Source organism: Duganella violaceipulchra (genome assembly GCF_019166075.1).
Lineage (GTDB): Bacteria > Pseudomonadota > Gammaproteobacteria > Burkholderiales > Burkholderiaceae_D > Rugamonas > Rugamonas violaceipulchra.
On sequence record NZ_JAHTGR010000015.1, the window covers coordinates 1 to 54965 of the forward strand.

The following is a 54965-nucleotide window of genomic DNA, read 5'->3' on the forward strand; positions in this document are numbered from 1 at the left end:
ATCATCCGCACCACTTCCAGCTTCAGGCTGGGCTCGAATGTCTTACGTTTTCTTGTTGTCATGCTTTAACTCCTCAGATGGTGGATTTTCCACCTATTGAGGTGTCCGGGCAAATTAGACCACAGCATCGAGGTGCCCTACAGTCCGCCGAGTTTTTCGCCAACTGCTGCTTACGTTCCGCCAAGTCCTATACAGCACCGGGGGGGCAATGGGTGCCGATTGGACCCTGTTGGCGCAGGTAGCCGCTAGGCACGTGTCCCTCCGGCACGATCCCGATCAGGTACTTCTACATCGCTGACTGGCGCTACCGGCAGCGCCAGTCGGCCGGCGATCGCACGGACGGTCTGTTGCGCGCGGCCCGGCATTCTGACCCCAATTTTATGCGGATGGTGCGGGGACGGCTTTGCCGGCCTTGATGGCGTCCTTGATCAGCTCTTTCATGGCGCGCCCGGCTTCGCGGCTGGCCTTGGCTTGCTCGCGGCCCAGCTCGCCCATGGCCTGGCCCAGTTCAGCCATCGGCTTGCCGGCTTCCGACATCTGCTTGCTCAGCGCTTGCAGCGGCTCTCGCATGGACTGGATCTTCGCCAGCTTCGGCGACAATTCACGCTGGTATTGCGCGATCTGGCTCTGCAATGGCGCCATTTCCGCTTGCAAGGCGGCTTGACGCTCGCGGAAGCGGCGTAGCTTTTCCGGCGTCGGATCGTCGCCCAGTTCGCGCGCGGCCCGCTCGATGCGGCGACCGATCGCTTCCTGTTGGCGGGACACCCGTTCAGCCAGACGCTGCTGGCCGTCCATGGCCAACAAGGCTTTGCTGTTGGCATCCTGGCCCAGCTTGTCCATCTCCCGGCCCAGCGCATCCATGACTTTGCCTTGCGCATCCATTTTCTTGCCTTGCTCATCCATCTTCGCACCGATGCGGTTGACGGCGGCCCACGCTTCATCGGCCTTGGCGATGGCCGCCGGGTCCTGGATCAGGTAGACCTTGTCGCCGTCGCGGAACCAGATGAAGTCGCCCTTGACGGCCCGGCGTGCCTGCTCGATCTTGGACAGGTCCTGTCGCGTGGCCGAGACCGTCATGCCTTCCTTGTTGGCGTGTACCAGCGCATAGCCGGACCGCTGGCCGTCGCGGCTGGAGAAGCTGGCGCGCTCAAAGCGCTCGTTTTGCACCCAAGCTGGCGGCGCAGGGGGAGCGGGCGCTGCCGCAGGTGCCGCAGGTGCCGCAAGGGCAGCTGGTGCCGCCGGAGCGGCTGGTGCTGCCGGCGGGGCCGGCATCGCGGGGGCAGCCGCCAACAGGCGCGGAGGCTTGGGTGGCTTGGATGACTTGGCCGGAGCCGCAGGAGCTGGCAGCTCGGCGATGGCTGCCGGCTCCGCGGGCGCAGCCGGGGAGGCAGGCGCAGGCGCTGCGGGCGGCTGTGCTGGATCGGCCTGCGCGGCGTCGGCCACCTGGCTGACCTGCTCCATCCGCGCGGCGGCGGCGGCCGGCGGCTGCGGCGCGGCGTGGGCGTAGAACACCGCGCCGGCGGCGAACAAACCGATCAGGGGCAAGGCCATTTTCCAGCTGACCGGTTCAACATCGGGACGCAGCAGGCGTTTGATACGAGACATGAGATTTCCTCCGTGAGCCGCGTGGGCTAGTTGTGTGGTGTCGAACTGAAACCGATCCAGTTCCGACAGGGCCTGCGCCAGCCTCCGGGGCTGGCCTAGCATGTCCACCGCGAGGTCGTCGGCGATTTGTTCCCGCTCGATCCGTATCCTGCGTGACAGTGCCCAAACACTAGGGTGATAGAACAGCACGATTTCGATCGCGCTTTGAATCAGGTTGACCAGGTAGTCGTGCCGCTTGATGTGCGCCAGCTCGTGCGCCAGCAGGGCTTCCAGCAGATCGGGCGACATGCCGCTGACCAGCGCCGTCGGCACCAGCACGATGGGACGCCAGCAGCCGGCCGTGATCGGGCTGTCCAGCAGATCGGCCACGCCCAGCCGCACATGGCGTTCGATGTCGAAGCGGCGCGCCAGTTCGGACAGGCGCCGCTGCCAGTAATGATTGACCGTGTATTCGCCGGCGCGGGTGCGCTCGGCCACCCACTTCAGGCCCAGCGCCAGGCGCAGCGACATCAGCGCCGCACCGGCCAGCCACAGGCCGACCACCCACGGCAACTGGCGCCGCAGCACCGCTTCAAACGAGGAGAAAGTGCCGTCGCCCAGCAGGCCGGGCGCGGCGGCTGCGGCGGCCTGGCCGGCGGCGTCCGCCGTGCCGGCGCCCTGCCCGGCCAGCACGCTCAACAGAGTGAAGGAACCGGCGCCGTGGTCGGCGTCGGCCAGCTGGGCCAGGATGCCGGCCAGCGGCAGCGCCGCGCACAACAACATGCCGGCGCAGGCCACGGCATAGCGGGTCTGCGGGCGAGCGCCGCGCAGCGCATGCATCGCCAGCGCCACGGCCCAGCCGATCAACAGGCCTTGCCAGATGAAGTGCAGCAGCGCCCAGCCGACGGCGGGCACCAGGGCGGCCAGGACGCCGTTCATGAGCGTCCCGCCTGCCGTGAAATCTTATGATCGCGTATCGCTTCCATTGCGCACTCCCCAGTTGATGGATGTAGAATAAATTATCTAGATGACGATGTCTAGAACTTTTTTTCTACATTCATCCAGCCGGGTTTTAGTGGGCGCGTTTGGCGCTGATGGTGACGACTGGCATCTTGACGCCGTCCACCACCACCATCTTGACCGAGCCGGCGTCGATCGCCGGGGTGGCGCGCACCTGGGCGCTGGCGTAGCCGGTGGCGCACAGGATGACGGCGCTGGCGACGAAGATGATTTCCATGTTTTTCAGTACGTTCATGATGTTTCTCCTTCAGTGGTGGGCCTTGCTTCCATGACTCCACTGTAGACAAACACGCCGCCGAACGCGCGCGGATTGCGACGGAATGCAGCTAACCCGGAGCCAGCTGCATTCCGCCGCGACAGGCGTCAGTAAATCACCACCGAGCGGATCGATTCGCCGCTTTTCATCAGATCGAAGCCTTCGTTGATGCGTTCCAGCGGCAGGCGATGGGTGATCAGGTCGTCGATATTGAGCTTGCCTTCCATGTACCAGTCGACGATCTTCGGCACGTCGGTGCGGCCGCGCGCGCCGCCGAAAGCGGAACCCTTCCACACCCGGCCGGTGACCAGCTGGAACGGACGGGTCGATATCTCCTGCCCCGCCGCCGCCACGCCGATGATGATCGACTGGCCCCAGCCCTTGTGGCAGCACTCGAGCGCCTGGCGCATGGTGGTGGTGTTGCCGATGCACTCGAAGCTGTAGTCGGCGCCGCCGTCGGTCAGCCCGACGATGGTGTCGACCACGTTCTCCACTTCCTTCGGATTGACGAAGTGGGTCATGCCGAACTTGCGCGCCATCTCCTGGCGGGCCGGATTGATGTCGACCCCGATGATCTTGTCGGCGCCCACCATCCTGGCGGCCTGGATCACGTTCAGGCCGATGCCGCCCAGGCCGAACACCACCACGTTCGCGCCCGCCTCGACCTTGGCCGTGAACAGCACCGCGCCGACGCCGGTGGTGACGCCGCAACCGATGTAGCACACCTTGTCGAACGGCGCGTCCTCGCGGATCTTGGCCAGCGCGATCTCCGGCACCACGATGTAGTTGGAGAAGGTCGACGTGCCCATGTAGTGGTAGATCGGCTTGCCGTCGATCGAGAAGCGGCTGGTGGCGTCCGGCATCAGGCCGCGGCCCTGGGTCGAGCGGATCGACTGGCACAGGTTGGTCTTCTGCGACAGGCAGAATTTGCACTGGCGGCATTCCGGCGTGTACAGCGGGATGACGTGGTCGTCCTTCCTGAGCGACTTGACGCCGGGGCCGACGTCGACCACCACGCCGGCGCCCTCATGGCCGAGGATGGCCGGGAAGATGCCTTCCGGATCGGCGCCGGACAAGGTGTAGTAATCGGTGTGGCAGATGCCGGTGGCCTTGATCTCGACCAGCACCTCGCCTTCGCGCGGGCCGCCCAGTTCCACTTCCTCGATCGTCAGCGGTTTGCCCGCCTGCCATGCGATAGCTGCTTTGGTTTTCATTGTTCGTCCTGTGGCTGCGTTGTTCGGGGCACCGGAACGGGAGGCCGTTCCGGTGGTCCGCCATGATAGCAAGCCGGGGACGATCTGTGGCGCGTGCGACTACTGGGGTTCGACCGGCATCGCCGAACCGATGCCCAGCAGGTCCGACACCGCGCGCCACAGCTGGCGCGGCGAGGTCCACGGCTTGGGCAGGAAGGCGCTGCCGGCCGTGTGGCGCTCGGGATGGCGCGCCGAATACACCAGCACGCGGGCGTCGCCCTGGTGCTGGTACAGCAGCGGCAGCAGGCTGGCGCCGTCGCCGTCGGGCAGGTCGGGGTCCATCACCACCAGCGCGAACTGCTGGTGTCGCAGCAGGTCGAGCGCATCGGCCAGGGTGGAGGCGTGGGTGACCCGGGTCTCCGGCACCAGCAGCGTGGACAGCACCAGCGCGGCGTCGAAGTCCTTGTCGATATGCAGCACACGGGGCGCTTCCGCGAAAATCGAAAAGCCGATCGCGGCACCGCCGTCCTGCTCGCTGAAAGGCCGATAGCTGTCCTGGGAATATTCGTTCGTCATCAGTGTCTCCGCACACAAAAACAAAGGGATCGCGGCGCCGGCAGCACGGGGCTGGCAGGACAACGCAGGGGTCGGCGGAGTTGGGCCGAAGGGATACGGACGGCCGCAGGGAACAGGCGGCTGGGGAGGCGGCAGGCGCAGGTTGGAGGCCCCGCCGCACTACGAAGCGGACAGGACTGGCCTGCCGCTGATAGACACAGTCTACATGAAGAGTACCGCAAAGCAAGAAAATACCGCAAAAATACCGCCGGCGTTTACTTTTTCAGACGCTGGTTGAAGGCCACGTGCAAACTGTTCAAGGTTTCCTCGGCGGCCAGCAGCTGGTCGGCCACCTCGTTGACCTTGCGGCGGTTGGAGCGGGCGTGGTCGCGCAGCACTTCGAAGGCGGTGTTGCGGTCGGTCTGGAACTTGCACATCAGCAGGCCGACGGCCAGGCTGGTCTCGCGCCCGGCGGCCAGCGCAGCGTTCAGATTGAGCTCGGTGCGGCGCAGCTGGCGGATTTCGTCGGCGCGCGCCAGGCCGGCGGCGAACGCCGGCATCAGGTGTTTTTCGTCGACCGGCTTGACCAGGAAGCCGACCGCGCCATACGAGGCGGCCTGCTTGCCGGCGTCGGCGTCGCCGCGCCCGGACAGGAACATGAAGGGCACCGAGCTGGTGGCGTGCAACTGCTTGGCCAGCTCCAGCCCGTTCATGCCGGGCATATGGATGTCGAGCAGGGCCAGGTCTGGTTCGCGCTGGGCGATCTGCTCCAGCGCCTGTTCGGCCGACGAGGCCTTGAGGATGTCGTAGCCGGCGTGGCCCAGCACCTCGCCCAGGAAATCGAGCAGCAGTGGGTCATCGTCGACGATCAGAATCAGACGCTTCGGGCTGGAAGGGACATTCATGTGGCGGCAACCTTAGGCTTAAGCTAACCCACCAATTATAAGGCGGAAAACCGCCCGTCATGCCAGCCTTTTATCGGCCCGTATGTTTGTCGGCATAAAGCCGCAGGAACGCGGCCACGGCGGCGCCGACATCGTCGGCCTGGTAGACGCTGCTGATGGCCGCCACCATGGAGGCGCCGCGCGCGGCCAGCGGCGCGGCGTTGTCCGGCGTCATGCCGCCGATCACCACGGTCGGCACGCGGACCACCTCGCGCGCCTGGTCGAGGATCTCCATCTTGGTAGTCACTGCATATTTTTTCACGCGCGACGGGTAGAAACCGCCGAACGCCACGTAGCTGGCGCCGGCCGCCTGGGCCGCCAGCGCGCGCGGCAGGTCGCCATAGCAGGAGGCGCCGATGATCTTGTCCGCCCCCAGCCGGGCGCGCACCTGCGCCACGTCGGCATCGGTGCCGCCGAGGTGGACGCCGTCGGCGCCGAGCTGCTCGCACAGCTCGACGTAATCATTGACGATGAAGGGCACGCCGTAGCGCCTGCACAACGCCAGCAAGGCGCCCGCTTGATCCAGCCGCTGTTGCGGGCCGGCTTCCTTGTGGCGGTATTGCAGCATCGCCACGCCCGGCCGCGCGCCGTGGGCGGCGGCCAGCGCCTGTTCGCTCAGCTCCAGCATCCGGCTGGTGTCGTCCCAGTTGGGGGTAACCAAATAAAGTCCTTGCATGGTGTGCTCTCAAATCAAAGGTAGGCGCTGCGGGATGCGCTGTCCGGCGGCCACCGTGTAGGCGCCGCGCAGCGCGCGATAGCAATACTGTTGCGCCAGTTCCAGCGCGCGTTCCATCGACATGCCCAGCGCCAGCTGGCCGGCGATGGCCGACGCCAGCGTGCAGCCGCTGCCGTGGAATTCGCCGGCCAGGCGCGGCCAGCTCCAGTGGCGCGCCTCTTGCGACGGTTCGGTGTCGGACAGGCGTGGCGCCGGCGTTGCGCCGGGGCCGAACCAGCGGTTGACCACTTCTTCGCCATCGCCGTGGCCGCCGGTGATCAGCACGTGGCGGCAGCCGCGCGCGCGCAAGGCCTGCGCCTGCGCGGTCGGCTCGGCGGCGCCGGTCAGCGCCAGCGCTTCCGGGCCGTTGGGGGTGAGCACCGTCACCAGCGGCAGCAGCGGCGCCAGCGCCTGCACCGCGTCGTCGCGCGACAGCAGGTCGCCGTGGCCGCTGGCCAGCACCGGGTCCAGCACCACCGGCAGCTCCGGCTGGCGCGCGCGCAGGCGGCCGATGATCTCGGCGATCGCCAGCGCGTTGGCGGCGCTGCCGGGGATGCCGATCTTCACCGCGCGCACCGTCATCTTGTCGACCAGCGCCTGCGCCTGGCGCAGCACCATGGCGCCGTCGACCGGCTGCACGCCGTAGACGCGGTCGTTGTCCTGCACCGTCAGCGCGGTGGCCACGGTGAGCGCGTGCGCGCCCTGCCCGGCCACCGCCTGCAGGTCGGCGGCGATGCCGGCGCCGCCGGACGGATCGAGTCCGGCGAACACCAGCACGCACGGCCGCGCCACCAGTTGCGCCATCAGCTGCGCCGCCACTTGCGAGGACAGCCGCTCGCTCATGCCAGCCGGCCCGCTATCGGCGACGACGGCGAGGCCGCGAACTTGCGGGCGATGCGGCCCGCCAGGTAAGCCTCGCGGCCGGCCTGCACGGCCAGCTTCATGGCGCGCGCCATGCGCACCGGATCGCGCGCGCCGGCGATGGCGGTGTTCATCAGCACGCCGTCGCAGCCCAGCTCCATGGCGATGGCGGCGTCCGAGGCCGTGCCGACGCCGGCATCGACCAGCACCGGCACCTTGGCCTGGTCGATGATCAGCGACAGGTTCCACGGGTTGAGGATGCCCATGCCCGAGCCGATCAGCGAGGCCAGCGGCATCACCGCCACGCAGCCGATCTGCTCCAGCAGCTTGGCCTGGATCGGATCGTCGCTGCAGTAGACCATGACGTCGAAGCCGTCCCTGACCAGCGCCTCGGCGGCGATCAGGGTTTCCGGCATGTGCGGGAACAGCGTCTTCTCGTCGCCCAGCACTTCCAGCTTGACCAGCTTGTGGCCGTTGAGCAGTTCCCGCGCCATCTGCAGCGTGTAGACCGCGTCCTTGGCGGTGTAGCAGCCGGCCGTGTTGGGCAGGATGGTGTACTGCGACGGCGGCAGCACGTCGAGCAGGCTGGGCGCCTTCGGGTCCTGGCCGATGTTGACGCGGCGGATCGCCACGGTGATGATTTCCGCTTCGGCGGCGTCGGTCGCCTCGCGGGTCTGCGGCAGGTCCTTGTACTTGCCGCTGCCGACCAGCAGCCGCGATTTGTAGCTCTTGCCTGCGATGGTGAGCAAGTCTTGATTGTCCATGATGGTTCCTTATCCTTGGGGGTCAAGTCTGACATTCGGACACGGCCTCTGCCGTAGCGGCGGCTACGGCAGAGGCCGTGTCCGAATGTCAGACTTGACCCCATTAAAATTAGCCGCCGCCGATGGCGCGCACGATGTCGACCTGGTCCTGCGGCTGCAGCTCGCGCTGCGGCCACTGCTGGCGCGGCACCACCGCGCGGTTGACCGCCAGCGCCAGCGCCTGCCCGGTCAGCGACAGCGCATCGATCAACTGAGCTAGCGTCTGCCGCGGCGGCACCTGGTAGGGGGCGCCGTTCAATTCGATGTCGATCATGCCGGCCTCACAGCTTGCGGTACAGCTCGGCGCCGTTCTTGATGAACTCCACCGCCTTGACCTGCATGCCCTGCTGCAGCGCCGCGCCGTCGGACACGCCGTTGGCCTTGGCGTACTCGCGCACCTCCTGGGTGATCTTCATCGAGCAGAAATGCGGGCCGCACATCGAGCAGAAGTGCGCCACCTTGGCCGAATCCTTGGGCAGGGTCTCGTCGTGGAATTCGCGCGCCTTGTCCGGATCGAGGCCGATGTTGAACTGGTCGTCCCAGCGGAACTCGAAGCGCGCCTTCGACAGCGCGTTGTCGCGGATCTGCGCGCCCGGATGCCCCTTGGCCAGGTCGGCGGCATGCGCGGCGATCTTGTAGGTGATGATGCCGTCCTTGACGTCGTTCTTGTCGGGCAGGCCCAGGTGCTCCTTGGGCGTGACGTAGCACAGCATGGCGGTGCCGTACCAGCCGATCTGCGCGGCGCCGATGCCGGAGGTGATGTGGTCGTAGCCGGGCGCGATGTCGGTGGTCAACGGGCCCAAGGTGTAGAACGGCGCTTCGTGGCACTGTTCCAGCTGCAGGTCCATATTCTCCTTGATCAGCTGCATCGGCACGTGGCCGGGGCCTTCGATCATCACCTGCACGTCGTGCTTCCAGGCGATCTGGGTCAGCTCGCCCAGCGTCTTCAGTTCGCCCAGCTGGGCTTCGTCGTTGGCGTCGTAGATCGAGCCGGGACGCAAGCCGTCGCCCAGCGAGAACGAGACGTCGTAGGCCTTCATGATGGCGCAGATCTCTTCGAAGTGCGTGTACAGGAACGATTCCTGGTGGTGCGCCAGGCACCACTTGGCCATGATCGAGCCGCCGCGCGAGACGATGCCGGTCAGGCGCTTGGCCGTCATCGGCACGTAGCGCAGCAGCACGCCGGCGTGGATGGTGAAGTAGTCGACGCCCTGCTCGGCCTGCTCGATCAGGGTGTCGCGGAAGATCTCCCAGGTCAGGTCCTCGGCCTTGCCGTTGACCTTTTCCAGCGCCTGGTAGATCGGCACGGTGCCGATCGGGACCGGGCTGTTGCGGATGATCCATTCACGGGTTTCGTGGATGTGCTTGCCGGTCGACAGGTCCATGACGTTGTCGCCGCCCCAGCGGATGGCCCAGGTCATCTTCTCGACTTCCTCGCCGATCGACGAGGTGACGGCGGAGTTGCCGATGTTGGCGTTGATCTTGACCAGGAAATTGCGGCCGATGATCATCGGTTCGATTTCCGGGTGGTTGATGTTGGCCGGGATGATGGCGCGGCCGCGGGCGATTTCCTCGCGCACGAATTCGGGCGTGATGGTGGCCGGGATGCTGGCGCCGAACGACTGGCCCGGATGCTGGCGGCCCATCAGGTCGGCCAGGCGCTGGCCCATCGGGCCGGAGTTCTTCAGGTCTTCCATGTACTCCTGGCGGCGCAGGTTTTCGCGGATGGCGACGAATTCCATCTCGGGCGTGACGATGCCCTGGCGCGCATAGTGCATCTGCGTGACGTTTTTTCCGGCCTGCGCGCGGCGCGGCTTGCGGTGCAGGTTGAAGCGCAGCTCGGCCAGCGCCGGGTCCGCCAGGCGGGCCTGGCCGTATTCGGAGGTGGGGCCGTCCAGTTCCTCGGTGTCGTTGCGCTCCAATATCCACGGCAGGCGCGGCGTCGCGGCCAGGCCGGAGCGGATGTCGATCACCGCGTCCGGGTCGGTGTACGGGCCGGAGGTGTCGTAGACGTAGATGGCCGGATTGGCCTCGAAGCCAAAGGACGCCGGCGTGTCGGACTGGGTGATCTGGCGCATCGGCACGCGGATGTCGGGACGGCTGCCTTCGACGTAGACTTTGCGGGAATTCGGCAAGGGCTTGATGGCTGCCTCGTCCACCGTGGCGGTGGCGGAGAGGAATTTGGCGTTGGCGTTCATGTGGCTCCTTCGTTAGCTACAGGAGCCAGCAAAGGAGATTGGACGGCGCCGGTCCACTGGGTGTGGCGGCATTGTCCTAAGCTTCCCTTCGCTGGCATTATCCAGATCAGGTTCGGAGGGTATTTCTCACCCGCGCATCGCAATGCGCAGGACCCCTAGCGTGTGCCACCTTGCGGCAGCGCTGCGATTATACGCCGCGCCGCGCCGCGCGGACAATGTCCGCGCAAAAAAAACCGCCATACCCGGTATCACGCCACGCGGGCTAGCCGGATGCGGGCGGGGCGCCGCGCGCCAAGCGCGGCACGGCGTAGAGCAACAACGCCAGCGCCGCCAGCGGCATGCCCACTTCCAGCTGATAGCCCGGCAGCAAATGCGCGCGCCACAACAGCCAGGCCAAGGCGGCCGCGCTGCCCAGACACAGCAAGGGCTCGGCCCGCGCCGCGCGGACGCCCGCCGTCGGCGCCACCACCACGGCCAGTTGCAGCACGGCCGGCCAGAAGAACACGAGCAAGCCGGCCAGGCTGTAGGTATCGCCCCAGGAAAACGCCTCGTATGGGCTAAATTCCAGCCGCCCGGGCAGCGTCGGAGGGGCCGGCGATCCGGCGTGCGGCGCAACGGCGGCCGGGGCCGCAGCGGCCGGCGCGGACGCCGCACGCGCCACGCCGGGCGGCTTGCCCTGCGTGCTGCAGCTATACAGCGGCAGGAAGAAACAAACTGCCAGGATCAACGCGGCCAGGCGTTTCAAGCCCGCCAGCGAACGGGGCGCGACGACGAAGTTCATGCTATTCCCCTCGCGCTCAGTCGGACGATTTGACGCCGGAAACGCAACAATCGTTATTGCTCGCTGGTGGCACCGTGCGTTTCAACCAGCAGCGCGAGACCCGTCCCTGCACGCCCGGCCTGACCCAGCTGAAACTGCGGCACTGGGCATCCTGTTCGCAGCGCGCGGCGCAGCTGCCGGCGTCACCGCCGCCGGGCTCGCTCCAGGCATCGTTGTAGTCGCCGCCGTAACGGTTAATCCCGGACTGCAAGTTCTGGATCGAGCCGCCACCACCACCGCCCGGCCCCCCATCCGTACCCGCGCCCCCGCCATGACAGCGCCCCAGCTTGACCACCTTGTCCGGCATATCGTCAAAGAAGGGGCTGAACAGACGCTGAAACTGGTCGGCGTCGTGATGATTGGCGGCGACGCGCACCCGCACGTACTCGGGCTGACGATCATAGCGGGCCGGAACGGGCGAGATCACGTACTGGATATTGCAGGGGTCACCCCACGGCAAGTTGGGATTCATGCGGTTGGCCCACACCCCCCACGGCTCGGCGCCTTGGGCGACGCACAGGCAAGGCAGCACCAGCAGCGCGGCCAACATCGATAGCGGCTTTTTCATCACAGTCTCCGGGCATGGTGGATGGATCAGGGATGCAGCAGGTTGACGGTGGTTTCCGTGATGTCGACGCCATGCCGGAAATTGAAATATATGTCCGAGCATTCGCCGGCCAGCGGCCGGCCGTTGCGGTCGCCGCACCAGCGGATTTCCGCCACCCAGTTGGCGCCGAATTTGAGTGCGGCGGTGCGCGGGCCGTTGATCGTGTACAGGGTCTGGCTGGTGGCCCAGTACACCGCGGTCTTGCCGGCCGGGTCGGGGCCGTCGCGGAACGAGATCAAGCCCTGGTACAACGAGACGGGCTCGACCGCTTGAACCATGGGCGCGGCGCTGGCGGCCACGAACAGACACAGGGCAAGTTGCAGTTTCATGCTGGACTCCTTTGGGTGGGTGCTTCGACGGGGATGCCTGCTTAACGCCCACAATTTCTTATCAGTTGACAATAATCAGTGCCATTTAGAAATACTATGGGGAGGCCGGTCAGACGCTTCACCGCACCGGCGCCAGGCCGTCGGCGAAGTCGCCGGCCTCCATGTAGCGAGGTGGAATGACGAACCGACCGTCGCGGTCGAGATAGCCCCACAGCACCCCGCAGCGGGCGGCCGCCAGGCCATCGGCGTAGGGACGCATGGCGTTGACGCGCTGCCCGCCGTCGCAGGTGACGGAGGCGGCGGCGCCGCCGGGGGATATGGCGGACGCGCTGGACGCGGCCGGCGGCGCCAGCGGTCCAGCAGCCGCCGGCGCCGCCACGCGCTGGCCGAGGCGGTCGATCTGCTGCCAGCCGCCGTCGACGCGCACCATCGCCTGCCCCGCAGCAAAGGACATGGCTCGCTCAAAGCGGCGCGGCAGTGTCAGCCGTCCCTGCCGATCGACATAGCCCCAGCGCGCCACCTGCAAGGTGCGCAGCAGGTCCGCCGCCAGCACGGCGCGCGTGCCCTTCCCGCCTTTCGCCGTGGCGCGCAGCGTCCGCTCGAAGCGGTCATGGTCCATCCAGTCGAGCGCATCGGTCAACGGCAGCGTGGCGAGCTTGATGTCGGTGGCGCCGCGCCGGCGGCCCGGTTGCCGCCACGCGGCCAGCAAGGCCTCGTAATGCGCTTCGAACTCGCCGTGCGGCGCCGCCGGCACCTCCGGCGGCGCCTGCCGCCACTCTGGCAGACAGGCGCCGCACCAGCCCTGGATCAAGCGCATCAACGCCAGGCCGGCAGCGCGCTGGTCCAACGCCGCCAGCCGGCCGCCGTCCGTCACCTGCCACGGCAGCATGAAGGCGCAGCGACTGTCCGAGCGCAGCCTCAGCGGCGGCTGGTCGGCGATCCAGATGCGCAACTCGACCGCCAGATACAGCGGGGTCTGCGCGGCGCCGGCCGGATCGGCATCGCAGCGCCGAACGCCGAACGCCGGCTGCGCGCCGCCGACCAGCCCGGCCAGCACGGCGCCTGGCTCGGACGGCAACACGAAGGCGCCGGCCGCGCGCCGCAGAAAATAGACTTGCTCGGTTTCCGCGGCACCGGCGCTGTCCTGCCGCGTCACGGTCAATTGCAGCGCTTCGATCGCTTCGGGCCGCACCGAAAAATCCGGTTGTGCGCCGGCCGCCGCGCACCAGCACTGCGCGCTCAACAAGACGGACAAGAAGAGACGCACGGCGCGCGACCGACGGCGTACAGGCCGGCACTAGCGCGACGGCGCGGTCTGGTAAATGGTCGCGGCCCAGGGGCCGGCCGGCTTGCCGGCGCAGGCGTAAGTGCCCTCGGCGCTGCCGACGCGGATGGTGCCGATATAGGTGCAGCCGCCGGCGGCGGAACCGCCGGCGCGGGTGATCTGGACCTGGTTGCCGACGATGGAAATAATGATGCTCGGTTCCTGCAACTGCTGGCCGTTGGGATTGCGGAAAGTGCCGCTGAAATTGGGTCCGGATTGCTGCACCCAGTCCCAGGTCCAGCCGCAACACTCGCCACCGTGCCAATGACGTCCGCGCATCGCCTCCACCGCGGCGGGCAAGTTCTCCTGGGCCCGGACCACGCCCGCCATGCTTGCCGCCAGCACTGCCGCCATTACTACGCATACCATAGTCGATCGGGTCATCATCGCCTCCGTGGTGGTATCAAGCGGATAGCCGCGCCGCGCGGCCTGCCTGTTCCCCAGTCTAGTGCCGGCGCCGGCGCGGCGCAACGACGGGCTGCATCGGTGGCGGCGGCCAGCCTGGCGCGCGGCGGAAACCGGCCACGCTGTCGCCCTGGCACAACAGTCGGCGGATAGCCCGTCATCACACGAACTGGTGTGTAACAAATGTAAAAGCCGCGCACTATGTGCGGCATTCAACATAGAAGTTTCCAAATGGAACGCACAATATCCCCACAGCGACACCCACGTCGCCACAACAAGCGCCGCAGGCGCGACTCTCGGGAGATCGACCATGAAACCAGCACACCCATCCCTCTACCTGGCCGCCGCGGCGGCCTTCACCGTGGCCGGCCTGAGCGCCTGTGGCGGCGGTGGCGGCGGCAGCGGCGACAGCACGCCGGTCAGCACCCTGGGCACCTTGTCGGTGTCGATGACGGACGCGCCGTCGTGCGGTTTCGACGCCGTCAACGTCACCGTCAGCAAGGTGCGCGTCAACCAGAGCAGCAGCGCCAGCGACACCGACGCCGGCTGGACCGACATCACGCTGGCCCCGGCCCGCAAGATCAACCTGCTCAACCTGACCAATGGCGCGCTGGAGGCGCTGGGACAGACCTCGCTCAGCGCCGGCCATTACACGCAGCTGCGGCTGGTGCTCGATCCCAACACCGGCAGCGGCCTGGCCAACTCCGTGGTCGTCAGCGGCGGCAGCACCGAAGTCTCGCTGGACACCCCGAGCGCGGTGCAGAGCGGCATCAAGCTGGTGAACGCCTTCGACGTCGCGGCCGGCCAGCGGGTCGACCTGGTGCTGGACTTCGACGCCTGCAAATCCATCGTCACCAAGGGCAACGGCAAGTACGCGCTGAAGCCGGTGGTGAAGGTGATCCCGACCACGCTGAACGGCATCGGCGGCTTTGTCTCGACCGCGCTGCTGGCCAGGCACGTGATGGTGTCGGCGCAGCAGAACGGCGCCATCGTCAGCGCCACCGCGCCCAACGCCAGCACCGGCGAATTCGCGCTGACCCGCCTGCCGCTGGGTAACTACGACGTGGTGGTCACGGCCGACAGCAGCGCCGCCGCCGTGGTCGGCGCGGTGCCGGTCACCAGCACCTCGGCCATGGTCGCCGTCAGCACCGCCGCCGCGCCGATCGCGCTGCCGGCCGGCGTCAGCGGCAGCATCGCCGGCGCCGTCAGCTTGACCCCGGCCAGCAGCACCGCCACCGCCTATGTCGCGGCCAAGCAGAGCTTCGTGGCCGGGCCGACCGTGACCGTCAAGTACCAGGGCGCCGACCTGGCCAGCGGCAGCTACACGCTGGCCGGCCTGCCGGTCGGCGCGCCGCAGTACGCGGTGTACAGCGCCACGCTGCCGCTGCAATTCGCCAACGCCGCCACGGTGCTGCCGGGTGCGGGCAAATACATGGTCGAGGCCAGCGCCGAGGGCTACACCACGGCCAGCCTGCCGCTGGTCGATATCTCGCTGCTCAACCAGAGCAACGTCAACTTCAACCTGAAGCCGTAAGCGCGTCCCGCTGGCTTGCCCCGCTATTTGAAGGGCAAGCCCAGCAGCCTGCCCCACTGGCGGTCGCCCGGATAGCGCGCGCGGTCGTCGACGCCGAGCCGGCGCGGCGCGGCGGCCGGAAGGCGGTAGCTGCCGAACAGCTGGTCCCAGACCGAGACGGTGGCGCCGTAGTTCCCCGCCTCGTCGCGGTCCGCGCTGTGGTGGAAGCGATGCAGCTCGGTGCCGACCAGCAGGCGGTTGAACCATCCGGCCCTGGCATCGACGTTGAAGTGCGACACCAGGCCCTGGAAGCCGCCGAACACCGACGCGGCGAACACGGCCGCCGGCGAGAAGCCGAACAGGATGGCCGGCAGCATCAGCAGCACGCGCACGTAGGCGCTGTTGATCGGATGCCCCACCACGTGCATGAACACATAGACCTCGCCGGGCAGGTGGTGGATGGCGTGGGTCTTCCACAACCAACGTGCCAGCGGGCCGCGTCCCTCGTGGCTGTAGCGGTGCACCCAATACCACAGAAAGTCCGACAGCAGCACCGCGCACACCGCTTCGGCTTGCCAGGGCAGCGTGCTGCGATGCAGCGGCAGCCCGGCGTGACGGCCGGCCAGCCAGGTCACGGCGTAGGTGGTGGCGGCGATGGTCGCGCCGTTGACGACCAGCATGGGCAGGTCGCGCCTGAGAAAGGAGGACCGGGTCATATTCCATTCGCGACGCATCGGCAGCATGCGTTCAAGCGCCACCATGGTGGCGATCATGGCCAGCAGGTAGGCCGGATAAGCCTGGCCGAGCGGGCCGAGCCAGCCGCCGACCGAGGCGTGGATAAAGGCCAGCGTGGCGGCCAGCGCGAGCGGATAGAACAGGTAGCGCGGCCAGCGCGCGGCAACACGGGTATCGGACATGGACTACACTCCTGAAGTGGACAGGTGTCCATGATCGTCCCCGGCCGCCGTTGGCGACAGCGCGAGTGGCGGGGCGATGTCCGTTAGCAGACATCCACCCGATTTATGTCCAGGAACGCCATGACCGACAGCCAACCAGAACCGGACCGCCGCGTCCTCAAGACCAAGGCCGCGCTGCGCGATGCGATGCTGGCCCTGATGGCGCCGCGCGGCTGGGACCAGATGACCATCCAGGAGATTTGCGAGCGCGCGAACGTCGGCCGCTCGACCTTTTACATGCACTACCAGAGCAAGGATGATCTGCTGTCGGAAGGGCTGAACGACCTGCGCGACATGATCGCGGCGCAAACTGCGCCAGCGCAGCTCGCTGGCTGCCACTTCCTGCCCGGCCTGCTGGATCACATGGCGCAACAGCGCGACGTATTCCGCGCCGCCATCGGCCGCCGCGGCGGACACGGGGTCGCGCGCCGCTTCAGGCAGATGGTGTTGCAGCTGGTGGAGATCGAACTGGAGCGGCGGCGGCACCCTGCGGCGGCGCGTCCGTGGGTGGCGCGCTTCGTGGCCGGCGGCATCGTCGAGGCAATGACGTGGTGGGTGGACGCGGCCGAGCCACCGCCGATCGCCACCATGCAGCGCGAGCTCGACGCGCTGGCCCAGGCCGCACTGAGCGGCAAGGACAGCATGACCATAACGGCCGCTGCAGGCACAATCTAAGACTCTCTGCGCGGCAGTATCGCGACAGCAAAGCGTTTTACTTGCGGCAGTTTGTTTTTTTTCGAGGGAATATGAACATGGATATCCTTGACGAATACCCTTATGAGATCCGCCCGCTGACCCAAGACGAGGGAGGTGGATTCCTGATCACCTATACCGATTTCTGGGGATGTTTTTCTGATGGCGAAACCATTGAGGAAGCCATCGTCAATGGCCGCGATGCGCTGATCGCGGTCATTGAAACCTTGCGAGCCGAAAACCTTCCAGTGCCCGTCCCACACAGCCGAAAAGACAGGAAGGCCGGGTAAGGCGCGCCGCGCTAGTCCTTGAACGTCGGCGGCCGCTTGCTCATGCCCGACATCATTGCTTCCTGCAGGTCGGCCGACATCAGCATGGCCGCGTTCCAGGTGGCGTTGTAGTTGAGGCCGTCCGCCACCGAGTGGTCGCGCGCGTAGGTGATCATTTCCTTCACGCCGCGGATCGCCAGCGGCGCCTTGGCCGCGATGTCGGCGGCGATGGCGCGCACGCCGGCGCCCAGCGCCTCCGGCGTGTCGAACACGCGGTTGACCAGGCGGATCTCCTTCGCTTCGGCAGCGTCGACCTTGCGCGCGGTGTAGGCCAGCTCGCGCGCCATGCCATCGCCGACCAGCTTGGGCAGGCGTTGCAAGGTGCCCACGTCGGCGGTCATGCCGATGTCGATTTCCTTGATGGAGAACCAGGCGTCGGCCGAGCAGTAGCGCATGTCGGCGCAGCAGATCAGGTCAATGCCGCCGCCGACGCAGGCGCCGTGCACGGCCGCCAGCACCGGCTTGCGGCAGCGCTCCAGGCTGGTCAGCGTGTCCTGCAGGTCGAGGATCACGCGGCGCAGGTTCTCGCGCGTGCGGCCGTCGCAGTCGTCGCGGATCTGCGGGCCCAGGCCCATCATCATCTGCAGGTCGATGCCGGCGGTGAAGGCCTTGCCCTCGCCTTCGAGCACCGCCACGCGGATCTCGGGCGTGGCGTCGATGTGCTGGAAGACGCTGCGGATGTCGTGCCACATCGCCAGGTTCATGGCGTTCAATTTCTCCGGACGGTTCAGGCGCACGGTGGCGATATGGTCGGCAACGCTGAGGGTCAAGGTTTCAAAGCTGGGCATCGGGGGCTCCTGTTGTGTATTGCTCAAGAATACTCCAGATGGGGCGGCCGCTACAAGCCGGCCGCCCTCGCCCCGCTACTGCGGCGGATAGGTCACGGTCAGCGTGTAGCTGGAGGCCGCGTAGCCGTTCAGCAGCACGTAGGCGTTGCCGTTGGCGGCGTAGGACAGGGTGCAGCTCTCGGTGCTGGTCGGGCCGTCGGACTTGCAGTCGTAGCTGGTGGTGCTGGCGGCGCCGGCCTTGCGCACATACAGGTCGGTGTCGCCGCTGCCGCTGAGTGTGGCCCTGAAGCTGCCGTTGGCCGCCACCGCGTACGGACCGTAGGCGCGGGTCTGGCCGCGGCTCAAGGTGCCGGTGTAGGTCTCGGTGCGGTCGGCCGGCGGCGTCACGCCGGCGCCGTCGCTGCCCAGCTCGACCGCGTAGGCCAGCGCCATGCGCGCGAACTTGAGCGCGTGCTCGGCCTGGCTGCCGGTGTTGGCGTAGGTGTCGTTGGCGGTGTGGATGTAGGGATCGTCCTCGCCCATGGCGGCCTCGAACGGCATCGACGACCAGTAGCCGGCCGAGGTCCACGAGGCGTGGTCGGAACAGGCGTAGCCGCACTGGTCGTAGCCGATCTTCAGGGTCGGCAGGTAGGTCGTGATCAGGTTGCCGACGAAGCTGTTCTGCGCGCTGTCGGTGTAGTCGGTGTACAGGTAGATGTCGTTGACCGAGCCCTTGTAGTTGGTCATGTCGAGCTGCATCACGCCGACCACGTTGACGTTGTTGGCCTTGTGGTTCTGGGCGATGTCCTGCGAGCCGCGCAGGCCCACTTCCTCGGCGGCGTAGCCGATCATCTTGATGGTGCGGCGCGGCTTGTAGCCGCTGGCGATCATCACCCGCAGCACCTCGGTCATGCTGGCGATGCCGGAGGCGTCGTCGTCGGCGCCGGGGGCGCGGGTGGTCTCGCTGGTGCCGGACTGGTTGATCGAATCGAGGTGGCCGCCCAGCACCACCACTTCGTTCGGGTTGTCGCTGCCGGTGATGGTCAGGATCACCGACTTCTGCGGGTAGGCCGAGTGCGTGAACTGGGTCACGGCGATGTCGCTGCGGCCGGCCGCCATCGTGCTCCAGCGCTGCTTGAGCCAGTTCGACGCGTTGACGCCGTTGTTGGTGGTGTAGTAGCGGTTGGCGTAGGACGACATGTCGACGATGGTCTGGCCGATGTTGCTGGCCTGCATCTGCGTCAACATCGGATTGACCACGCTTTGCTGGTCGATCACGTAGGACGGCCGCGCGGCCGCCAGCTGCGCGGTCCGGGCCTGGTCCTTGGCCGGCGAGAGCGCGGCGATGCCGGCCGCCTCGCTGGCGTGGAACATGAAGCCGCCGCAGCGGCGCAGCTTGCGGTGCACGGCGGCCGACAGCGCCAGCATCTGCTGCTCGTCGACTTCGACCAGGTGCAGTTTCTCCTGCCCGGCCGAGGCCGCGAAGCTGGCGCGGCTTTCGCGCGCCTGCACCTGGGGTGCGACTTTCTGCAATTGCGCATAGGCGGCGTCGCCGACGCTGATCCAGATCTTGTCGGACTGGGCCAGCGCGGAAGCCGAGGCGCCGGCGAATAAGCCGGCGATCAGCACAGCAATGATGCGAGTTGTCATTTCCGTCTCCATGTCTAAAAAACATTATTGGGACAGGCAACGGTATGCTCTTCGCGGGGGCGAGTCAAAAAACTTGCGTAATTCGACATCCAGGCGGGAAATGTCCAGAGTTTAACAAGTCAGCAACTAAACCAGCCGCGAATGTGGGCGTGGCTTGCCGCGTCATCTATAATGGTTGTTTCTCCAAATTTAATCAGCCAAATCATGGAATTAGCCAAGTCTTTCGAGCCTGCCGACATTGAACAATTCTGGCGTACCGAGTGGGAACAGCGCGGTTACTACACCGCCACCATCGACGCCGGCAAGCCTTCTTTCAGCACCCAGCTGCCGCCGCCGAACGTGACCGGCACCCTGCACATGGGCCATGCCTTCAACCAGACCATCATGGACGGCCTGACCCGCTACCATCGCATGCTGGGGCATAACACCGCCTGGATACCGGGCACCGACCACGCCGGCATCGCCACCCAGATCGTGGTGGAGCGCCAGCTGGATGCGCAGAAAATCTCGCGCCACGACCTCGGCCGCGAGGCGTTCGTCAAGAAGGTCTGGGAGTGGAAAGAGAAATCCGGCTCCACCATCACCGGCCAGATGCGCCGCCTGGGCACCTCGCCGGACTGGCAGCGCGAATACTTCACGATGGACGAGCCGCGCTCGAAAGTCGTCACCGACGTCTTCGTGCGCCTGCACGAGCAGGGCCTGATCTACCGCGGCAAGCGCCTGGTCAACTGGGACCCGGTGCTGGGCACCGCCGTCTCCGACCTGGAAGTGGTGTCGGAAGAGGAAGACGGTTCGATGTGGTACATCAAGTACCCGCTGGCCGATGGCAGCGGCTCGCTGACCGTCGCCACCACCCGTCCTGAAACCATGCTGGGCGACGTCGCCGTGGCGGTCGACCCGACCGACGAGCGCTACCTGCCGCTGGTCGGCAAGATGCTCAAGCTGCCGCTGTCGGACCGTGAAATCCCGATCATCGCCGACGAATACGTCGACAAGGAATTCGGCACCGGCTGCGTCAAGATCACGCCCGCGCACGACCTGAACGACTACGCCGTCGGCCAGCGCCACAAGCTGCCGCTGCTGACCATCATGACCCTGGAAGCGAAGATCAACGACGAAGCGCCGGTCGCCTACCGCGGCATGGACCGCTTCGTGGCGCGCAAGCAGATCGTCGCCGACCTCGACGCGCAAGGCCTGCTGGAACAGGTCAAGCCGCACAAGCTGATGGTGCCGCGCGGCGACCGCACCGGCGTCATCATCGAGCCTATGCTGACCGACCAGTGGTTCGTCGCCATGAGCAAGCCGGCGCCGGAAGGCACTTTCTTCCCGGGCAAATCGATCGCCGAAACCGCGCTGGACAAGGTCGCCAGCGGCGAGATCAAGTTCGTGCCGGAAAACTGGAGCACCACCTACAACCAGTGGCTCAACAACATCCAGGACTGGTGCATCTCGCGCCAGCTGTGGTGGGGCCATCAGATCCCGGCCTGGTACGACGACGCCGGCAACATCTTTGTCGCCAAGACCGAAGCCGAGGCGATCGCGCAAGCGGCCGCCAAGGGCAGCACCGGCCCGCTGCGCCGCGACAACGACGTGCTCGACACGTGGTTCTCGTCCGCGCTGGTGCCGTTCTCCACGCTGGGCTGGCCGGAAGAAACGCCCGACATCAAGGCCTTCCTGCCGTCGACGGTGCTGGTGACCGGCTTCGACATCATCTTCTTCTGGGTGGCGCGCATGGTCATGATGACCGCGCACTTCACCGGCAAAGTGCCGTTCAAGACGGTGTACGTGCACGGCCTGGTGCGCGACTCGACCGGCCAGAAAATGTCCAAGTCCAAGGGCAACACGCTGGACCCGATCGACCTGATCGACGGCATCGGCATCGACGCGCTGGTGCAGAAACGCACCACCGGCCTGATGAACCCGAAAGACGCCACCAAGATCGAAAAGGCCACCCGCAAGGAGTTCCCGGAGGGGATCGCCGCCTACGGCACCGACGCGGTGCGCTTCACGATGGCGTCCTACGCCTCGCTGGGCCGCAACATCAACTTCGACCTGGGCCGCGCCGAAGGCTATCGCAACTTCTGCAACAAGCTGTGGAACGCCACCCGCTTCGTGCTGATGAACACCGAGGACAAGGATTGCAGCGCCAGCGTGGCCGACCTGTCGAACGCCGACAAGTGGATCATCTCGCTGCTGCAAAAAGCCGAACTGGACGTGGCCAAGGGCTTCGAAGACTACCGCTTCGACAACATCGCCTCGACCATCTACAAGTTCGTCTGGGACGAGTACTGCGACTGGTATCTGGAAGTGGCCAAGGTCCAGGTGCAGAGCGGTACCGAGGGCCAGCAGCGCGCCACCCGCCACACCCTGCTGCGCGTGCTGGAAGTGGTGCTGCGCCTGGCGCATCCGATCATCCCGTTCGTCACCGAAGCGCTGTGGCAGGCTGTCGCGCCGCTGGCCGGCAAGACTGGCGACTCGATCATGATGCAGCCCTACCCGATCGCCAACACCGCCGCCATCGACGAATCGGCCGAGGCCTGGATGCAGCAGCTCAAGGCGCTGACCGACGCCACCCGCAACCTGCGCGGCGAAATGCAGCTGGCGCCGTCGTTGCGCGTGCCGCTGATCGTCGAGCCGACCAATGCGGCCGACAAGGCGGCGATGGCAGTGTTCGCACCGTACATCCAGTCGCTGGGCAAGCTGGCCGAAGTGCAGATCGTCGACGCGCTGCCGGAATCGCCGGCCGCCGTGTCCATCGTCGGCACGACCAAGCTGATGCTGAAGGTGGAGATCGATGTGAAGGCCGAGCGCGAGCGCCTGGCCAAGGAGATCGCCCGCGTTGAAGGCGAGATCAACAAGGCCAACGGCAAGCTGTCGAACGAAAGCTTCGTCGCCCGCGCGCCGGCCGAGGTGGTGGCGCAGGAGAAGGAACGCGTCGCCAACTTCTCCGCCACGCTGGACAAGATGCGCGAGCAGTTCGCCAAGCTGCCGGCCGCCTAGTCAAAAACCAAGGGGGTCAAGTCTGACATTCGGACACGGGCTCTGCCGTAGCGACCGCTACGGCAGAGCCCGTGTCCGAATGTCAGACTTGACCCCCGTTTTTTTTTAGCGGTCGATGCGGGTGGTCATCAGGATCGAGGTGGCGGTGCGTTCCACGCCGTCGAGCGCGCCGATGCGGTCGACCACGCCGTCCAGCTCCTCCACCGAGCCCGCTTCCACGCCGGCGATGAAATCGTATATACCGTTTACAGAATGCAGCGTGCGCACGTGGGCCAGCTTGCGCAAGGCGCTTTCGATGCCTGGCGTCAGCTTGGGCGTGGCGGTGATCATCACCAGCGCCCGCACCAGTCCGGCGCGATAGTCGGCGCTGGTGCGCACCGTGTAGCCGATCACCACGCCGGAGCGCTGCAGGCGGTCAATCCGGCTTTGCACCGTCGTGCGCGACAGGCCGAGCTTGCGCGCCAGCTCGCTGGTGGTGGCGCGCGCGTTCTCCCGCAGCAGCGCCAGCAGTTGCTGATCGATGTCGTCCATGGTTCCTTTTGCCGAGATATTCGTCATTTTGCTCAGTATATTCCCGCAATTCGTCGGCTTGCGCAATGCAATTTGCCGAACCCATCCGCACAATGATGCTACTGAATTCAAGGAGAGTATCGATGCGCGACGTGATCATTATCGGCGGCGGCCACAACGGCCTGGTGTGCGCCCACTATCTGGCCAAGGCAGGATTGAAGGTCACGGTGCTGGAGCAGCGCGGCGTGGTCGGCGGCGCGGCGGTGACCGAGGAATTCCATCCGGGCTTCCGCAATTCCGTGGCCGCGTACACCGTCTCGCTGCTCAACCCCAAGGTGATCCGCGACCTGGAGCTGGTCAGGCACGGGCTGAAGATCGTCGAACGGCCGCTGTCGAACTTCCTGCCATTGGACGACGGCCGTTATCTGAAAGTCGGCCCCGGCAAGACCGCCGAGGAAGTGGCCAAGTTTTCCCAGCGCGACGCGGACCGCCTGCAAGCCTATGGCGAACATCTGGAAGTGGCCGCCGAGCTGCTGCGCGACACCGTGCTGCAAACCCCGCCCAACCTGGTCCAGGGCAACTGGCTCAGCGCCCTGCCCGAGCTGATCAAGGCCGGCGGCCTGGGCAACCGCATGCGCAAGCTGCCGCTGGCCACCCAGCGCGAGCTGCTCGACCTGTTCACCAAATCGGCCGGCGACTATCTGGACGGCTGGTTCGAGAGCGCGCCGATCAAGGCCGCCTTCGGCTTCGACAGCATTGTCGGCAACTACGCCAGCCCGTACACGCCCGGTTCCGCCTATGTGCTGCTGCACCATGTGTTCGGCGAGGTGAACGGCAAGAAAGGCGCTTGGGGCCACGCCATCGGCGGCATGGGCGCCATCACGCAGGCGATGGCCAGCGCGGCCGAGGCGCGCGGGGTCGAGCTCCGCACCGGCTGCGGCGTAAAGGAAGTGTTGCTGGATAAGGGCCGCGCCGTGGGCGTGGTCACCGCGCAGGGCGAGCGGCTCGATGCGCGAGTAGTGGTGTCCAACCTCAATCCGCGCCTGTTGTACACGTCCTTGGTCGATCCGGCCGCCCTGCCCGCCGATTTCCTGCGCCGCATGGAAGGCTGGCGCTGCGGCTCCGGCACCTTCCGCATGAACGTGGCGCTGTCGGAGCTGCCGGACTTCAGCTGCCTGCCCGGCAAGACGATGGCGGAGCATCATGGCAGCGGCATCATCATCGCCCCCAGCCTCGACTACATGGAGCGGGCCTACCACGACGCCCGCGCGCTGGGCTGGGCACGCAAGCCCATCGTCGAAGTGCTGATTCCTTCCACGCTGGACCCGACCCTGGCGCCGCCCGGCCAGCACGTGGCCAGCCTGTTCTGCCAGCACGTGGCGCCACAGTTGCCCGACGGCGCCAGCTGGGATCAGCACCGCGACACCGTCGCCGACTTGATGATAGCCACCGTCAACAAGTACGCGCCCAATTTCAAGCAGTCCGTGCTGGGCCGGCAGATCATGAGTCCACTCGACCTGGAGCGCACCTTTGGCCTGGTCGGCGGCGACATCTTCCACGGCGCGCTGGGACTGGACCAACTGTTCTCGGCGCGGCCGATGCTGGGCCACGCCGACTATCGCGGCCCGATCTCCGGCCTGTACACCTGCGGCGCCGGCACCCACCCCGGCGGCGGCGTGACCGGCGCGCCGGGACACAACGCGGCGCACGAGATCCTGCGCGACTTCAAGCAAAAAAAATATGCGTAGTTAATGCGCCAGCAAGGCGGCGTAACGGTCGATGTCGACGTTGCCGCCGCTGATGATGACGCCGATCCGCTGGCCTTGCAGCTGGTCCTTCATCGCCCGCGCGGCGGCGAAGCCCAGGCAGCCGGTCGGCTCGACCACCATCTTCATGCGCGCCGCGATGAAGCGCATTTCGTGGCGCAGCTGCTCGTCGCTGACGGTCAGGATATCGTCCACGTCGCGCTGGATGATGGGGAAGGTCAGCTTGCCCAGGTGCTGGGTCTGGGCGCCGTCGGCGATGGTCTTCGGCGTTTCGATATGCACGATGCTGCCGCTGCGGAACGATTGCTGGCCGTCGTTGCCCGCTTCCGGCTCCACGCCGTAGATCCTGGTCGACGGCGAGATCGCGCGCGACGCCAGCGCCGAGCCGCTCAGCAGGCCGCCGCCGCCCAGGCAGACGAACAGCGCGTCCAGGTGGCCCACCGTCTCCAGCAATTCCTTGGCCGCCGTGCCCTGCCCGGCGATCACGTCCGGATGGTCGTAGGGCGGGATCAGGGTCAGGCCGTGTTGCCGCGCCAGGTCGCGGCCGATCTGTTCGCGGTCTTCGGTGTAGCGGTCGTAGCTCACCACTTGCGCGCCGTAGCCGCGCGTGGCGGCGACCTTGGAGGCCGGCGCGTCGAGCGGCATGATGATGGTGGCCGGGATGTCCAGCAGTTTGGCCGCCAGCGCGATCGCCTGCGCATGGTTCCCCGACGAGAACGCCACCACGCCGGCGCGGCGCTGCTCGGGCGTGAAGCGCGCCAGGGCGTTGTAGCCGCCGCGGAACTTGAACGCGCCCATGCGCTGCATGTTCTCGCATTTGAAGAACACCTCGGCGCCCAGCTCTTCATTGGCGGTGCGCGAGGTGGCCACCGGCGTGTGGTGGGCGTGGCCGGCGATGCGTTCCGAGGCGGCCAGCACGTCGGCGTAGCTTGGGAGGTTCAGTTCGTTCATGGTTGTCCTTGTCGTTACCAGGGCCAGGCGATATGGGTGCCCGTGCCAGTTGCCAAAGCGCGCCGTTGCAGCATGCGCGCCACCGAAAGATCCTGCAGGGCCAGGCCCGTCATGTCGAAGAGGGTGATGGCGTCCGCCGCGATGCCGTGGCGGGCGGGCACATCGGCCGCCAGCAGCGCGCCCAATTCCTGCACCGGCGTTTGCGGCGCCCATTGCAGCTCGCCGATGCTGAGCGCCTGCGCCAGGTCGTCGACCCAGGTGTGGGCCAGCGCCAGCATGCCTTCCGGCAGTTCGCGCTTGCCGCGCGTGTCGCTGCCGACGCAGTTCAAATGGGTGCCGGCACGCACGGCCTGCGCCGAGAACAGCGCGCCGCGTCCGGTGGTGGCGGTGATGACGATGTCGCTCGCGGCCACCGCCGCGTCGGCGCCGGCGCCGGGCGCGATGTCGCAGCGCTGCGCGAAGCGCGCCTCGAACTGCGGATCGCGGCGGCCGTCGGAGGTCAGGTAGCGCACGCGCCGCAGGCCGGGCAGCACGCGCAGCGCGTAGTCGACATGCGCCGCGCCCTGCACGCCGGTGCCGAACACGCACAGGCGCTCGCTGTCGGGCCGCGCCAGCGCCAGCAAGCCCAGGGCGCCGGCGGCGGCGGTGCGCGCGGTGGTGACGGCGTTGCCGTCGATCAGGCATTGCGGCCGTCCACTGGCCGGGTCGAACAGCATGATGGTGGCCTGGTGGCCGTCGGCGCCGTACTGGCGGTTGCCGGGCCAGAAGCCGGCCGCCTTCATGCCCAGCAGGTCCTGCGTCATCACGCCGCCGGACTTGATGCCGAACACCCCGGCCGGCAGCGCCTCGCGCACCAGCGGGAAGATGCGGCCGTCGCCGCTGGCGTGCAGGCGGAATGATTCGCGCACGGCGGCCAGCACCTCGTCCGGCTGCAGCAGCGCGGCGGCCTGGTCGCGGTCCAGTAGCAACAGCTGGGCGTTATCTGGCATCGTTGTACACCGTGGCGCGCGAGACGTTCAAATAATTGGCGACGATATCCATGGCGCGCCGCACGTCGCCCAGGCCCGATTCCTTCAGTTCGCGCATCAGCGCCTTGCGCTCCTCGGCCTTGAACGCGCGCGGCGTGGTGGCCAGGCGTGCGGCGAACTGGTCGATGCGGGCGCGGATGGCGTCGGCGCCGGCCGGCTCCAGCGTCTCGCGCACGGCGCTATCGTTGTCGACCGCGCTGAACTGCGTCAACAGGGTGTTCAGGCTGCGGAACACCGTCAGGTCGACGTTCATGCACAGCGCGGCGACGTACTGGCCGGTGCTGTCCTTGATGCCGATCGAGGTGCTCTTGGCGCGGCGGCCGTCGGCGAAGGTGTTGGGGTAGTTGGCGATCACCTGGGCGACGTCGGGATCGGCGGCGCGCGCCAGCCCCAGCTCGGTGGCCGGCGCGCCGACGGCGCGGCCGGACAAGTTGTTGTGGATCGCCAGGATGGCATGTTCGGGATCGGTCAGATCGTGCAGCACCACTTCGCAGAACGGCGCCAGGGTCTGGCCCAGGCCGTCGGCGATCTGGCGCATCTGTTCCAGCAGGTTTTGCTGTTCGACTGTCTTTTTCATTTACACATATTATCTTGTTTTAGATTATTTGTGTAAAATCCACCAAAATAGTACGACCGGTCATTTTTTTGCTACACTCTTTGAACAAAAAATCACCTGGAGACTCACATGCGTACTTTGAAATTCCTGGGCCTGGCGGTTGCGGCCTTCCTGTCGATCGCCCCCGCCTTCGCCGACGACGCCTCGCCGATCGGCCTGTGGAAAAATATCGACGACAAGACCGGCAAGCCGAAAGCGCTGATCCGCGTCACCGAGACCAACGGCGTGCTGCAAGGCCAGATCGAGAAACTGTTCCGCGAACCCGGCGAAGACCAGGCCCCCAGCTGCGAAAAGTGCAAGGATGCGCGCAAGGGCAAGCCGGTGATCGGCATGGTCATCATGACCAACCTGAAGAAGGACGGCGACGAATACAACGGCGGCCAGATCCTCGACCCGGACGACGGCGAGACCTACAAGTGCAAGCTGCACCTGACCGATGGCGGCAAGAAGCTGAGCATGCGCGGCTACATCGGCGTGCCGATGCTGGGCCGTTCGCAAGTGTGGGTGCGCCAGGAATAAGCGCCCGCCCTATTCCCGGCGCTGCCCCAGTTAAGCGCCGGCGCCTTGACGGCGACGGGCGAGCAAGCCCAGCAAGCCGAGGCCGGCGAACAGCATCGCATACGTTTCCGGCTCCGGCACCGCCGCTACCGAGATATCCAGGCGGCCGATGGATTGCTGGGTATTGAAGTTCAGCGCGGTCCAGTCGACGTTGGCCGGCACGTAGTGGCCGTCGTCGACAAAGCTCAGGTAGGGATTGCCAGTCGCGACATGCACCACGCCGTGCTCATCGATCCCCTGGTTCGGCCCCTTCTGGCCGCCGCCGATGCCGTAGGCGCCGTTGGCCAGCGAATAGGCAAAGTTGTTCTGCTCGGTGCCGGCGTCATACACATGGCCGGCGCCGCCCAGCGCCAGCGACAGCTGCCCGCCCCCCGCCAGCGACGCCAGGTCGATCGCCTTGGCATTGTCATTGCCGATAAAGAAATCGTTGCTGAGCACGACCATCGCGGCGTAGCTCAGGTAGCGGTTGGCGCCGTTCAGGTCGACGTTGTGCAGCGTGAACGTGCTGCTGGCGCCGGGGAAGCGCGGGCCGTTCGGCAGCGTGGTCTGCAGGCCGCCGGCGGCCTGGCTGGCGAAGTTGGCCGTGAGCACCTTGGCGTTGCCGTCTTCGGCGGCGCGCTCGACCGCCACCGAGGCCGCGCTGCCCACATCGAAACTATCGAAGCTGCCGTTATGCAGCCCCAGCCACAACGGCGCGACGCCGACACCGCCGGCCGGCGCGGTATTGGTGAAGGTGAAGGTGACGTCGGCCGCCTGGGCGGCGCAGGCGGACAGGCTGACGCAGGCGGCCAGCACGGCCTTGGCAAGAGTGTAAGGTTTCATCTGAGGTCTTCCTTGGTGAGGTGAACAGGATGCCGCGCCGATGCGCGGCTCGTGTTGGTCACATGGCATCACCCCCGCCTTACAAACATTTCATTTTTATATTTTTTGTATCCGTTGTAAGGATGTCGCAGCGGCCTCGACTAAGAGCGCTAGCGTACATACCGACTCCGTCGTGCATGAGACCGTGGAACACTTGCCTATCGCACATAGCGAAGGCCGCCAGTTGGCCCACTGTTTCAGCACAAAGGAAACATCATGAAATTCCTGCAACGATCCACCCAGACCCTGATCTGTTCCGTCGGCCTGCTCGCCGCCGCCCTGCTGGCAGGCTGCGGCGGCGGCGACCAGGGGCGCGATCCCATCCTCGGCCTGCCGGCCGCCACGCTGGTGTCGCTGGCGGTGACGCCGCCGGCGCCCAGCATCGCCCTCGGCACGACCCAGCAGTTCAGCGCCAGCGCCACCTATAGCGACGGCTCCACCCAGGCCGTTACCGCCGCCTGGAGCTCCGCCACCCCGGCCGTGGCCAGCATCGCCGCCGCCACCGGCCTGGCCACCAGCGCCGGCGTCGGCAGTTCCATCATCAGCGCCGCCTTCAACGGCAAGACCGCCACCGCCACGCTGACCGTCACCCCGCCCGTGCTGCTGTCGATCGCCGTCGCGCCGCAAGCGCCGACCGTGCGGATCGCCGCCTCGCGCCAGCTGGTCGTGGTCGGCACTTATTCCGACGCCAGCACCCAGGACCTGACCGCCAGCGCGACCTTCGCCTCGGCCACGCCGGCCAGCGCCACCGTCAACGCCCGCGGCCTGGTCACCGGTGTCGCACTGGGCACCTCGGTGGTCACCGCCACCAGCAACGGCATGAGCGCCAGCACCACCGTCACCGTGCCTTCCGCCACGCTCACCAGCATCGCCGTCACCCCGGCCAACCCCACCGTCCTGATCGGCGGCCAGCAGCAATTCGTCGCCACCGCCACCTACTCGGATAACAGCACCGCCCTGGTCACCGGCAGCGCCGCCTGGAGCGCCACCACCCCGGCCATCGGCACCATCACCACGGTCGGCATGGCCACCGGCGTCACCGTCGGCACCACCACCGTCACCGCCACCGTCGGCGCCAAATCGGGCAGCGCCGCGCTGACCGTGACCGCCGGCGTGTTGCCACCGCTGCCACCAGTGGCCCAGCCGGTCCCGCTGGGCAACGCGGCCAGCTTCGCCGTCCTGGCCGGCACCTCGCTGACCAACAACGCCGGCGGCACCACGCTGATCACTGGCGATGTCGGCTCGCCGTCGCAAACCACCGATCCAACCCTGGTGGCCGGCTTCACCAACTACAAATCCGGCGCCATCCTGGCCGGCGCCCTGGCCGACCTGCAAGTGGCCATCAGCAACGCCAACGGCCGCACTTGCGACGTCAGCTTTGCCGGCGACATCGATCTCGGCGGCCAGACCTTCGCCCCGGGCGTCTACTGCTATGCCGGCGCCATCAACATCACCGGCACCGTGACCTTGAGCGGTCCCGGCGTGTACATCTTCCGCACCGCGCTGACCTTGAACTCGACCGCCAATTCGATCGTCGCCCTGAGCAACGGCGCCACTGCGGCCAATGTCAACTGGCTGCCGGTCGGCCCGACCACACTGGGCGCCAACAGCGTCTTCAAGGGCAACATCCTGGGCCAGTCGGCTGCGATCACGGTGGGCGACAACTGGCGCAACTGCCGCTGACCGAGCGGCTGTCGCTGCTGGGCCGGGTCGGCGCCAACTACGCCAAGACCAGCACGCATTTCAGCGGCAACCGCCTGGCGGCCGTCACCGGCCCCGATCAGAGCGAGCACAAGTTCAACCCCAAGGCCGGCGTCGGCCTGGAGTACAAGCTCAACGAAGCCTTGGCGCTGCGCGGCGAGGTGGAGCGCTACCGCGTCAACGACGCGGTCGGCAATCGCGGCAATGTCGACCTGCTGTCGGTCAGCCTGGTCTACAAGCTGGGCCGGCCGGCGCACAGCGCGCCGGTGTATGTGCCGCCGCCGGCGGCCGAACCGGCGCCGCCACCGCCTGCGGTAACGCCGTTGCCGCCGCCGCCGAAAGCGCCGCAGCCGACGTCGGAGAAAGTCTCGTTCGCCGCCGAAGCGCTGTTTGATTTCGACAAGTCGGCCGTCAAGCCGGACGGCAAGGCCGCGCTGGACGACCTGCTGACCAAGCTGCGGGGCATGGACACCGAGGTGATGGTCACCGTCGGCCATACCGACTCGGTCGGCGCCAACGACTACAACCAGAAGCTGTCGCTGCGCCGCGCCGAAGCGGTCAAGGCCTACCTGGTGAGCAAGGGCGTGGACGCGTCGCGCATCTACACCGAGGGCAAGGGCGAGACCCAGCCGCTGGCCGACAACCGCACGGCCGATGGCCGCGCCAAGAACCGCCGCGTGACGGTGGAAGTGGTCGGCACCCGCAGCGTCGCGAAGTAAGCTAGGGCTCGATGCCTTTGCCGGTGGCGGTCCAGTAGAGGCCGCCCATCAGGTGATGCAGGTATTGCGGGTCGCGGTACATCTCGCCGTTGTGGCCCAGCGCCGTGACGAACACGCGGCCTTTTTCAACTCGGTGGTACCACGCCACCGGGTGATCCCTGCCCATTCCTGTGGACACTTGACCCGGCCAGATTTTGGTCGGGTCGTAAGTGCTCTCGTCCACGTTCAGCACCGGCTCGATACGGATGTGGTGCGGATTGCTGGACACATACCATTCATCGCTCCAAAGCCAGCGCTGCGGCAAGCCGTAGGTCGCCGGGAATTTCTTGTCCACCACCTCGACCACGCCGGTCTGCAACATCGGATGGTTGCCTATGGTGCGACCCACCAGCTTCTCGAACCAGGGCCAGGTATTGGCCGGAATGATCAGCGCGCGATGCACCAGCATGGCGTTGCCGCCTGCGCGCATATAGTCCTCGAACTTCCTGCGGCGCGGCTCGCTGAGCTCCTCGCCCGGCGTGTTCAGGAACACCACCGCCGCGTATTGGCCCAGGTCGCCGTCGAAAACTTCCGGCTTGCTGGTGTAAGTCAGTTCGAAAGCATGCAGCCTGGCCAGCTGCTCGAAGCTGTCGCGCGCGATCGGAATGTATTCGTAGTGGTATTTGCCGGGCATGGCCAGCACCAGCACCTTGTACTGGTTGTCGGCATGGACGGCCCCCGCCAGCAGCAGCCAGGCGCACAGCGTCATCAGGATTTTTTTCATGGTGGCCCTCAATAAAAAGATAGCGCTAACATCGCATGCGCCTGCGGCGCTGTAAAGCACTATCCATGCTGCGGGACAGCATGGATAATGGAACGGTCCACATTACGGCAGAGCGCATGAAAATTTTCCTGAACCTGGTCGGCTGCGTGGCGGTCGCGCTGGGCATCCTCGGCATCTTCCTGCCGCTGTTGCCGACCACACCCTTCCTGCTGCTGGCGTCGGCCTGCTTCGCGCGCGGCTCGACCCGCCTGCACCACTGGTTGCTGACCAACCGCGTCTTCGGCAACTACCTGCGCGACTACGAGAACGGCAAGGGCATCCCCTTGCGCGGCAAGATCTGGACGCTGATTTTCATGTGGGCGTCGCTGGCTTACTCGATGTGGCGGATGGACAAGCTCGGCTTGCAGATCATGCTGCTGCTCATCGGCAGTTGCGTGACCATCTACCTGACCCGCTTCGTGCCCACCATGCGCATCCCCAAATAATCACGCGCCGCGCGACTCGCGCTGGATCTTGCTGATATGCCGGTCCAGGCTGTTGGCGAAGTTTTGCCGGTCGCCCTGGTTGAACGCCGCCGGGCCGCCGGTGTCGACGCCGCTGCCGCGCAGCTCGTCCATGAAGGCGCGCATGGTCAGCATCTGCGCGATATTGTCGTTGGTGTAGAACTCGCCGCGTGGGTTGAGCGCGTAGCCGCCCTTCTTCAGCACGTCCGACGCCAGCGGGATGTCGCCGGTAACCACCAGGTCGCCGGGCGCCAGCAGGCGCACGATTTCCTGGTCGGCCACGTCGGCGCCGGACGGCACTTGCACCGAACGGATGTGGCGCGACGGCGGCACCCGCAGCAACTGGTTGGCCACCAGCGTGACCTGCAGCGGCACGCGGTCGGCCACGCGGTAGAGGATGTCCTTGATGACCGCCGGACAGGCGTCGGCGTCGACCCAGATCTGCATCACAGCTCCCACAATTCGCCGTTGGGACTGGTGCGCGGCGGCGTCACGCCGAAGTGCTTGTAGGCGGCCGGCGTGGCGACGCGGCCGCGCGGCGTGCGCTGCAAAAAGCCTTGCTGGATCAGATAGGGCTCCAGCACGTCCTCGATGGTGTCGGCCGCTTCGCCGATGGCCGCCGCCAGGTTGCCGATGCCGACCGGGCCGCCGCCGAACTTGAACAACACCGCTTCGAGCAGCTTGCGGTCCATGACGTCGAAGCCGACCGTGTCGACATCGAGCATGACCAGCGCGGCGTCGGCGGTGACCTTGGTGATGTCGCCGTTGCTCTTGACTTCGGCGTAGTCGCGCACGCGGCGCAGCAGGCGGTTGGCGATACGCGGCGTGCCGCGCGCGCGGCGGGCGATTTCCACCGCGCCGTCGGGGACGATGTTGGCCTTCAACAGCGCGGCGCTGCGGGTGACGATCTTGGTCAGTTCCTCGGTGTTGTAGAACTCCAGCCGGGCGACGATGCCGAAGCGGTCGCGCAGCGGGTTGGTCAGCATGCCGGCGCGGGTGGTGGCGCCGACCAGCGTGAACGGCTGCAGGTCCAGCTTGACGGAGCGCGCGGCCGGGCCCTCGCCGATCATGATGTCGATCTGGTAGTCCTCCAGCGCCGGGTACAGGATCTCCTCGACCACCGGCGACAGGCGGTGGATCTCGTCGATGAACAGCACGTCGTTCGCTTCCAGGTTGGTCAGGATGGCAGCCAGGTCGCCCGGACGCTCCAGCACCGGGCCGGAAGTCTGGCGCAGGTTGACGCCCATCTCGCGCGCGATGATGTTGGCCAGGGTGGTCTTGCCCAGGCCGGGCGGGCCGAACAGCAAGGTATGGTCCAGCGCCTCCTTGCGGTTGCGGGCGGCGGCGATGAAGATCTCCAGCTGGTCGCGGATCTTGGACTGGCCGACGTATTCATCGAGATGCTTGGGGCGCAAAGCGCGCTCGATCGCCTCCTCATTCGGCGACGACGGCGCCGCGTCGATGATGCGTTGTTCGGTGAAGCTGTCGGTCTGGATGCTCATGCAGTTGCTGGTTGCCTATTTAATCAAGTCTTGGGGTTTTGCGTATTCGCTGCATGTAATCGCTCTGCAGTTTTTTGCTCAGTATAAGCTGTTGCAATTCTGGCTCAGTCAGCATGCGATTAGGGACGCCCGCCAACTCTGGCGGCGAATCGATTTTCAATATCAGTGATTCTACCTTGCCTTCATCGATCAACTGCTTCCAGGCTTTCAATGATGCTTTCAGCTGTGCGAGCCCGGCTGAGATATCGGGCCTCTGACGCGGTGAGGCATTCGAATCCGAACCCGAACCGTTGTCGCCACCAGTATTCGATGTGTCCATGTTTGCTCCTCAGCTCAGCCAATTGTTCGCTTGTAAGGGCCAGCTCGGCGGCGTAGTCCCTGCCGGTTAATGCCGTTGCGCCAATTACAAATCCATTCTGCGCAAGAATATGACCTCGAAAATTGGCAAGCGTTCCAACGTGACAGACAAAGCTATCTCCGGCTTTGGCAGCAGAGTAAGCGCGATGCGTCGTGACGAAACTTTCCTGTGCGTGGATGTAAACGCCAGGGAAATGGTTCCAGGGAAAGCGTGTTGCTTGCTCCATGATCGGCGGCTCCGCTTGGCTCGTTGGTCGAGCATAGGCGGGGCCGCCTGCGATTCGATTGAGGCGGATCAGCCTTTGGAGAGCGCTTTCAGCGCCTGCTTGATGCCGTCCGAGACGCCGCTGCCGGCCGGCACGGTCTTCAGTGCCAGCAAGGCTTCCTTGTCGGAATAGCCCAGCGCCAGCAACGCGTTCAGGATATCGGATTGCGAGTCCGGCACCGCGTGCGCGCCGCCGGCGCCGATATCCGCGCCCAGCTTGCCCTTCAGTTCCAGCAGCAGCCGTTCGGCGGTCTTCTTGCCGATGCCCGGCACCTTGACCAGGCGGCCCGACTCCTGCAACGTCACCGCCTGCGCCAGGTCGGCGATCGACATGCCCGACAGGATCGACAGCGCGGTGCGCGCGCCGACGCCGGTGATCTTGATCAGCTGGCGGAACACCGCGCGCTCCTCGGCGTTGCCGAAGCCGAACAGCAGGTGCGCATCCTCGCGGATCGCCTGGTGCGTGAACAGCACCACTTTCTCGCCCACGCCGGGCAGGTTGTAGAAGGTGCTCATCGGCACATCGACTTCGTAGCCGACGCCGCCGCAGTCAACCAGCAGTTGCGGCGGATTTTTTTCAAGCAGAATACCGGAGAGACGACCGATCATCGTGTGATTGCCTTTAAAGAGGAAGGGTTAGCCGACCAGGCGGCCGTTTTTCATGCGCAGGCCGGCCAGCGGACCGCGCGCGGCCGTGGTCGTGCCCTGGCCGGCGCCGGCGATCAGGGTCAGTGTTTCGCGGCTGTGGGCGTGGCAGATGGCGACGCCCAGCGCATCGGCGGCGTCGCTGCCGGGCAGGCCGGGCAGCGACAACAGCCGCGCCACCATGTCCTGCACCTGCGCCTTGACCGCGCGCCCGGTGCCCACCACCGCCTGCTTGACCTGGGTCGGCGAATACTCGGCCACGCTCAGGTCGGCCGACACCAGCGCGCAAATGGCCGCGCCGCGCGCCTGGCCCAGCAGCAGGGTCGATTGAGGATTGACGTTGACGAACACCTGCTCGATGGCGGCGTAGTCGGGTTGGTAGGTGCGGGCCACCTCGGCCACGCCGACCAGGATCACCTTGAGGCGCTCCGGCAGGCTGCCCTCGCCACTCTTGATGGTGCCGGAAGCGATGTAGCGCAGCCTGGCGCCCTGCTTGTGGATGACGCCAAAGCCGGTCGTGCGCAAGCCGGGGTCGATGCCGAGAATAATCATTCCCGGATTGTAACCGGGAACATTGAATGCTGTATATAAAAACAGTGCGGCGGACCCGCAGATCCGCCGCACTGTGCAAACTTGCGGGCCTTCTAATGCTAAATGAGGTTGCTGAAACGTGGTCGCAGCGAGGCGCGGCGCCGAAGACAGTGCGCTAGCACGGCAAGGGCCACACCGCAGGTGTGGCGAAACAACGAAGCTGCGGCCGCGTTTCAGCGACCGATTAGTGGCGGAAGTGGCGGGTGCCGGTGTACAGCATGACCACGCCGCGCTCGTCGGCCGCGTCGATCACTTCCTGGTCGCGCATCGAGCCGCCCGGATGGATCACGCAGGTCGCGCCGGCGTCGACCACCACGTCCAGGCCGTCGCGGAACGGGAAGAAGGCGTCCGACGCCACGACCGAACCGGCCAGCGACAGGCCGGCGTTCTGCGCCTTGATCGAGGCGATGCGGGCCGAGTCGATACGGCTCATCTGGCCGGCGCCCACGCCCAGCGTCATATTGTTACCGCAGAAGACGATGGCGTTGGACTTGACGTACTTGGCCACGCGCCAGGCGAACATCAGGTCTTGCAACTGCTGCGGCGTAGGCTGCAGCTTGCTGACCACTTTCAGGTCGCCGATCAGCACGTTCTTCGAATCGGCCGACTGCACCAGCAAACCGCCGCCGACGCGCTTGAAGTCCATCGCGTTGACGCCGTTACCGAGCGGGATTTCCAGCAGGCGCACGTTCTGCTTGGCCGACAGGATCTGCTTGGCTTCAGCGGTGAAGGTCGGCGCGATCAGCACTTCGACGAACAGCTTGGCCAGCTCGGTCGCGGCTGCGGCGTCCACTTCGACGTTGAAGGCGATGATGCCGCCGAACGCCGAGGTCGGATCGGTCTGCAGCGCGCGCTTGTAGGCGTCGGCCGCGTTGGCGCCCAGCGCCACGCCGCACGGATTGGCGTGCTTGACGATCACGCAGGCGGCGGTCTGGTCGAAGCTGCCCATGCTCTTCACGCATTCCCATGCGGCGTCCGCATCGGCGATGTTATTGAACGACAGTTCCTTGCCCTGCAGCTGGCGGTAGTTGGCCAGCGCGCCTTCGGTCGAGGTGACGTCGCGGTAGAACGCGGCCGACTGGTGCGGGTTTTCGCCGTAGCGCATGTCCTGCACTTTTTCAAACGCCACGTTCAGCGTGTTCGGATAGGTGTTGCGGCTGGCGTGGGCGCGGGTCGCGTCCAGGCTGGTCAGGTAGTTGGCGATGGCGCCGTCGTACTGCGCGGTGTGCGCATAGACCTTGGTGGCCAGCTTGAAACGGGTATCGTAGCTGACGTGGCCAGGAGCGTTGTCGCTGGCCTTCATTTCAGCCAGCACCACGCCGTAGTCAGCAGGATCGCAGATGACCACCACGTCCTTGTGGTTCTTGGCGGAGGAACGCAGCATGGCCGGGCCGCCGATGTCGATGTTCTCGATCGCGTCTTCCAGCGTGCAGGTTTCCTTGGCCACGGTGGCCTGGAACGGGTACAGGTTGACCACTACCATGTCGATGGTCGGAATGTTGTGCTCTGCCAGCTTGGCCATGTGCTCAGGGAAATCGCGGCGGGCCAGGATGCCGCCGTGGACTTTCGGGTGCAGCGTCTTGACGCGGCCATCGAGCATCTCCGGGAAGCCGGTGTAGTCGGCCACTTCGGTCACGGCGACGCCGTTGTCGGCCAGCAGTTTGGCGGTGCCGCCGGTCGACAGGATGTTGACGCCCATGGCGGACAGCGCGCGGGCGAAGTCCAGCACACCGGTTTTGTCGGAGACGGAGATGAGAGCTTGTTTAATCATGGCTTGAGAGGGGCTAGTGGTTGAATATGAGGGGATGACGTATTCGGTATTGCGGGTGCGGCAACGGCGGCCGTCCCCAGCCACTCATGCCGGAAAAACGCGCGCTGTTACAGCAGGCCGTGTTCTTGCAGTTTTTTGCGCAAGGTATTGCGGTTGATGCCCAGCATCTGCGCGGCATGCGACTGGTTGCCGTCGGCGCGCGTCATGACCACTTCCAGGATCGGTTTTTCCACGGTCAGCACGACCATGTCGTAGATATTCGATGCCTGCTGCTCGCCCAGGTCGTTGAAGTAATCTTCAAGGCTCTTCTGGACTACTTCCTGGATACTTTCTTTGCTCATTTTATATCGTTCGCTTTTAATCTGTTGACGCTGGTAAATCGCTGCGGGGCTTTTGGCCCTGGCGCTCACCCTTCTGATCCGACTTTTTTAGGCTCTCTACGCCGTCTTACGCTGCTTCTAATTCTTCAGGGAGGCGGTATTGTAACCGCTCGCCGACACTCCACTGGGATTCGAAAAATTGATCGACGGCAATCAGTTGTTCTTCGGTGGACTCCAGCAGGTTCATTTTCTGCCGGAATTCCTCGCCGCCCTGCAGGTCGCGCACATACCAGCCTATGTGTTTGCGCGCGGTGCGCACGCCCAGATAGTCGCCGTAGAAGGCGTAGTGGGCGCGCAGGTGTTCATCCATCAGGGCGCGCACTTCGTCCACATACGGCGCCGGCAGATGGGTGCCGGTGCGCAGGTAATGGTCGATCTCGCGGAAGATCCACGGGCGGCCCTGGGCGGCGCGGCCGACCATGACGGCGTCGGCGCCGGTGTAGTCGAGCACGAACCTGGCCTGCTCCGGCGTGGTGATGTCGCCGTTGGCCACCACCGGAATGGCGACCGAGCGCTTGACCGCCGCGATGGTGTCGTACTCGGCGTCGCCGGTGTAGCCGTCGGCGCGGGTGCGGCCGTGCAGGGTCAGCATGGCGATGCCCGCGTCCTCGGCGATGCGCGCGATGTTCAGCGCGTTTTTATTGGCGCGGTTCCAGCCGGTGCGGAATTTCAGCGTGACGGGCACGTCGACCGCGCCAACCACGGCGTCGAGGATCTGCTTGACCAGCAGCTCGTCCTGCAACAGGGCCGAACCGCACCAGGCGTTGCAGACTTTCTTGACCGGGCACCCCATGTTGATGTCGATGATCTGGGCGCCGCGCTCGACGTTGAAGCGGGCGCAGTCGGCCAGGTCCTTGGGATCGGCGCCGGCGATCTGCACCGCTTTCGGCTCCATCTCGCCGGTGTGATCGGTACGGCGCGCGCTTTTTTCGGTCGCCCACAAGCGCGGGTTCGAGGCCGCCATTTCGGACACCGCATAGCCTGCTCCGAGCTGTTTGCACAGCTGGCGGAAGGGGCGATCGGTGACGCCGGCCATGGGGGCGACGAAAACGTTGTTGCGCAGTAAATGAGGGCCGATTTGCACTGGCGATACCTGGACGTGAAGAAGGAACCTTCTATTTTAACCGAAGGGCTGCTCAAATTATAAGCACTATTTTTTATGGTTTCGGCAAATGTGCAGCTTTGCCGTTATGAACGAACATTTCCATGCATAAACTATAAGCACGGTCGTCAGATAATGTCGTCCATCGCGGCCAGGCTCAGGTGATCGACTTCGCCCCAGCTGGTGAGCGCCAACTTACCGTCGGCCCAAGTGAAACGGTTGATGCTGGCGTTCTTGACCTGGAAGTCGCGCGGGCTGTCGAGCGACATGCCGACCGCCGCCCGGTAGGCGCACTCGAGCACGCCGCCGTGGGCGACGATGGCGATGGTGCGGCCGGGGTGGCGTTGCCCCCACTCGGCAATGCCGTCGGTCGAGCGCTGGTAGAACTGGCGGAAGCTTTCCGCTTCCCGCTCGCCGGCCGGCATGACGGCGTCGCTATCGCGCGCCTGCCACAGTGCGTACTCGGCCGGGAATTGCCGCTCGATCTCGGCGTACAGCATGCCCTCGAACACGCCGTAGCAGCGCTCGCGCAACTGGTCGTCGGTTTGCACCTCCAGGCCGTCGTACTGCTCGGCCACGGCTTGCGCCGTCTGCATCGCCCGTTGCAGGTCGCTGGAGACCAGCACATCGACCTGCTCGGCGGCCAGTGCCTGCGCCAGCGCGTTGGCCTGGCGGGCGCCCTCGTCGTTCAGCGGGATATCGGTATGGCCTTGCAGGCGGCGCACGGCGTTCCAGGAAGTCTCGCCGTGGCGGATCAGCAAAATAGTGGTGTTCTTCATGCAATCTTTATTCTGGACCGGCGCGCCTGGGCGGCCAGGGCCGGGTTCAGGGTGTACGTGCCGATCAATTGGGCTTCGTCGATGATGTGGCCGTGCAGGGCGTTGAGCAGGTCGGCGCAGCTGAAGCGCCCTTCCAGTTCCAGACGCGGCGTATCGAGCGCATAGAGCCGGAAAATATAGTGGTGCAGGCGCTCATCGTTAAACGGCGGACAGGGGCCATCATACCCGTAATAGTCGCCGGCCATGGCCGGGTCGGCCGAAAACCAGCCGCTGTAGTCGTTGACGCCCTGGCGCAGCGTCAGCCCGTCCAGCACCACGTCCGGGCCGGGCTTGCCGCGCGCGGTCACGCCGCGCGCCAGCGCGCCGTCCGCGATCGCTTGCAGGCCGACCGGGATATCGACCAGGCTCCAGTGGAAGAAGTCGCCGCGCGGCTGGCTTTCCGGCAGCGGGCAGCCGGCGCCGTTGACGTAGCTGGCGCCCTGCGGTGCGTCGCCATCGATGCACAGCAAGGCCAGCGACTCGGTGCCGGCCGGCACGTCGCGCCACGCCAGATGGGGGTTGCGGTTGGCGGACAGGACGACTTGCCCGTCCGCGTCCAGCTTGCCAAAAGCGTATTCGGACGGAATGACGCCGCCATCGCGAAAGCTGTCGCTCGAAAGTTTCATGCTCGTCTCCCAACCGCCTGTTTTATTTTGCGTTTGTTTGCAGCCAGAACGTCACCGGGCCGTCGTTGGTCAGCGTGACCTTCATATCCGCGCCAAACTGGCCGGTTTCCACTACTTTATGCTTTTGGCGGGCTTGTTCAACAAAATAATTGAACAGCCGCAGACCGTCGGCCGGCGCCGCGGCCGGCGTGAACGAGGGCCGCGTGCCGGATTTGGTGTCGGCCGCCAGCGTGAACTGCGGCACCAGCAGCAGGCCGCCCTCGACGTCGGTGACGCTGCGGTTCATCTTGCCGGCGTCGTCGGCGAACACCCGGTAGCCCAGCAATTTGGTCAGCAGCGCGTCGGCTTCCTTCTCCGTATCGCCGCGTTCGGCGCACACCAGCACCATCAGGCCGGCGTCGATGGCGCCGACGGTGGCGCCGTCGACCACCACACCGGCGCTGCTGACGCGTTGCAGCAAGCCTATCATGCCGTCAGCGTGACGCGCGCGAACTTGCGCTTGCCCACTTGCAGCACGAAGGTGCCGGCGTCGATCTTCACGGTCTTGTCGCTGACCACGGCGCCGTCGATGCGCACGCCGCCCTGCTCGATCATGCGGCCAGCCTCGGAAACGGAAGCGCACAGGCCCGTCGATTTCAACAGTTGCTGGATGCCGGCCGGCGCGCCCGGCAACGTGATTTCCGCCACGTCGTCCGGAATCCCGCCTTTGGAGCGGTTGACGAAGTCGTTCAACGCATCTTCCGCCGCCGCCTGCGAGTGGAAGCGGGCGACGATTTCCTGCGCCAGCGCCACTTTGGCGTCGCGCGGGTTGGCGCCGCCGTCGATGGCGGCCTTCAGCGCGGCCACGTCGGCGATCGAGCGGAACGACAGCAGTTCGTAATATTTCCACATCATCAAGTCCGAAATACTCATGATCTTGGCGAACATGGTGTTGCCCGGTTCGGTGATGCCGATGTAATTGTTCTTCGACTTGGACATCTTGTCGACGCCGTCCAGGCCTTCCAGCAGCGGCATGGTCAGAATGCACTGCGGTTCCTGGCCGTAGTCCTTCTGCAGCTCGCGGCCAACCAGCAAGTTAAATTTCTGGTCCGTTCCACCTAGCTCAAGGTCTGCCTTCAAAGCGACCGAATCGTAGCCTTGCATCAAGGGGTAGAGGAACTCGTGGACCGCGATCGGAGTCCCACCCTTGAAGCGCTTGCTGAAATCGTCGCGCTCCATCATGCGGGCCACCGTGTAGTGCGAGGCCAGCTTGATCAGGCCGCGCGCGCCCAGCGGATCGCACCATTCGGAGTTGTAGCGGATTTCGGTCTTGGCCGGGTCCAGCACCAGCGAGGCCTGCTTGAAGTAGGTCATGGCGTTTTGCTCGACCTGCTCGCGCGTCAGCGGCGGACGGGTGGCGTTGCGGCCGGACGGGTCGCCGATCATCGACGTGAAATCGCCGATCAGGAAGATCACCTGATGGCCCAGGTCCTGCAGCTGGCGCATCTTGTTCAACACAACGGTGTGGCCAAGGTGCAGGTCAGGTGCGGTAGGGTCCAGACCGAGCTTGATACGCAGCGGTACGCCGCTTTGTTCGGAGCGCGCCAGCTTTTGGGCGAACTCGCTTTCAATCAGCAGCTCGTCGACACCGCGCTTGGTGATGGCGAGGGCCTCCAGAACGCTGTCGGTCAACGGCAGGACTTTCGATGGGGCCGGCGATGTCGAAGAAGAGGTAGTCATAGTTTTTTTGCGGTATATTTCAGAAAAAGGTAGGCAGCTTCAGGAGTTTGTTATAATCCTCGATCCATCAATCTTGCCGTACGAAAACGAACTTTAATAACACACGAATAAATAAAAGAAAGTTTTAGAAAAGTTCAAGCGGCAAATTTTAACTGATTGCATGAACCAAATACATAAATTCACGAGCTCACGCTTGTTCAGTCTGCTAGGTTCCACGCGCAAGGCGCGCATCATCAGCGCGTCTGCATTGTTTCTCGCAGTGTGTGCTTTTGGCGCCGCCGGCGTAGCTCCGCTCGCCCCCGACGCCTCCGACCTGCCGGTCAAATCGGTACAGGAATCGGTCGCACTGCCGGACCTCAGCTCGCAGATCTCCGCGCTGGAACAGCAATCCTCCAACGAACACTTCGTCCACGAAGAAAAAATCCGCGCCGGCGATACGCTGGCCGCGCTGCTGACCCGTCTGGGCATCGACGATGACGCGGCCGAGAACTTTATCAAAAAAGATAAAGTCGCGAAAGGCGTGATGCAGCTCAAGACCGGCAAGCGCGTACAGGCGCAGACCGACGACGAGGGCAATCTGCAATGGCTGCGCGCCGTGGTGGTCGATGGCAAGGACAATCCGGTCAAGAACATCAAGGTCACCCGTAAGGGCGACGGCTTTGTCGCGGAAGAAGAAGCGGCCAAGCTGGAACGCCGCGTGGAAATGCATGCGCGTACCATCAGCTCGACCTTGTATGCGGCGACCGATTCGAGCGAAGACGGCGCCAAGCTGCCGGACACCATCGTCAAGCAGATCGTCGAGATGTTCTCGACCAGCATCGACTTCCGCGGCGACCTGAAGCGCGGCGACCATTTCAACGTGGTCTACGAAACGTTCTGGCAGGATGGAGAATTTGTGCGAGCGGGCCGTATCCTGGCGGGCGAGTTCACCAACAAGGGCACGACCTTCCAGTCGGTCTGGTTCGAAGATCCACAAAGCAAGCAGGGCGGCGGTTACTACAGCTTCGACGGCAAGTCCCTCAAGAAAGCCTTCCTCAAATCCCCGGTTGAATTCTCCCGTATTTCGTCTGGCTTCGCGATGCGCGTGCATCCGATTTCCGGCCAGTGGAAAGCCCACAAGGGCATCGACTTCCCGGCGCCGACCGGCACCCCGATCCGCGCATCGGGCGATGGCGTGATCGATTTCGCCGGCACCCAGAACGGCTACGGCAATTTCGTCATGATCAAGCACTGGGCCAACTACACCACGGCCTACGCCCACATGAGCCGCTTCGCGCCTGGCCTCAAAAAAGGCAGTAAGGTCAGCCAGGGCGACGTGATCGGCTACGTCGGCACCACCGGCTGGTCGACCGGCGCACACTTGCATTACGAATTCCGCGTCGGCGGCGAAGCCAAGGATCCGGGCACGCTGAACGTGCAAGCCCAGGCGCCGTTGACGGCGGCCGAGATGTCGCGCTTCAAGTCCTACGCTTCCGACATGTCGCACCGCTTCGCGCTGCTGCAGCCGGGCGGCTCCGGCGGCACCCGCGTCGCGGCAAAGTAAGATTTAATTGAGCTTCATCAAGACAGGTCGCGCCAGCGGCCTGTTTTTTTATGATCATGCGCCGGCCAGGCCGCTTCTTCTGTGCGACAGCGCACGCCGACTCAGGCAGAATACGTTTTTCTGCTTCGGGATGCCACCATGTCTCTGTATATCGGTTTGATGTCCGGCACCAGCCTGGACGGCGTGGACGGCGCGCTGGCGCGCTTCACCGGCGACGCCATCGACACGCTGGCGGCCGCCTATGTACCCTTCCCTCCCGCCCTGCGCGCCGACCTGCTGGCCCTGCAGGCCGCCGGCCACAACGAGATCGAGCGCGAGGCGCTGGCCGCCAATCAGCTGGCGCGCTTCTACGCCGAGTGCGTCAAGGCGCTGCTGGACGACGCCTCGCTGCAAGCGCAGGACGTGCGCGCGGTGGCGGTGCACGGGCAGACCGTCCGCCACCGTCCCGAACTGGGCTTTACGCGCCAGACCAATAACCCCGCCCTGCTGGCCGAACTGTGCGGCATCGACGTGATCGCCGACTTCCGCAGCCGCGACATCGCCGCCGGCGGCCAGGGCGCGCCGCTGGTGCCGGCCTTCCACCAGGCGCTGTTCGGCAAGCGCGGGCAGACGCGGGTGGTGGCCAATATCGGCGGCATTTCGAATATCAGCGTGCTGACGGATGGCAAAGTGATCGGCTTCGACACCGGGCCCGGCAATGTGCTGATGGATGCGTGGATAGCCCGCCACCAGGGCAAGGAATTCGACCAGGACGGCGCCTGGGCGGCCAGCGGCAGGGAAATCCCCGGCCTGCTGGCGAACATGCTGGCCGAGCCCTACTTCGCGCTGCCGGCGCCCAAGAGCACCGGCCGCGACCTGTTCCACATCGATTGGCTGGACCGGCATCTGGCGGCGTTCGCCGGCGCCAGGCCGGAAGACGTACAACGCACGCTGACGCGCCTGACGGCCCTGACGCTGGCGCAGGCGGTGCAGGCCCATGGTGCGGGCACGGACGCGGTCTACGTCTGCGGTGGCGGCGCCTACAACGGCGTGCTGATGGATGAACTGGGCGCGGCGCTGGGCCGGCAGGTGACGCTGGAATCGACGCAGGCGCTGGGCGTGGCGCCGAACCGGGTCGAGGCGATGGCCTTCGCCTGGCTGGGCTATCGCTTCACCGAGCGGCTGGCGGGCAACCTGCCGTCGGTGACGGGGGCCAAGGGTGATCGCGTACTGGGCGCGCTTTACCCGCGTTGACCCCGCCAGACCGTATAATATGCCGCATGAGTCTTCAAAATAACAGCACCGACTTGGCCTTCCTGGAACAAAATGCCGCCAGCATCCGGAACGCCAAGCTCCACATCCCCCATCTCGACCAGACCGTCAACCTGCTCAACTATATGCGGATCGCCGACCATGTGGCGACGACCGTGCAGCAGCCGGCCGCCCGCATCATGGATTGGGGCTGCGGCTATGGGCAAATGACCTGGCTGCTGCGCCGCCGCAACTTCGACATGATCTCGTTCGACATCGGCGCCGACGACACGTGCCTGCCCCCTATTCCCTTATGCGACGGGCTCAATGTCATCCGTACGACGCACCCGACGCAGCTGCCGTTTCCTGAGCAGGCATTCGACGCGGTGCTGAGCTGCGGCGTGCTGGAACATATCGACGAATGCAGCGGCGTCGCCGGCAACGAGCTCAAATCGCTGGCGGAAATCGCCCGCGTGCTGCGCCCGGAAGGCAAGCTGCTGATTTACCAATTGCCGCAACGAGCATCGTGGCAGGAGGCGCTGGTGCGCCGCCTTAAACTGGGCTACACGCATCCCAGGCGCTACAGCGCTGCGGAAATCGTCGGGATACTTGAGGGGAAGGGTTTCAGGGTGTCCAGCCTGCGCCGCGCCAACCTGGTGCCAAAAAACCTGACCGGCATGCCGACGGGCTTGCGCCGCATCTACAGCCGCTTCAGCCTCCCGCTGATCGTGCTCGACCGCTATCTGTGCCGCATTCCACTGCTGAACCGCGTGGCGGGCGTGCTGGAGATCGTCGCCGTCAAACGGCCAGACGCAGCATAAACAAAAACGGCGGCACAACCGGAGTTGTCCGCCGTTTATCGCAACCGGCCAAGGCCGGACCTGCGCGGTTATACCGAGAACGAAGAGCCGCAGCCGCAGGTCGAGGTGGCGGTTGGGTTCTTGATGACGAATTGCGCGCCTTCCAGGTCGTCCTTGTAGTCGATTTCCGCGCCGACCAGGTACTGGTAGCTCATCGAATCGATCAACAGCTGGACGCCGTTCTTGACCATGGTGGTGTCGTCTTCGTTGACGATTTCGTCAAACGTGAAGCCGTACTGGAAGCCGGAGCAGCCGCCACCCTGCACGAATACGCGCAGCTTCAGGTCTGGATTGCCCTCTTCCTCGATCAGTTGGGCGACCTTTTCAGCCGCGCTATCGGTGAAGATAATAGGCGACGGGATTACATCTAGCGATTCGGCGACAGCATTCATTTCAGACTCCTACGTGAAAACATTTGATCCATTATAGACCGTTGGCGTAATTCATGCTCCGGATACCGCCAAAAGCGGCCCCACGCCGGAGCTGTCGCGATGGGTCAATGTGCCCAACACCTGCGCGCCGCCGTGCATTTCCAAGACTTTGTAACTAACATCTCCAATGATACGGGCACTCGGCTGGATTTCAAGCAAATCCGCGCTGAAAACGCAACCCTGAACCTCGCCATTGACCACCAGGTGGTCGCAACGTATCTCGCCTTCCACACGCGCATGCTCGGCAATGACGAGATAACTGGGATGTCCTGCCTCCGCGACAATATTGCCGATGACCTCGCCATCAATGCGCATGCCGCCGCGAAACAGCAAATTACCTCGTACCCGGGTGGCGGCGCCGATCAGGCTATCCATATCGATCATGTGCGACTTTCTGCAAGCGGAGTGGACGGGAATTCCTAATCTACTATCCCCGCCCTGTCGCGCTTTGATTTACGGCAGCAGCGCGATCTGGGTCAGGCCGGTGGTTTCCTCCAGGCCGAACATCAGGTTCATGCACTGCACCGCCTGACCGGACGCGCCCTTGACCAGGTTGTCCTGCACCACCAGCACGATCACGGTGTTGCCGTTGTCCGGGCGATGCAGCGCCAGGCGCAGCATGTTGGAGCCACGGGTGGAACGGGTTTCCGGATGCGAGCCAAACGGCATCACGTCGACGAACGGCGAATCTTTGTACTGCGCCTCGAACAGCGCCTGCAGCGCTTCGTTGCTGACGTCCTTGGTCAGGCGGCCGTACAAGGTCGAATGCATGCCGCGTATCATCGGCACCAGGTGCGGCGTGAACACCAGGCCGACCTTGTCGGCGGTGAACTTCTGCAGCTGCGCCGAGGTTTCCGGCGTGTGGCGGTGGCCGGCCACGCCGTAGGCCTTGAAGTTGTCGCTCGATTCAGAGAACAGCGTGCCGATCTCGGCCTTGCGGCCGGCGCCGGACACGCCCGACTTGCAGTCGGCGATCAGCGAGCCGGCATCGATCAGGCCGGCCTTCAGCAGCGGGTAGTAGCCCAGCTGCATGGTGGTCGGGTAGCAGCCCGGATTGGCGACCAGGCGTGCGCCCTTGATGGCGTCGCGGTTCAGTTCGGCCAGGCCGTAGGCCGCTTCCTCCAGCAGCTCCGGGCAGGTGTGGTCGATCTTGTACCATTTTTCAAAGACCGCCTTGTCCTTGATGCGGAAGTCCGCCGCCAGGTCGATCACCTTGACGCCGGCCGCCAGCAGCGCCGGCGCCTGGGCCATGGCCACGCCGTGCGGGGTGGCGAAGAACACCACGTCGCACTTGCTCAGGTCGGCCTTGTCGGGCGACGAGAAGGCGAGGTCCACGCGGCCGCGCAGCGAAGGGAACATATCGGCAACCGGCAAGCCATCTTCCTTGCGCGACGTGATAGCCGTCAGCTGCACATCAGGGTGGACTGCCAACAGTCGCAGCAATTCCACTCCGGTATATCCGGTGCCGCCGACGATGCCAACTTTGATCATGTTCTTTCCTTGAATGAGGTAATGCGTAGAGGGGACTGCCATTTTATCAGGCATATGCGACAGACGTGTTACGCCCGCCAGATAGCAAAAAAGCCGCCCGACACAGGGCCGGCGGCTTTTTTGAGGATACGCCGCAAGCAGCGCACCACAGCGTAAAAATTAACGCTTCGAGAATTGCTTTGCGCGACGTGCTTTGCGCAGACCAACTTTTTTACGTTCAACTTCACGTGCATCGCGGGTAACGAAGCCGGCGCGTGCCAGATCCGGTTTCAGCGCTGCATCGTAGTCGATCAGGGCGCGGGTGATGCCGTGACGCACAGCACCTGCCTGGCCGGACTCGCCGCCGCCGTGAACGTTGACTTTGATGTCAAAACGCTCAACGTTGCCGGTCAGTTCCAGTGGTTGACGAATAACCATCAGGCCGGTTTCGCGGGAGAAGTACTCAGCCGCTGGCTTGCCGTTAACGATGATTTGGCCAGTGCCAACTTTGATAAACACACGAGCTACTGCACTCTTGCGACGGCCGGTGCCGTAATTGTAGTTACCGATCATGTCAGTTCCTTAGATTTCGAGTGCTTTAGGTTGCTGGGCAGCGTGCGGGTGCGAACCTTCAGCGTACACTTTCAGCTTCTTGATCATTGCGTAGCCCAGTGGGCCCTTCGGCAACATACCCTTGACGGCTTTTTCCAGAGCACGGCCTGGGAAACGCTGTTGCATTTTCAGGAAGTTGGTCTCATAGATGCCACCTGGGTAGCCCGAGTGACGGTAGTAGGTCTTCTCGGTTGCTTTGGTGCCGGTCACGCGCAGTTTGCCTGCGTTGACGATGACGATGAAATCGCCGGTGTCGACGTGAGGAGTAAATTCTGGCTTGTGTTTGCCGCGCAGTCGGAGTGCCACTTCGCTGGCAACACGTCCGAGGACTTTGTCCGTCGCGTCAATCACGAACCAATCGCGCTGGACTTCATGGCCCTTAGCGGAAAAAGTTTTCATGTTGACTTCCTAAATAATAAAACACGCTCAAATGGTGGTTCCGCCTCTTGCTTCAGCGGACTCGGCCTTCTTATTTACTTTCCTGAGCGAACGGAAAGCCGACAAGTATAAGCGGAAAGCGCCCGCCGAGTCAAGCCGCAATGCCGACAGAATCAGGCTCCGCCGCCCCGTAACGGAAAACATTGACCACATTGAAAGTCGTGTCGGGCACGTACAGGCGGCCGCGGTCGGCGTATATGAAGTACGGCATCCAGACGCCGCCGGCGTCCGGGTATTTCTTGAACACGGAAATGCCGGTTTCGTAGGTCAGCGTATGCTCGCCGATGCGGAACACTTTCAGCGCGCGGTTGACCAGGTCGTTGACGATCAGGCGGTCGCCGTCGACGCAGACGCTGGCCGGCAGCATGAATTTTTCGTAATCAACGTTGACATCGTCACAATAGCCAAGCTGGCCGTAGCTCCACAGGCTGTTGCCCTCGCGGTCGAACACGCGCAGGCAGTTGTTGAACTGGTCGCAGACGAACAATCGGTCCTGGGCGTCGATGGCGATGTCGCAGGGCGTGAAATCGTCGTCCGACTGCCAACGGAAATTTTTGCGGAACACCACATAGCCGGTCGGCTGGATCTGCCACATCGAGATGCGGTTGTTGAGCGAATCGGCGATATAGATCTCGCCCTGGCCGTTGATGGCGATGCCCTGCGGCGCCTTCAGCGTGCCGTCGCCGCCCACGCCGTCGCGGCCGAAGGGCATGCCGTAGTTGATCAGGTAGCCGGCCGGATTGAACTGGTACATGGTCACCGTGCACAGATTGAAGTTGGTGACGAACACGATCGGCGTGCCGGGACAGATCTGCCCCAGCGGCGGCGTGTGCGGGTAGTAGACATCCATCGCCAGGTCGCCCGGCACAAAGAAGCCGCGCATCATGTCCTGCAACTGATGGTAGGAATCGCTCTCGGTATTGAAAGTCTTCATGCACCAGTTGCCCGAATCGATGTTCAGCGACGCGTTCGCCATGCGCGCCAGTGGATCGATGCCCATATGCGTGCGGAACTGGTCGTACCAGTACTTGTAGATGCTGGTCGTCGCCCTGGCCCAGTAGTCGATCCAGTTGCCGCCGGCTAGCGGCTCGCGCGGCACCACGCGGCGCTCGCGCTTGAAGCCGATCACCGACGTCATGCAATTGAATTGCGAGGTCGAGCGCAGCCGGTTCTGGCGGTTCTGGCCATCGCGCCGGTGGCCGACCGACTCCATCAGCAACGCATCCTCCTCGCCTTGGACACGCGGAATGCGCACCTTGATCACGCTGGAGGCGAACGGCTCGCTGATGAAATACACGTCCGGCTCGCCTGCCGCCGCGCAGATCTGGTACGGTCCGACGAACACCACATCCTCCAGCGCACCGTAGACGAAATCGGACAGGCTGTGCACCGGCTCCAGCGTGTGGTTCCACAAGGGCAGCAGGCCGCCAACCACGCTGACCTTCCTGCCCTCCAGGTCGTACACCGTGATGGCGTTCTCGATATGCCCCGGCACGAACACGCGGTCGCCGATCACGCACACCGAACGCATCACATTGAACTTGCCGATGCCGGTGGGCTTGCCATGCTGATGCAGCATCACCGCGTCATGCGGCGCCTGCACGCATTCGTCGACGATGGGCCAGTCGGTGCTGATTTTCAGCACTTCGTAGTGGCCGGTGTTGGCGAGGTAGAGATTGCCTCGATCATCGCTGGCCAGCCCTTGCGGCCACAGCAGTTCATGCCGGGCGCCCGGGCCGGCAACGTGGCGGAACTGGCTGATGAACGCGCCGTCCAGCGTGAACTTGACGCAGCGGCTGGCCAGGTCCCCGGCCGTGTGGAAGAACTCGTCGCAGACGTACAGGTAATCGACGCCGTCGCGCTCGCGCACCACGGTGATGCCGTTCGGATCGGACAACGGAAGGTAGTGGTCGTCGCCTTCGCCGAAGGCATAGCTGAACCAGATCTCGTCTTCATCGTAGGCGAACGCGACCACGCGGCCGTGGCCCATATCGGTGCAGTACATCAGCTGGTGGGTGGGATGCGGGCACACGTGGAAGGGCATCAGCAGGCGCGGCGCGTCGGGTGTATCGTCGCCGGGGCCCTCGATCACATGCAGCAGTTCGGACAAATCGGCGTTGAAGACCAGCACGCGGCTGTTGCCTGTATCGCACACCCACAGCCTGCCGAAACTATCGGCATGCACGCCAACCGGCGAATTGAGCGTGAAATCGTCGGCCAGCGGCCCCAGGGGCGTGGTGCCCGGCACGGTCAACTCACCATAGGAACAAAGGTATTTGATGGCCTGATTCATCGCACCCTCCTTGATTTAAGTCAATAAAGTATGCGATCCGTTCGAGCTTGCTGCAAGTTAAAAAACCTCATGCAAGCCAGTCCGGCCGGACTCCTTTACAATATGCGCAACGCTTTTTAACGGAGAGAATGATGGAATGCAAAGTCAGCTGGAATGGCCCGTCGGGCATGAGTTTCTTGGCCCAGACCGGTTCCGGTCACATGGTCAACATGGATGGCGCGCCCGAGGGCGGCGGCCACAACCTGGCGCCGCGTCCGATGGAGATGGTGTTGCTGGGCACCGGCGGCTGCACGGCGTATGACGTGGTGTTGATCCTGAAGAAGGGCCGCGCCGACATCCGTGGCTGCGAGTGCACGCTGACCGCCGAACGCGCGGACACGGAGCCGAAGGTGTTCACCAAGATTAACTTCCACTTCACCGTGACCGGCAAGGACTTGAAGCCTGAGGCGGTGGAACGGGCGATCACGCTGTCGCACGACAAATACTGCTCGGCGTCCATCATGCTCGGCAAGACCGCCGAGATCACCCATTCGTTCGAGATCGTCGACGCTTAACCCGCACTGCGGCCACCAGGGGTAAGCCTCGGCTCAATCAGATGTAGTACGCGGTGCTGGTCATGACCTTGCCCATCACCGCCATCACGGCCTGCACCGGGGCCGGCGTCTGCGAGGCGCCCAGCGCCTGCGCGGCGGCGCCGTGTGCGATCTCATCCTGCCGCATCTGCTCGACGATGGCGCGCGACTTGGCGTCCTGCGGCGGCAGCTGGTCCAGATGGCTGGCCAGATGCGCCTCCACCTGCCGCTCCGTCTCCACCACAAAACCCAGGCTGCGCGCGTCGCCCAGCACCGCCGCCACCGTGCCCAGCGCATACGCGCCGGCATAGAACAGCGGATTGAGCACGCTGATATGCGAGTTCAGCTCGCCCAGCCGCTGCGCGGTCCAGGCCAGATGGTCTTCCTCTTCCCTGCCCGCCTGCTCGAACTGCGCGCGCATCTCTTCAGTCTTGGCGTAGCGGCTCTGCGAGTTGTACAACGCCTGCGCGCACACCTCGCCCACATGGTTCACCCGCATCAAGCCGGCGCTGTGGCGGGTTTCCGCTTCGCTCATCTGGGCGTCGGCCGCGTGCAGCGCCGGCGTCGGCCGCGATGCCGAGGCGACGCCGGTCATCACGCGCAGCGCCTTGTCGGCGCCGGCGATCAATCGGTCCAGCGGAGTGTGGTGGTGTGCGGCCATAGGAAAACTCGAATTCGGACGAAAGCAATATTATAGAGGCGTCAGCCTCAGTTTGCCTCGGCCGCTTCGCGCAACTGGCGCTGGCGTTCGATGTAGTCGGCCACCGGGCCGCGCACATCGATCCTGGAAATGTCTTTCGCCACGCTCAGGTTCAGGCCCAGCAGGAAGGGGATATTCTCGATCGGAACCTCCGGACAGTGTTCGGCAAACGCGCGCAGGAAGCGCTTGGACTCCACCACCGGCACCACCTTCTCCCCGCTCATGTATTGCAGGATGCTAGTGATGCTGTGGCCCTTGCCGATGCTGTGATAGATGAAGCGGTTGAAGTCGCGGTCCAGCTTGGCGAAGTCCAGCGTTTCCTTGGTCATCAGGCCCGACAGGTAAAACAGGCCCAGCGCCACGCGAAAGAAGCCGGTGGACTCGCTACGGTCGACGCCGCAATGGGTGACCGCCAGAATTTTTTCCTGCAATTGAGGATTCATTTTTTGTTGTGCTCCCATATCCGACTATAGCAAGACATTTGTGCAGCGAGTAGCTTGCGCGCGAGAATTTTTACATGCTACTCTTGAAATCTTTTTAACAAGGGACGGAACAATGATCGAGGTCAGGGGTCTCGCCAAGCGTTTTCGCCTGTCGTCGCGCGGCGGCAAGCCGGCCCAGCCGCGCGATCCGCGCGACCACGACGGCTGGTTCCACGCCGTGCGCGATGTCAGCTTCCGCTGCGCGCCCGGTGAAGTGCTGGGCCTGCTTGGGCCCAACGGCGCCGGCAAGACCACCACCCTGCGTCTGCTGTCGACCGCACTGAAACCGGATGCAGGCAGCATACACGCCAACGGCGTCGACCTGCTCAGCGATCCGCTGGCGGCGCGCCAGCACATCGGTTTCTTGTCCGGCACCACCGGCCTGTACGGCCGCCTGACCGCGCGCGAAAACGTCGAATACTTCGGCCGCCTGCACGGCATGAGCCCGCCCTACCTGAAGCGCCGCTGCGACGAGTTGTTCGAGCTGCTGCAGATGACCGAGTACAGCAACAAGCGCGCCGACCAGCTGTCCACCGGCATGAAGCAGAAATGCTCGATCGCCCGCACCGTGGTGCACGAACCGCAGATCGTCATCCTCGACGAGCCGACCACCGGCCTGGACGTGATGTCGGCCAAGATCCTGCTGGACTTCATCGCCAGCTACAAGGCGCTGCATGTGCCGCTGATCTTCTCCACCCACCATCTGCACGAAGTGGAAAAGCTGTGCGACCGCGTCTGCATCATCAACCACGGCAAGACCGCCTTCCACGGCACGGTCGGCGAGCTGCGCCACCTGGGTGGCAGCGCCGACCTGTACGACGCCTTCGTCGGCGTCATCAACCGGGAGCCCTGAGCCATGTGGATCATCTACCTCAAGGAGTTGCTGGAACTGGCGCGCGACCGCCGCACCTTCTTCTTCACCGTGTTCATCCCGGTGTTCGCCATGCCGCTGATCTTCACCGGTTTCGGCTATGTCTCGTCGAGCATGTTCAAGCAGGCCAGCCAGGCCGAGATGACCTACTCCATCTTCGGCAAGGGCAACGCGCCCAAGCTGGCCGAACGCTTCGCAAAAGAAAAAGGCTTCCGCGAAGTGGTGCTGGCCAGCCCGGCCGACATCAAGGCCGCCATCGGCGACGACCGCATCAAGTTCGCGCTGGTGATCCCGGCCGGCTTCGAAGCGAGCCTGGCCCGGCAACAGCAAGCGGTGATCGCGCTGCACTACAACAGCGCCGTCACGGTCGACCTGACGCGCAAGCGCGTGATGTCGGTGGTCGGCGGCCAGAACCGCCTGCTGCGCGAACAGGCGCTGTCCGCGCTCAACCTCAACAAGGAGCAGCTGCGCTACGCGCTCGACCCGATCACGCTGGAAGACCATTCCACCGCCGACAAGCGCGAGCAGATGGGGGCCGTGGTCGGCGGCATGCTGCCCTACATCCTGCTGATGGTGTGCCTGATGGCGGCCATGTATCCGGCGATCGACACCGGCGCCGGCGAGAAGGAGCGCGGCACCCTGGAAACCTTGCTGCTGGCGCCGGTCTCGCGCACCGCGCTGGTGATGGCCAAGTTCCTGATGCTGTTCACCGTCGGCCTGACTTCGGCGCTGCTGATGATAGTCAGCCTGGGCCTGTTGCTGACGTTCTTCGGCCCCATGATAGGCGGCGACCTGGTGCAGATGGTGCGCGCCATCGGCCTGCTCGACCTGGCCATGGTGGCGCTGATGCTGGTGCCCACCGCCGCCATCTTCGCCGCCATCCTGCTGTCGATCTCGGTCTACGCCAAGAGCTACAAGGAGGCGGCCGGCCTGATCTCGCCGCTGATCATCGTCACCGTGCTGCCGACGCTGGTGGCGCTGCTGCCCGGCGTCGAGCTGAACTGGAAATGGGCGATGGTGCCGATGACCAATGTCTCGCTGGCGATGAAGGAATTGGTGAAGGGCACGATGGACTACAGCATGTTCTGGGTCATCCTGCTGTCGACCACGCTGACCGCCGGCGCCCTGCTGGCCCTGTGTCGCTGGTGGTTCAACCGCGAGCAGGTTTTGTTTAGAAATTGAACAAGTT

The 54965-nt window shown here is 65.0% G+C and carries 59 protein-coding genes and 1 riboswitch; of the genes, 15 read left to right on the forward strand and 44 right to left on the reverse strand.

Features of this window, described 5'->3' with window-relative positions:
* Positions 1 to 378: 378 nt before the first annotated feature.
* The 15 genes from KVP70_RS24410 to KVP70_RS24480 form a co-directional block, all read right to left on the reverse strand.
* A complete protein-coding gene (locus KVP70_RS24410) occupies positions 379 to 2523 on the reverse strand; it encodes a M56 family metallopeptidase (protein ID WP_217945038.1) in 2145 nt (714 codons plus the stop codon).
* Between the two features lie 133 nt (positions 2524 to 2656).
* On the reverse strand, positions 2657 to 2839 hold the full coding sequence (locus KVP70_RS24415) for a hypothetical protein (RefSeq protein ID WP_217945039.1): 183 nt from the start codon (positions 2837 to 2839) through the stop codon (positions 2657 to 2659).
* A 128-nt stretch (positions 2840 to 2967) separates the two neighbouring features.
* On the reverse strand, positions 2968 to 4074 hold the full coding sequence (locus KVP70_RS24420; RefSeq protein ID WP_217945040.1) for an S-(hydroxymethyl)glutathione dehydrogenase/class III alcohol dehydrogenase: 1107 nt from the start codon (positions 4072 to 4074) through the stop codon (positions 2968 to 2970).
* Positions 4075 to 4173: 99 nt separating this feature from the next.
* Positions 4174 to 4629, reverse strand: a complete 456-nt coding sequence (locus KVP70_RS24425; RefSeq protein ID WP_217945041.1) for a response regulator — start codon at positions 4627 to 4629, stop codon at positions 4174 to 4176.
* Positions 4630 to 4883: 254 nt separating this feature from the next.
* A complete protein-coding gene (locus KVP70_RS24430) occupies positions 4884 to 5513 on the reverse strand; it encodes an ANTAR domain-containing response regulator (RefSeq protein WP_217945042.1) in 630 nt (209 codons plus the stop codon).
* Positions 5514 to 5583: 70 nt separating this feature from the next.
* Entirely contained in the window at positions 5584 to 6228 is a 645-nt protein-coding gene (gene thiE, locus KVP70_RS24435) for a thiamine phosphate synthase (RefSeq protein ID WP_217945043.1), read from the reverse strand.
* Positions 6229 to 6237: 9 nt separating this feature from the next.
* Positions 6238 to 7110, reverse strand: coding sequence for a bifunctional hydroxymethylpyrimidine kinase/phosphomethylpyrimidine kinase (gene thiD, locus KVP70_RS24440; RefSeq protein WP_217945044.1), 873 nt, complete (start codon positions 7108 to 7110; stop codon positions 6238 to 6240).
* Positions 7107 to 7892: a thiazole synthase gene (locus KVP70_RS24445; RefSeq protein ID WP_217945045.1), complete on the reverse strand. Its 786-nt coding sequence runs from the start codon at positions 7890 to 7892 to the stop codon at positions 7107 to 7109. The genes thiD and KVP70_RS24445 overlap by 4 nt, the downstream gene beginning before the upstream one ends.
* Before the next feature lie 109 nt (positions 7893 to 8001).
* Positions 8002 to 8205 carry a sulfur carrier protein ThiS gene (thiS, locus tag KVP70_RS24450; RefSeq protein WP_217945046.1) on the reverse strand — a complete coding sequence of 68 codons (204 nt, stop codon included), beginning with the start codon at positions 8203 to 8205 and terminating at the stop codon, positions 8002 to 8004.
* Between the two features lie 7 nt (positions 8206 to 8212).
* Positions 8213 to 10129 (reverse strand): phosphomethylpyrimidine synthase ThiC, encoded by a 1917-nt coding sequence (thiC, locus tag KVP70_RS24455; RefSeq protein WP_217945047.1) that lies wholly within the window; start codon positions 10127 to 10129, stop codon positions 8213 to 8215.
* Between the two features lie 66 nt (positions 10130 to 10195).
* Positions 10196 to 10296, reverse strand: a riboswitch (TPP riboswitch).
* 95 nt (positions 10297 to 10391) lie between these two features.
* The gene (locus tag KVP70_RS24460; protein WP_217945048.1) at positions 10392 to 10910 is read right to left on the reverse strand and encodes a hypothetical protein; all 519 of its coding nucleotides are present in this window, start codon (positions 10908 to 10910) and stop codon (positions 10392 to 10394) included.
* Positions 10911 to 10926: 16 nt separating this feature from the next.
* Positions 10927 to 11517: a PAN domain-containing protein gene (locus KVP70_RS24465; RefSeq protein ID WP_217945049.1), complete on the reverse strand. Its 591-nt coding sequence runs from the start codon at positions 11515 to 11517 to the stop codon at positions 10927 to 10929.
* A 26-nt stretch (positions 11518 to 11543) separates the two neighbouring features.
* A complete protein-coding gene (locus KVP70_RS24470; protein ID WP_217945050.1) occupies positions 11544 to 11885 on the reverse strand; it encodes a hypothetical protein in 342 nt (113 codons plus the stop codon).
* A gap of 118 nt (positions 11886 to 12003) precedes the next feature.
* Positions 12004 to 13140, reverse strand: coding sequence for a WG repeat-containing protein (locus tag KVP70_RS24475; RefSeq protein WP_217945051.1), 1137 nt, complete (start codon positions 13138 to 13140; stop codon positions 12004 to 12006).
* A 42-nt stretch (positions 13141 to 13182) separates the two neighbouring features.
* A complete protein-coding gene (locus KVP70_RS24480) occupies positions 13183 to 13593 on the reverse strand; it encodes a hypothetical protein (protein WP_217945052.1) in 411 nt (136 codons plus the stop codon).
* Between the two features lie 331 nt (positions 13594 to 13924).
* Between KVP70_RS24480 and KVP70_RS24485 the strand changes: the two genes are divergently transcribed.
* Positions 13925 to 15148 (forward strand): DUF4382 domain-containing protein, encoded by a 1224-nt coding sequence (locus KVP70_RS24485; RefSeq protein ID WP_217945053.1) that lies wholly within the window; start codon positions 13925 to 13927, stop codon positions 15146 to 15148.
* A gap of 23 nt (positions 15149 to 15171) precedes the next feature.
* Here the strand turns inward: KVP70_RS24485 and KVP70_RS24490 are convergent, their stop codons facing one another.
* Complete coding sequence (locus KVP70_RS24490) at positions 15172 to 16044, reverse strand: sterol desaturase family protein (protein ID WP_217945054.1); 873 nt, start codon at positions 16042 to 16044, stop codon at positions 15172 to 15174.
* A gap of 120 nt (positions 16045 to 16164) precedes the next feature.
* On the opposite strand from KVP70_RS24490, the gene KVP70_RS24495 reads away from it, so the two are divergent.
* Positions 16165 to 16758: a TetR/AcrR family transcriptional regulator gene (locus KVP70_RS24495; RefSeq protein WP_217945055.1), complete on the forward strand. Its 594-nt coding sequence runs from the start codon at positions 16165 to 16167 to the stop codon at positions 16756 to 16758.
* A 77-nt stretch (positions 16759 to 16835) separates the two neighbouring features.
* Complete coding sequence (locus KVP70_RS24500; protein ID WP_217945056.1) at positions 16836 to 17066, forward strand: type II toxin-antitoxin system HicB family antitoxin; 231 nt, start codon at positions 16836 to 16838, stop codon at positions 17064 to 17066.
* A gap of 11 nt (positions 17067 to 17077) precedes the next feature.
* Here KVP70_RS24500 and KVP70_RS24505 read toward each other — a convergent pair whose 3' ends face one another.
* Together KVP70_RS24505 and KVP70_RS24510 are read right to left on the reverse strand one after the other, a co-directional pair.
* Complete coding sequence (locus KVP70_RS24505; protein ID WP_217945057.1) at positions 17078 to 17893, reverse strand: crotonase/enoyl-CoA hydratase family protein; 816 nt, start codon at positions 17891 to 17893, stop codon at positions 17078 to 17080.
* A 75-nt stretch (positions 17894 to 17968) separates the two neighbouring features.
* Complete coding sequence (locus KVP70_RS24510) at positions 17969 to 19522, reverse strand: M20/M25/M40 family metallo-hydrolase (RefSeq protein ID WP_217945058.1); 1554 nt, start codon at positions 19520 to 19522, stop codon at positions 17969 to 17971.
* A gap of 204 nt (positions 19523 to 19726) precedes the next feature.
* Between KVP70_RS24510 and KVP70_RS24515 the strand changes: the two genes are divergently transcribed.
* Positions 19727 to 22522 carry a valine--tRNA ligase gene (locus tag KVP70_RS24515; protein ID WP_217945059.1) on the forward strand — a complete coding sequence of 932 codons (2796 nt, stop codon included), beginning with the start codon at positions 19727 to 19729 and terminating at the stop codon, positions 22520 to 22522.
* Between the two features lie 105 nt (positions 22523 to 22627).
* On the opposite strand, the gene KVP70_RS24520 is transcribed toward KVP70_RS24515, so the two are convergent.
* Positions 22628 to 23053, reverse strand: a complete 426-nt coding sequence (locus KVP70_RS24520; protein WP_217945060.1) for an Lrp/AsnC family transcriptional regulator — start codon at positions 23051 to 23053, stop codon at positions 22628 to 22630.
* 122 nt (positions 23054 to 23175) lie between these two features.
* On the opposite strand from KVP70_RS24520, the gene KVP70_RS24525 reads away from it, so the two are divergent.
* Positions 23176 to 24780 carry a phytoene desaturase family protein gene (locus KVP70_RS24525; protein ID WP_217945061.1) on the forward strand — a complete coding sequence of 535 codons (1605 nt, stop codon included), beginning with the start codon at positions 23176 to 23178 and terminating at the stop codon, positions 24778 to 24780.
* Here KVP70_RS24525 and KVP70_RS24530 read toward each other — a convergent pair whose 3' ends face one another.
* From KVP70_RS24530 to KVP70_RS24540, 3 genes are read right to left on the reverse strand one after another with little or no spacing between them, the layout of a single operon-like run.
* A complete protein-coding gene (locus tag KVP70_RS24530) occupies positions 24781 to 25749 on the reverse strand; it encodes a threo-3-hydroxy-L-aspartate ammonia-lyase (RefSeq protein WP_217945062.1) in 969 nt (322 codons plus the stop codon).
* A 14-nt stretch (positions 25750 to 25763) separates the two neighbouring features.
* Positions 25764 to 26738, reverse strand: coding sequence for an ornithine cyclodeaminase family protein (locus tag KVP70_RS24535; protein WP_217945063.1), 975 nt, complete (start codon positions 26736 to 26738; stop codon positions 25764 to 25766).
* A complete protein-coding gene (locus KVP70_RS24540; RefSeq protein WP_217945064.1) occupies positions 26728 to 27354 on the reverse strand; it encodes a helix-turn-helix transcriptional regulator in 627 nt (208 codons plus the stop codon). The genes KVP70_RS24535 and KVP70_RS24540 overlap by 11 nt, the downstream gene beginning before the upstream one ends.
* 108 nt (positions 27355 to 27462) lie before the next feature.
* On the opposite strand from KVP70_RS24540, the gene KVP70_RS24545 reads away from it, so the two are divergent.
* Complete coding sequence (locus KVP70_RS24545) at positions 27463 to 27912, forward strand: DUF2147 domain-containing protein (RefSeq protein WP_229225069.1); 450 nt, start codon at positions 27463 to 27465, stop codon at positions 27910 to 27912.
* A gap of 30 nt (positions 27913 to 27942) precedes the next feature.
* Here KVP70_RS24545 and KVP70_RS24550 read toward each other — a convergent pair whose 3' ends face one another.
* Positions 27943 to 28773 (reverse strand): spondin domain-containing protein, encoded by an 831-nt coding sequence (locus tag KVP70_RS24550; RefSeq protein ID WP_217945065.1) that lies wholly within the window; start codon positions 28771 to 28773, stop codon positions 27943 to 27945.
* 255 nt (positions 28774 to 29028) lie between these two features.
* On the opposite strand from KVP70_RS24550, the gene KVP70_RS24555 reads away from it, so the two are divergent.
* Together KVP70_RS24555 and KVP70_RS24560 are read left to right on the forward strand one after the other, a co-directional pair.
* Positions 29029 to 30495 (forward strand): ice-binding family protein, encoded by a 1467-nt coding sequence (locus KVP70_RS24555; RefSeq protein WP_217945066.1) that lies wholly within the window; start codon positions 29029 to 29031, stop codon positions 30493 to 30495.
* Between the two features lie 17 nt (positions 30496 to 30512).
* The gene (locus tag KVP70_RS24560) at positions 30513 to 31232 is read left to right on the forward strand and encodes an OmpA family protein (RefSeq protein WP_229225075.1); all 720 of its coding nucleotides are present in this window, start codon (positions 30513 to 30515) and stop codon (positions 31230 to 31232) included.
* 1 nt (position 31233) lies between these two features.
* On the opposite strand, the gene KVP70_RS24565 is transcribed toward KVP70_RS24560, so the two are convergent.
* On the reverse strand, positions 31234 to 31995 hold the full coding sequence (locus KVP70_RS24565; RefSeq protein WP_217945067.1) for a ThuA domain-containing protein: 762 nt from the start codon (positions 31993 to 31995) through the stop codon (positions 31234 to 31236).
* Between the two features lie 116 nt (positions 31996 to 32111).
* Between KVP70_RS24565 and KVP70_RS24570 the strand changes: the two genes are divergently transcribed.
* Positions 32112 to 32480, forward strand: coding sequence for a YbaN family protein (locus KVP70_RS24570; RefSeq protein WP_217945068.1), 369 nt, complete (start codon positions 32112 to 32114; stop codon positions 32478 to 32480).
* Here KVP70_RS24570 and KVP70_RS24575 read toward each other — a convergent pair whose 3' ends face one another.
* From KVP70_RS24575 to tyrS, 12 genes are all read right to left on the reverse strand, one after another.
* Positions 32481 to 32945, reverse strand: a complete 465-nt coding sequence (locus KVP70_RS24575; protein ID WP_217945069.1) for a YaiI/YqxD family protein — start codon at positions 32943 to 32945, stop codon at positions 32481 to 32483.
* Positions 32945 to 34000 (reverse strand): Holliday junction branch migration DNA helicase RuvB, encoded by a 1056-nt coding sequence (gene ruvB / locus KVP70_RS24580; protein ID WP_217945070.1) that lies wholly within the window; start codon positions 33998 to 34000, stop codon positions 32945 to 32947. The genes KVP70_RS24575 and ruvB overlap by 1 nt, the downstream gene beginning before the upstream one ends.
* Before the next feature lie 19 nt (positions 34001 to 34019).
* The gene (locus KVP70_RS24585) at positions 34020 to 34319 is read right to left on the reverse strand and encodes a hypothetical protein (RefSeq protein ID WP_217945071.1); all 300 of its coding nucleotides are present in this window, start codon (positions 34317 to 34319) and stop codon (positions 34020 to 34022) included.
* Between the two features lie 333 nt (positions 34320 to 34652).
* A complete protein-coding gene (ruvA, locus tag KVP70_RS24590) occupies positions 34653 to 35231 on the reverse strand; it encodes a Holliday junction branch migration protein RuvA (RefSeq protein WP_070271126.1) in 579 nt (192 codons plus the stop codon).
* Between the two features lie 27 nt (positions 35232 to 35258).
* Positions 35259 to 35819 (reverse strand): crossover junction endodeoxyribonuclease RuvC, encoded by a 561-nt coding sequence (ruvC, locus tag KVP70_RS24595; RefSeq protein ID WP_217945072.1) that lies wholly within the window; start codon positions 35817 to 35819, stop codon positions 35259 to 35261.
* 223 nt (positions 35820 to 36042) lie between these two features.
* Complete coding sequence (purH, locus tag KVP70_RS24600; RefSeq protein WP_217945073.1) at positions 36043 to 37629, reverse strand: bifunctional phosphoribosylaminoimidazolecarboxamide formyltransferase/IMP cyclohydrolase; 1587 nt, start codon at positions 37627 to 37629, stop codon at positions 36043 to 36045.
* A gap of 107 nt (positions 37630 to 37736) precedes the next feature.
* On the reverse strand, positions 37737 to 37970 hold the full coding sequence (locus tag KVP70_RS24605) for a helix-turn-helix domain-containing protein (RefSeq protein ID WP_008445162.1): 234 nt from the start codon (positions 37968 to 37970) through the stop codon (positions 37737 to 37739).
* A gap of 106 nt (positions 37971 to 38076) precedes the next feature.
* A complete protein-coding gene (gene dusB / locus KVP70_RS24610; protein WP_217945074.1) occupies positions 38077 to 39093 on the reverse strand; it encodes a tRNA dihydrouridine synthase DusB in 1017 nt (338 codons plus the stop codon).
* A 146-nt stretch (positions 39094 to 39239) separates the two neighbouring features.
* The gene (locus KVP70_RS24615; protein WP_217945075.1) at positions 39240 to 39890 is read right to left on the reverse strand and encodes a histidine phosphatase family protein; all 651 of its coding nucleotides are present in this window, start codon (positions 39888 to 39890) and stop codon (positions 39240 to 39242) included.
* Positions 39887 to 40555 carry a YbhB/YbcL family Raf kinase inhibitor-like protein gene (locus KVP70_RS24620; protein WP_217945076.1) on the reverse strand — a complete coding sequence of 223 codons (669 nt, stop codon included), beginning with the start codon at positions 40553 to 40555 and terminating at the stop codon, positions 39887 to 39889. Before KVP70_RS24620 ends, KVP70_RS24615 begins: the two co-directional genes overlap by 4 nt.
* A gap of 22 nt (positions 40556 to 40577) precedes the next feature.
* A complete protein-coding gene (gene dtd, locus KVP70_RS24625; RefSeq protein ID WP_217945077.1) occupies positions 40578 to 41024 on the reverse strand; it encodes a D-aminoacyl-tRNA deacylase in 447 nt (148 codons plus the stop codon).
* A complete protein-coding gene (gene tyrS / locus KVP70_RS24630) occupies positions 41021 to 42274 on the reverse strand; it encodes a tyrosine--tRNA ligase (protein ID WP_217945078.1) in 1254 nt (417 codons plus the stop codon). The genes dtd and tyrS overlap by 4 nt, the downstream gene beginning before the upstream one ends.
* Positions 42275 to 42434: 160 nt before the next feature.
* Here tyrS and KVP70_RS24635 point away from each other — a divergent pair, with 160 nt between their 5' ends.
* The 3 genes from KVP70_RS24635 (at position 42435) to KVP70_RS24645 (ending at position 45868) form a co-directional block, all read left to right on the forward strand.
* Positions 42435 to 43817 (forward strand): M23 family metallopeptidase, encoded by a 1383-nt coding sequence (locus tag KVP70_RS24635; RefSeq protein WP_217945079.1) that lies wholly within the window; start codon positions 42435 to 42437, stop codon positions 43815 to 43817.
* A 138-nt stretch (positions 43818 to 43955) separates the two neighbouring features.
* Entirely contained in the window at positions 43956 to 45050 is a 1095-nt protein-coding gene (locus tag KVP70_RS24640) for an anhydro-N-acetylmuramic acid kinase (protein ID WP_217945080.1), read from the forward strand.
* Between the two features lie 26 nt (positions 45051 to 45076).
* Positions 45077 to 45868: a class I SAM-dependent methyltransferase gene (locus KVP70_RS24645; protein ID WP_217945081.1), complete on the forward strand. Its 792-nt coding sequence runs from the start codon at positions 45077 to 45079 to the stop codon at positions 45866 to 45868.
* Positions 45869 to 45936: 68 nt separating this feature from the next.
* On the opposite strand, the gene erpA is transcribed toward KVP70_RS24645, so the two are convergent.
* The 6 genes from erpA to KVP70_RS24675 form a co-directional block, all read right to left on the reverse strand.
* Complete coding sequence (gene erpA / locus KVP70_RS24650; RefSeq protein ID WP_008445143.1) at positions 45937 to 46299, reverse strand: iron-sulfur cluster insertion protein ErpA; 363 nt, start codon at positions 46297 to 46299, stop codon at positions 45937 to 45939.
* Positions 46300 to 46350: 51 nt separating this feature from the next.
* Complete coding sequence (locus KVP70_RS24655) at positions 46351 to 46722, reverse strand: bactofilin family protein (RefSeq protein WP_217945082.1); 372 nt, start codon at positions 46720 to 46722, stop codon at positions 46351 to 46353.
* Between the two features lie 69 nt (positions 46723 to 46791).
* A complete protein-coding gene (gene argC, locus KVP70_RS24660; protein ID WP_217945083.1) occupies positions 46792 to 47829 on the reverse strand; it encodes an N-acetyl-gamma-glutamyl-phosphate reductase in 1038 nt (345 codons plus the stop codon).
* A gap of 159 nt (positions 47830 to 47988) precedes the next feature.
* Positions 47989 to 48381 (reverse strand): 30S ribosomal protein S9, encoded by a 393-nt coding sequence (gene rpsI / locus KVP70_RS24665; RefSeq protein WP_020704898.1) that lies wholly within the window; start codon positions 48379 to 48381, stop codon positions 47989 to 47991.
* Positions 48382 to 48390: 9 nt separating this feature from the next.
* On the reverse strand, positions 48391 to 48819 hold the full coding sequence (rplM, locus tag KVP70_RS24670) for a 50S ribosomal protein L13 (RefSeq protein ID WP_008445136.1): 429 nt from the start codon (positions 48817 to 48819) through the stop codon (positions 48391 to 48393).
* Between the two features lie 130 nt (positions 48820 to 48949).
* Positions 48950 to 51151 carry an NHL repeat-containing protein gene (locus KVP70_RS24675; protein WP_217945084.1) on the reverse strand — a complete coding sequence of 734 codons (2202 nt, stop codon included), beginning with the start codon at positions 51149 to 51151 and terminating at the stop codon, positions 48950 to 48952.
* A gap of 131 nt (positions 51152 to 51282) precedes the next feature.
* On the opposite strand from KVP70_RS24675, the gene KVP70_RS24680 reads away from it, so the two are divergent.
* Positions 51283 to 51705, forward strand: coding sequence for an OsmC family protein (locus KVP70_RS24680; protein ID WP_217945085.1), 423 nt, complete (start codon positions 51283 to 51285; stop codon positions 51703 to 51705).
* Positions 51706 to 51742: 37 nt separating this feature from the next.
* On the opposite strand, the gene coq7 is transcribed toward KVP70_RS24680, so the two are convergent.
* Both coq7 and KVP70_RS24690 read right to left on the reverse strand, forming a co-directional pair.
* The gene (gene coq7, locus KVP70_RS24685; protein ID WP_217945086.1) at positions 51743 to 52384 is read right to left on the reverse strand and encodes a 2-polyprenyl-3-methyl-6-methoxy-1,4-benzoquinone monooxygenase; all 642 of its coding nucleotides are present in this window, start codon (positions 52382 to 52384) and stop codon (positions 51743 to 51745) included.
* A 47-nt stretch (positions 52385 to 52431) separates the two neighbouring features.
* On the reverse strand, positions 52432 to 52866 hold the full coding sequence (locus KVP70_RS24690; protein ID WP_217945087.1) for a hypothetical protein: 435 nt from the start codon (positions 52864 to 52866) through the stop codon (positions 52432 to 52434).
* Positions 52867 to 52978: 112 nt separating this feature from the next.
* Between KVP70_RS24690 and KVP70_RS24695 the strand changes: the two genes are divergently transcribed.
* Positions 52979 to 53758 (forward strand): ABC transporter ATP-binding protein, encoded by a 780-nt coding sequence (locus KVP70_RS24695; RefSeq protein ID WP_217945088.1) that lies wholly within the window; start codon positions 52979 to 52981, stop codon positions 53756 to 53758.
* Positions 53759 to 53761: 3 nt separating this feature from the next.
* Complete coding sequence (locus tag KVP70_RS24700) at positions 53762 to 54958, forward strand: ABC transporter permease (protein ID WP_217945089.1); 1197 nt, start codon at positions 53762 to 53764, stop codon at positions 54956 to 54958.
* Positions 54959 to 54965 lie beyond the last annotated feature (7 nt).

Coding starts and splice junctions, on each gene's coding strand:
- KVP70_RS24615 (WP_217945075.1), bottom strand. CDS start 39,890: ATGAAGAACACCACTATTTTGCTGATCCGCCACGGCGAGACTTCCTGG.
- KVP70_RS24700 (WP_217945089.1), top strand. CDS start 53,762: ATGTGGATCATCTACCTCAAGGAGTTGCTGGAACTGGCGCGCGACCGC.
- thiS (WP_217945046.1), bottom strand. CDS start 8,205: ATGATCGACATCGAATTGAACGGCGCCCCCTACCAGGTGCCGCCGCGG.
- KVP70_RS24680 (WP_217945085.1), top strand. CDS start 51,283: ATGGAATGCAAAGTCAGCTGGAATGGCCCGTCGGGCATGAGTTTCTTG.
- KVP70_RS24485 (WP_217945053.1), top strand. CDS start 13,925: ATGAAACCAGCACACCCATCCCTCTACCTGGCCGCCGCGGCGGCCTTC.
- thiC (WP_217945047.1), bottom strand. CDS start 10,129: ATGAACGCCAACGCCAAATTCCTCTCCGCCACCGCCACGGTGGACGAG.
- KVP70_RS24525 (WP_217945061.1), top strand. CDS start 23,176: ATGCGCGACGTGATCATTATCGGCGGCGGCCACAACGGCCTGGTGTGC.
- KVP70_RS24515 (WP_217945059.1), top strand. CDS start 19,727: ATGGAATTAGCCAAGTCTTTCGAGCCTGCCGACATTGAACAATTCTGG.
- KVP70_RS24620 (WP_217945076.1), bottom strand. CDS start 40,555: ATGAAACTTTCGAGCGACAGCTTTCGCGATGGCGGCGTCATTCCGTCC.
- KVP70_RS24535 (WP_217945063.1), bottom strand. CDS start 26,738: ATGCCAGATAACGCCCAGCTGTTGCTACTGGACCGCGACCAGGCCGCC.
- purH (WP_217945073.1), bottom strand. CDS start 37,629: ATGATTAAACAAGCTCTCATCTCCGTCTCCGACAAAACCGGTGTGCTG.
- KVP70_RS24420 (WP_217945040.1), bottom strand. CDS start 4,074: ATGAAAACCAAAGCAGCTATCGCATGGCAGGCGGGCAAACCGCTGACG.
- coq7 (WP_217945086.1), bottom strand. CDS start 52,384: ATGGCCGCACACCACCACACTCCGCTGGACCGATTGATCGCCGGCGCC.
- KVP70_RS24540 (WP_217945064.1), bottom strand. CDS start 27,354: ATGAAAAAGACAGTCGAACAGCAAAACCTGCTGGAACAGATGCGCCAG.
- KVP70_RS24675 (WP_217945084.1), bottom strand. CDS start 51,151: ATGAATCAGGCCATCAAATACCTTTGTTCCTATGGTGAGTTGACCGTG.
- KVP70_RS24470 (WP_217945050.1), bottom strand. CDS start 11,885: ATGAAACTGCAACTTGCCCTGTGTCTGTTCGTGGCCGCCAGCGCCGCG.
- erpA (WP_008445143.1), bottom strand. CDS start 46,299: ATGAATGCTGTCGCCGAATCGCTAGATGTAATCCCGTCGCCTATTATC.
- KVP70_RS24460 (WP_217945048.1), bottom strand. CDS start 10,910: ATGAACTTCGTCGTCGCGCCCCGTTCGCTGGCGGGCTTGAAACGCCTG.
- KVP70_RS24520 (WP_217945060.1), bottom strand. CDS start 23,053: ATGGACGACATCGATCAGCAACTGCTGGCGCTGCTGCGGGAGAACGCG.
- KVP70_RS24575 (WP_217945069.1), bottom strand. CDS start 32,945: ATGCAGATCTGGGTCGACGCCGACGCCTGTCCGGCGGTCATCAAGGAC.
- KVP70_RS24530 (WP_217945062.1), bottom strand. CDS start 25,749: ATGAACGAACTGAACCTCCCAAGCTACGCCGACGTGCTGGCCGCCTCG.
- tyrS (WP_217945078.1), bottom strand. CDS start 42,274: ATGACTACCTCTTCTTCGACATCGCCGGCCCCATCGAAAGTCCTGCCG.
- KVP70_RS24495 (WP_217945055.1), top strand. CDS start 16,165: ATGACCGACAGCCAACCAGAACCGGACCGCCGCGTCCTCAAGACCAAG.
- KVP70_RS24430 (WP_217945042.1), bottom strand. CDS start 5,513: ATGAATGTCCCTTCCAGCCCGAAGCGTCTGATTCTGATCGTCGACGAT.
- argC (WP_217945083.1), bottom strand. CDS start 47,829: ATGATCAAAGTTGGCATCGTCGGCGGCACCGGATATACCGGAGTGGAA.
- ruvB (WP_217945070.1), bottom strand. CDS start 34,000: ATGAGCATCCAGACCGACAGCTTCACCGAACAACGCATCATCGACGCG.
- KVP70_RS24585 (WP_217945071.1), bottom strand. CDS start 34,319: ATGGACACATCGAATACTGGTGGCGACAACGGTTCGGGTTCGGATTCG.
- KVP70_RS24480 (WP_217945052.1), bottom strand. CDS start 13,593: ATGACCCGATCGACTATGGTATGCGTAGTAATGGCGGCAGTGCTGGCG.
- KVP70_RS24640 (WP_217945080.1), top strand. CDS start 43,956: ATGTCTCTGTATATCGGTTTGATGTCCGGCACCAGCCTGGACGGCGTG.
- KVP70_RS24555 (WP_217945066.1), top strand. CDS start 29,029: ATGAAATTCCTGCAACGATCCACCCAGACCCTGATCTGTTCCGTCGGC.
- KVP70_RS24510 (WP_217945058.1), bottom strand. CDS start 19,522: ATGACAACTCGCATCATTGCTGTGCTGATCGCCGGCTTATTCGCCGGC.
- KVP70_RS24570 (WP_217945068.1), top strand. CDS start 32,112: ATGAAAATTTTCCTGAACCTGGTCGGCTGCGTGGCGGTCGCGCTGGGC.
- KVP70_RS24605 (WP_008445162.1), bottom strand. CDS start 37,970: ATGAGCAAAGAAAGTATCCAGGAAGTAGTCCAGAAGAGCCTTGAAGAT.
- KVP70_RS24545 (WP_229225069.1), top strand. CDS start 27,463: ATGCGTACTTTGAAATTCCTGGGCCTGGCGGTTGCGGCCTTCCTGTCG.
- KVP70_RS24425 (WP_217945041.1), bottom strand. CDS start 4,629: ATGACGAACGAATATTCCCAGGACAGCTATCGGCCTTTCAGCGAGCAG.
- KVP70_RS24655 (WP_217945082.1), bottom strand. CDS start 46,722: ATGATCGATATGGATAGCCTGATCGGCGCCGCCACCCGGGTACGAGGT.
- KVP70_RS24410 (WP_217945038.1), bottom strand. CDS start 2,523: ATGAACGGCGTCCTGGCCGCCCTGGTGCCCGCCGTCGGCTGGGCGCTG.
- KVP70_RS24415 (WP_217945039.1), bottom strand. CDS start 2,839: ATGAACGTACTGAAAAACATGGAAATCATCTTCGTCGCCAGCGCCGTC.
- dtd (WP_217945077.1), bottom strand. CDS start 41,024: ATGATAGGCTTGCTGCAACGCGTCAGCAGCGCCGGTGTGGTGGTCGAC.
- KVP70_RS24550 (WP_217945065.1), bottom strand. CDS start 28,773: ATGAAACCTTACACTCTTGCCAAGGCCGTGCTGGCCGCCTGCGTCAGC.
- KVP70_RS24690 (WP_217945087.1), bottom strand. CDS start 52,866: ATGAATCCTCAATTGCAGGAAAAAATTCTGGCGGTCACCCATTGCGGC.
- KVP70_RS24465 (WP_217945049.1), bottom strand. CDS start 11,517: ATGAAAAAGCCGCTATCGATGTTGGCCGCGCTGCTGGTGCTGCCTTGC.
- KVP70_RS24635 (WP_217945079.1), top strand. CDS start 42,435: ATGAACCAAATACATAAATTCACGAGCTCACGCTTGTTCAGTCTGCTA.
- ruvA (WP_070271126.1), bottom strand. CDS start 35,231: ATGATCGGTCGTCTCTCCGGTATTCTGCTTGAAAAAAATCCGCCGCAA.
- KVP70_RS24695 (WP_217945088.1), top strand. CDS start 52,979: ATGATCGAGGTCAGGGGTCTCGCCAAGCGTTTTCGCCTGTCGTCGCGC.
- KVP70_RS24445 (WP_217945045.1), bottom strand. CDS start 7,892: ATGGACAATCAAGACTTGCTCACCATCGCAGGCAAGAGCTACAAATCG.
- KVP70_RS24565 (WP_217945067.1), bottom strand. CDS start 31,995: ATGAAAAAAATCCTGATGACGCTGTGCGCCTGGCTGCTGCTGGCGGGG.
- rpsI (WP_020704898.1), bottom strand. CDS start 48,381: ATGATCGGTAACTACAATTACGGCACCGGCCGTCGCAAGAGTGCAGTA.
- rplM (WP_008445136.1), bottom strand. CDS start 48,819: ATGAAAACTTTTTCCGCTAAGGGCCATGAAGTCCAGCGCGATTGGTTC.
- KVP70_RS24490 (WP_217945054.1), bottom strand. CDS start 16,044: ATGTCCGATACCCGTGTTGCCGCGCGCTGGCCGCGCTACCTGTTCTAT.
- KVP70_RS24500 (WP_217945056.1), top strand. CDS start 16,836: ATGGATATCCTTGACGAATACCCTTATGAGATCCGCCCGCTGACCCAA.
- thiE (WP_217945043.1), bottom strand. CDS start 6,228: ATGCAAGGACTTTATTTGGTTACCCCCAACTGGGACGACACCAGCCGG.
- KVP70_RS24505 (WP_217945057.1), bottom strand. CDS start 17,893: ATGCCCAGCTTTGAAACCTTGACCCTCAGCGTTGCCGACCATATCGCC.
- KVP70_RS24645 (WP_217945081.1), top strand. CDS start 45,077: ATGAGTCTTCAAAATAACAGCACCGACTTGGCCTTCCTGGAACAAAAT.
- thiD (WP_217945044.1), bottom strand. CDS start 7,110: ATGAGCGAGCGGCTGTCCTCGCAAGTGGCGGCGCAGCTGATGGCGCAA.
- ruvC (WP_217945072.1), bottom strand. CDS start 35,819: ATGATTATTCTCGGCATCGACCCCGGCTTGCGCACGACCGGCTTTGGC.